The organism is Pseudoxanthomonas helianthi, assembly GCF_017939625.1.
Classification (GTDB): Bacteria; Pseudomonadota; Gammaproteobacteria; order Xanthomonadales; family Xanthomonadaceae; genus Pseudoxanthomonas_A; species Pseudoxanthomonas_A helianthi.
In genome coordinates, this window is the sequence record NZ_JAGKTC010000002.1 from 286,604 (window position 1) to 344,274 (window position 57,671).

Annotated in this window: 44 protein-coding genes and 1 tRNA gene (2 of these 45 running past the window's edge); 38 read left to right on the forward strand and 7 right to left on the reverse strand. The window is 67.4% G+C overall.

Annotated elements, in window-relative coordinates; all coding sequences use genetic code 11:
- Both J5837_RS16515 and J5837_RS09000 read left to right on the forward strand, forming a co-directional pair.
- Positions 1-3,279, forward strand: partial view of a cadherin domain-containing protein gene (locus J5837_RS16515; RefSeq protein ID WP_280518221.1) — the 3' portion only. 9,717 nt of this gene lie to the left of the window's left edge; the window shows 3,279 of its 12,996 coding nt (coding positions 9,718-12,996); the start codon falls outside the window, past its left edge; its stop codon occupies positions 3,277-3,279.
- A 76-nt stretch (positions 3,280-3,355) separates the two neighbouring features.
- Positions 3,356-3,925: a toxin-activating lysine-acyltransferase gene (locus tag J5837_RS09000; RefSeq protein ID WP_210536425.1), complete on the forward strand. Its 570-nt coding sequence runs from the start codon at positions 3,356-3,358 to the stop codon at positions 3,923-3,925.
- 203 nt (positions 3,926-4,128) lie between these two features.
- On the opposite strand, the gene J5837_RS09005 is transcribed toward J5837_RS09000, so the two are convergent.
- Positions 4,129-6,543: a TonB-dependent receptor plug domain-containing protein gene (locus J5837_RS09005; protein WP_210536426.1), complete on the reverse strand. Its 2,415-nt coding sequence runs from the start codon at positions 6,541-6,543 to the stop codon at positions 4,129-4,131.
- A gap of 298 nt (positions 6,544-6,841) precedes the next feature.
- Here J5837_RS09005 and J5837_RS09010 point away from each other — a divergent pair, with 298 nt between their 5' ends.
- The 3 genes from J5837_RS09010 to J5837_RS09020 are packed head-to-tail and all read left to right on the forward strand — an operon-like array spanning position 6,842 to position 10,762.
- Positions 6,842-8,458, forward strand: coding sequence for a M20/M25/M40 family metallo-hydrolase (locus tag J5837_RS09010; RefSeq protein ID WP_210536427.1), 1,617 nt, complete (start codon positions 6,842-6,844; stop codon positions 8,456-8,458).
- A gap of 40 nt (positions 8,459-8,498) precedes the next feature.
- Positions 8,499-10,382: an ABC-F family ATP-binding cassette domain-containing protein gene (locus tag J5837_RS09015; protein WP_210536428.1), complete on the forward strand. Its 1,884-nt coding sequence runs from the start codon at positions 8,499-8,501 to the stop codon at positions 10,380-10,382.
- 56 nt (positions 10,383-10,438) lie between these two features.
- Positions 10,439-10,762: an FmdB family zinc ribbon protein gene (locus J5837_RS09020; protein WP_210536429.1), complete on the forward strand. Its 324-nt coding sequence runs from the start codon at positions 10,439-10,441 to the stop codon at positions 10,760-10,762.
- A 69-nt stretch (positions 10,763-10,831) separates the two neighbouring features.
- Here the strand turns inward: J5837_RS09020 and J5837_RS09025 are convergent, their stop codons facing one another.
- Positions 10,832-11,719 carry a DUF3011 domain-containing protein gene (locus J5837_RS09025; protein WP_210536430.1) on the reverse strand — a complete coding sequence of 296 codons (888 nt, stop codon included), beginning with the start codon at positions 11,717-11,719 and terminating at the stop codon, positions 10,832-10,834.
- Between the two features lie 168 nt (positions 11,720-11,887).
- Here J5837_RS09025 and aspS point away from each other — a divergent pair, with 168 nt between their 5' ends.
- Together aspS and J5837_RS09035 are read left to right on the forward strand one after the other, a co-directional pair.
- Positions 11,888-13,639, forward strand: a complete 1,752-nt coding sequence (aspS, locus tag J5837_RS09030) for an aspartate--tRNA ligase (RefSeq protein ID WP_210536431.1) — start codon at positions 11,888-11,890, stop codon at positions 13,637-13,639.
- 68 nt (positions 13,640-13,707) lie between these two features.
- A complete protein-coding gene (locus J5837_RS09035; RefSeq protein WP_210536432.1) occupies positions 13,708-14,229 on the forward strand; it encodes a GNAT family N-acetyltransferase in 522 nt (173 codons plus the stop codon).
- 292 nt (positions 14,230-14,521) lie between these two features.
- On the opposite strand, the gene J5837_RS09040 is transcribed toward J5837_RS09035, so the two are convergent.
- On the reverse strand, positions 14,522-17,029 hold the full coding sequence (locus J5837_RS09040) for a S8 family serine peptidase (RefSeq protein ID WP_210536433.1): 2,508 nt from the start codon (positions 17,027-17,029) through the stop codon (positions 14,522-14,524).
- Between the two features lie 203 nt (positions 17,030-17,232).
- Here J5837_RS09040 and J5837_RS09045 point away from each other — a divergent pair, with 203 nt between their 5' ends.
- The 22 genes from J5837_RS09045 (at position 17,233) to J5837_RS09150 (ending at position 38,138) form a co-directional block, all read left to right on the forward strand.
- The gene (locus tag J5837_RS09045) at positions 17,233-18,108 is read left to right on the forward strand and encodes a DUF6689 family protein (protein ID WP_210536434.1); all 876 of its coding nucleotides are present in this window, start codon (positions 17,233-17,235) and stop codon (positions 18,106-18,108) included.
- Positions 18,108-19,058: a GAF domain-containing protein gene (locus J5837_RS09050; RefSeq protein WP_210536435.1), complete on the forward strand. Its 951-nt coding sequence runs from the start codon at positions 18,108-18,110 to the stop codon at positions 19,056-19,058. The genes J5837_RS09045 and J5837_RS09050 overlap by 1 nt, the downstream gene beginning before the upstream one ends.
- The gene (locus J5837_RS09055) at positions 19,055-22,369 is read left to right on the forward strand and encodes a protein kinase domain-containing protein (protein ID WP_210536436.1); all 3,315 of its coding nucleotides are present in this window, start codon (positions 19,055-19,057) and stop codon (positions 22,367-22,369) included. Before J5837_RS09050 ends, J5837_RS09055 begins: the two co-directional genes overlap by 4 nt.
- Positions 22,366-23,106, forward strand: a complete 741-nt coding sequence (locus J5837_RS09060) for a sensor histidine kinase (protein WP_342345525.1) — start codon at positions 22,366-22,368, stop codon at positions 23,104-23,106. The genes J5837_RS09055 and J5837_RS09060 overlap by 4 nt, the downstream gene beginning before the upstream one ends.
- 48 nt (positions 23,107-23,154) lie before the next feature.
- Entirely contained in the window at positions 23,155-23,790 is a 636-nt protein-coding gene (locus tag J5837_RS09065) for a response regulator (protein WP_210536437.1), read from the forward strand.
- 4 nt (positions 23,791-23,794) lie between these two features.
- Positions 23,795-24,415 (forward strand): lipase family alpha/beta hydrolase, encoded by a 621-nt coding sequence (locus J5837_RS09070; protein ID WP_425504834.1) that lies wholly within the window; start codon positions 23,795-23,797, stop codon positions 24,413-24,415.
- A 152-nt stretch (positions 24,416-24,567) separates the two neighbouring features.
- On the forward strand, positions 24,568-25,299 hold the full coding sequence (locus J5837_RS09075) for a YebC/PmpR family DNA-binding transcriptional regulator (RefSeq protein ID WP_210536438.1): 732 nt from the start codon (positions 24,568-24,570) through the stop codon (positions 25,297-25,299).
- Positions 25,300-25,429: 130 nt separating this feature from the next.
- Positions 25,430-25,954: a crossover junction endodeoxyribonuclease RuvC gene (gene ruvC, locus J5837_RS09080; protein WP_210536439.1), complete on the forward strand. Its 525-nt coding sequence runs from the start codon at positions 25,430-25,432 to the stop codon at positions 25,952-25,954.
- A 166-nt stretch (positions 25,955-26,120) separates the two neighbouring features.
- Entirely contained in the window at positions 26,121-26,705 is a 585-nt protein-coding gene (ruvA, locus tag J5837_RS09085) for a Holliday junction branch migration protein RuvA (RefSeq protein ID WP_210536440.1), read from the forward strand.
- A 31-nt stretch (positions 26,706-26,736) separates the two neighbouring features.
- The gene (locus J5837_RS09090) at positions 26,737-28,641 is read left to right on the forward strand and encodes a potassium transporter Kup (protein ID WP_210536441.1); all 1,905 of its coding nucleotides are present in this window, start codon (positions 26,737-26,739) and stop codon (positions 28,639-28,641) included.
- 66 nt (positions 28,642-28,707) lie between these two features.
- A complete protein-coding gene (locus tag J5837_RS09095; RefSeq protein ID WP_210536442.1) occupies positions 28,708-29,721 on the forward strand; it encodes an LLM class flavin-dependent oxidoreductase in 1,014 nt (337 codons plus the stop codon).
- Positions 29,722-29,759: 38 nt separating this feature from the next.
- Positions 29,760-30,791, forward strand: a complete 1,032-nt coding sequence (ruvB, locus tag J5837_RS09100) for a Holliday junction branch migration DNA helicase RuvB (RefSeq protein ID WP_210536443.1) — start codon at positions 29,760-29,762, stop codon at positions 30,789-30,791.
- Positions 30,788-31,216 carry a tol-pal system-associated acyl-CoA thioesterase gene (ybgC, locus tag J5837_RS09105; protein ID WP_210536444.1) on the forward strand — a complete coding sequence of 143 codons (429 nt, stop codon included), beginning with the start codon at positions 30,788-30,790 and terminating at the stop codon, positions 31,214-31,216. Before ruvB ends, ybgC begins: the two co-directional genes overlap by 4 nt.
- Before the next feature lie 31 nt (positions 31,217-31,247).
- A complete protein-coding gene (gene tolQ / locus J5837_RS09110; protein WP_210536445.1) occupies positions 31,248-32,024 on the forward strand; it encodes a protein TolQ in 777 nt (258 codons plus the stop codon).
- A 10-nt stretch (positions 32,025-32,034) separates the two neighbouring features.
- Positions 32,035-32,466, forward strand: a complete 432-nt coding sequence (locus J5837_RS09115) for an ExbD/TolR family protein (RefSeq protein ID WP_210536446.1) — start codon at positions 32,035-32,037, stop codon at positions 32,464-32,466.
- Positions 32,456-33,463: a cell envelope integrity protein TolA gene (gene tolA / locus J5837_RS09120; protein ID WP_210536447.1), complete on the forward strand. Its 1,008-nt coding sequence runs from the start codon at positions 32,456-32,458 to the stop codon at positions 33,461-33,463. Before J5837_RS09115 ends, tolA begins: the two co-directional genes overlap by 11 nt.
- Before the next feature lie 94 nt (positions 33,464-33,557).
- Positions 33,558-34,874, forward strand: a complete 1,317-nt coding sequence (gene tolB, locus J5837_RS09125; RefSeq protein WP_210536448.1) for a Tol-Pal system beta propeller repeat protein TolB — start codon at positions 33,558-33,560, stop codon at positions 34,872-34,874.
- 83 nt (positions 34,875-34,957) lie between these two features.
- Positions 34,958-35,473 carry a peptidoglycan-associated lipoprotein Pal gene (gene pal, locus J5837_RS09130; protein ID WP_210536449.1) on the forward strand — a complete coding sequence of 172 codons (516 nt, stop codon included), beginning with the start codon at positions 34,958-34,960 and terminating at the stop codon, positions 35,471-35,473.
- Between the two features lie 60 nt (positions 35,474-35,533).
- Positions 35,534-36,343, forward strand: a complete 810-nt coding sequence (gene ybgF, locus J5837_RS09135) for a tol-pal system protein YbgF (RefSeq protein WP_210536450.1) — start codon at positions 35,534-35,536, stop codon at positions 36,341-36,343.
- Positions 36,344-36,470: 127 nt separating this feature from the next.
- Positions 36,471-37,166, forward strand: a complete 696-nt coding sequence (gene queE, locus J5837_RS09140; protein WP_210536451.1) for a 7-carboxy-7-deazaguanine synthase QueE — start codon at positions 36,471-36,473, stop codon at positions 37,164-37,166.
- 160 nt (positions 37,167-37,326) lie between these two features.
- A complete protein-coding gene (queC, locus tag J5837_RS09145) occupies positions 37,327-37,992 on the forward strand; it encodes a 7-cyano-7-deazaguanine synthase QueC (RefSeq protein WP_210536452.1) in 666 nt (221 codons plus the stop codon).
- 70 nt (positions 37,993-38,062) lie between these two features.
- A tRNA-Lys gene (locus tag J5837_RS09150) sits at positions 38,063-38,138 on the forward strand.
- A 74-nt stretch (positions 38,139-38,212) separates the two neighbouring features.
- Here J5837_RS09150 and J5837_RS09155 read toward each other — a convergent pair.
- From J5837_RS09155 to J5837_RS09165, 3 genes are all read right to left on the reverse strand, one after another.
- On the reverse strand, positions 38,213-38,671 hold the full coding sequence (locus J5837_RS09155) for a hypothetical protein (RefSeq protein WP_210536453.1): 459 nt from the start codon (positions 38,669-38,671) through the stop codon (positions 38,213-38,215).
- 97 nt (positions 38,672-38,768) lie between these two features.
- Complete coding sequence (gene recQ / locus J5837_RS09160) at positions 38,769-40,592, reverse strand: DNA helicase RecQ (RefSeq protein WP_210536454.1); 1,824 nt, start codon at positions 40,590-40,592, stop codon at positions 38,769-38,771.
- A gap of 200 nt (positions 40,593-40,792) precedes the next feature.
- Positions 40,793-41,320: a Dps family protein gene (locus J5837_RS09165; RefSeq protein ID WP_210536455.1), complete on the reverse strand. Its 528-nt coding sequence runs from the start codon at positions 41,318-41,320 to the stop codon at positions 40,793-40,795.
- Between the two features lie 83 nt (positions 41,321-41,403).
- Here J5837_RS09165 and hrpA point away from each other — a divergent pair, with 83 nt between their 5' ends.
- Positions 41,404-45,312, forward strand: coding sequence for an ATP-dependent RNA helicase HrpA (gene hrpA, locus J5837_RS09170; RefSeq protein ID WP_210536456.1), 3,909 nt, complete (start codon positions 41,404-41,406; stop codon positions 45,310-45,312).
- A 172-nt stretch (positions 45,313-45,484) separates the two neighbouring features.
- On the opposite strand, the gene J5837_RS09175 is transcribed toward hrpA, so the two are convergent.
- The gene (locus J5837_RS09175) at positions 45,485-45,988 is read right to left on the reverse strand and encodes a hypothetical protein (RefSeq protein WP_210536457.1); all 504 of its coding nucleotides are present in this window, start codon (positions 45,986-45,988) and stop codon (positions 45,485-45,487) included.
- Positions 45,989-46,123: 135 nt separating this feature from the next.
- Here J5837_RS09175 and J5837_RS09180 point away from each other — a divergent pair, with 135 nt between their 5' ends.
- The 8 genes from J5837_RS09180 to yoaA form a co-directional block, all read left to right on the forward strand.
- Entirely contained in the window at positions 46,124-48,265 is a 2,142-nt protein-coding gene (locus tag J5837_RS09180; protein ID WP_425504841.1) for a RelA/SpoT family protein, read from the forward strand.
- A 17-nt stretch (positions 48,266-48,282) separates the two neighbouring features.
- Complete coding sequence (locus J5837_RS09185) at positions 48,283-49,845, forward strand: hypothetical protein (RefSeq protein WP_342345526.1); 1,563 nt, start codon at positions 48,283-48,285, stop codon at positions 49,843-49,845.
- Between the two features lie 51 nt (positions 49,846-49,896).
- Positions 49,897-50,760, forward strand: a complete 864-nt coding sequence (locus J5837_RS09190; protein ID WP_210536458.1) for an NAD-dependent epimerase/dehydratase family protein — start codon at positions 49,897-49,899, stop codon at positions 50,758-50,760.
- Positions 50,761-50,762: 2 nt separating this feature from the next.
- The gene (locus J5837_RS09195; RefSeq protein ID WP_210536459.1) at positions 50,763-51,737 is read left to right on the forward strand and encodes a glycosyltransferase family 2 protein; all 975 of its coding nucleotides are present in this window, start codon (positions 50,763-50,765) and stop codon (positions 51,735-51,737) included.
- A 10-nt stretch (positions 51,738-51,747) separates the two neighbouring features.
- Positions 51,748-52,683 carry a glycosyltransferase family 2 protein gene (locus J5837_RS09200; RefSeq protein ID WP_210536460.1) on the forward strand — a complete coding sequence of 312 codons (936 nt, stop codon included), beginning with the start codon at positions 51,748-51,750 and terminating at the stop codon, positions 52,681-52,683.
- Positions 52,684-52,758: 75 nt separating this feature from the next.
- Complete coding sequence (gene mrcB / locus J5837_RS09205; protein WP_210536461.1) at positions 52,759-55,182, forward strand: penicillin-binding protein 1B; 2,424 nt, start codon at positions 52,759-52,761, stop codon at positions 55,180-55,182.
- Positions 55,182-55,766, forward strand: a complete 585-nt coding sequence (locus tag J5837_RS16410) for a hypothetical protein (RefSeq protein WP_210536462.1) — start codon at positions 55,182-55,184, stop codon at positions 55,764-55,766. The genes mrcB and J5837_RS16410 overlap by 1 nt, the downstream gene beginning before the upstream one ends.
- 122 nt (positions 55,767-55,888) lie before the next feature.
- Positions 55,889-57,671, forward strand: partial view of a DNA repair helicase YoaA gene (gene yoaA, locus J5837_RS09215; protein ID WP_210536463.1) — the 5' portion only. Its footprint extends 233 nt past the window's final position; 1,783 of the gene's 2,016 nt are visible here — the first part of the coding sequence; the start codon lies at positions 55,889-55,891; its stop codon lies beyond the right edge, outside the window.

Consider the following 57,671-nt stretch of genomic DNA (forward strand, 5'->3'; position numbering starts at 1 on the left):
TCGCAAGACCTGACTGGTTCCGCAGCCTTGACCGTGACCGCCATATCCAAGGAAATCGCGACGGGCCAGACCGCGCAGACGGTCAAGACCTTGAGCATTCCGATCAACGCACGACCGACCGATATCACGTCGGGGATTCTGGCTGTCAACGAATCAACTGCAGCTGGCACCGTTGCCACGGGGACGGTGGTTGGACAATTCGGCCACGCGGATCCCGACGGCACCAGCGGGGCGACCTACAGTCTGACGAACAATGCCGGCGGCCGCTTCCAGATCAACGCCAGCACCGGTCAGTTGACGGTAAGTAATGGCAGTCTGTTGGATCGCGAAGCCGCGGCCAGCCATACGATCACGGTGCGCGTCACTGACGCGGGTGGATTGACCTACGACGAAAACTTCACGGTTACCATCAATAACGTCAACGAAGCGCCCACCACACCCGCCGTTGGCTCCCAGCCGATCACCCTGGCTGCTGAGAATACGGCATTGGCTGGTCAGGTAGTCGCCAATCTGACTGCCACCGATCCGGAGGGAACGACTCCGTCGTTCGTCATCTCCAGTGATCCGCGCAGTTGGTTTGAGGTCGTCGGTAGTCAGCTCAAATTCCGTGCAGGCTTGAGCTTCGATTTCGAGACGCTCAAGGCGGCGGGCATGACGCTCAGCGATATCGACGCCGATGGCAGGCAGGAGGTGGTCTATACCGCGGACGTTCTGTCCACCGATGGTAGTTTGAATTCACCAGCAACGCGCTCCATCACCGTCCGCATCGAGGATGCGAACGACGTGCCCACCGACATCAGCAGCGGCAGCTTGGCGGTGGCCGAGAATGCGGCCAATGGAACGCTGGTGGGAACCTTCAACGGCGCGGATCCGGACGCCGGGAATACGTTGACGTTCAGCTTGGTCGACAGTGCCGGCGGGCGCTTTGCCATCAACGCCACAAACGGCCAACTGACTGTTGCGAACGGGAGCTTGCTGAACTACGAGTCGGCGACGTCCCATGCGATTACCGTGCGGGTAAGCGATGGTGTTGCGACGCGGGATGAGAACTTCACGGTGGCCGTCAGCAACGTCAACGAGGCACCTGCGACGCCGACGATCGCCACCCAGCCGGTCACTACTTCGACGGAAGGCACTGCATTGGCCAATGCGGTGGTCGCCACCTTCTCTGCAACGGACCCCGACGGCACTACGCCTGCCTACAGCCTCGCCAGCGATCCCAAAGGCTGGTTCGCGATGTCGGGCAATCAACTTAAGTTCAATGGCGGCTTCAACACGGATTTCGAAGCGCTGCTGGCGGCAGGCGGCGTTACGCTGACGGACGTTGATGCCGATGGGCAGCAGGAGGTCTCCTACACCGCTTCCGTCAGATCCACAGACGGAGCTTTGAACTCGGCGGCGACTAACGTCGTTGTTCGAATTGAAGATGTTAACGAATCCCCTGTTATCACCAATTCATCGTTCTCAATACTCGAAAGTTCGCCGGGAGCTGGTCAGACTCTTATTGGTACCGTTGCAGTAACCGATCCGGATACTCAGAGCTACAACAGGGATCTCCGCTATAGCCTCACGGGAGGAGATACCAGTCGGTTTTCGATCAATGCGACGACAGGTCAGTTGTACTTGCAGGGAGCAGTAGATTACGAAGCTGCCACCAGTCATCAGGTACAAGTTACAGTCAAAGATCGGGGAGGTTCTGGGCTCGCAGCCAACAAGATGCTGACGATCAATGTGACAGACGTAAACGAGGCTCCCAATTTCCCATCGTCAACTGGGCCGTCTGGCATATTCGTATGGAGTGCGGGTGAGTACGGAACGTTATCTCTTCAACTTTGGGCGACAGATCCGGAAAAGAGTGCAATCACGTATAGCATTTCCAGCATTCAAGGGGGCAGCTGGATAAGCAGCGCGTCAATTTCGGGAAGCGTTTTGAATGTGGGAGCGACGGTGTATGGAGGTGAATACGCTTCAATATATGTAAGAGCAACCGATAGCGGTGGGTTGTCTTCTATTGCAAAAATTGATGTATATGGCAATGCGGCTACTGGCCCAGTTGTGTTTGATATTGATGGGGACGGCGTTGAGCTGATAAGTCTCGCTTCCTCAGCGATTATGTTTGACATGAATGATGACGGAATTCTTGACAAGACTGGGTGGGTGAAGCCAGATGACGGCCTGTTAGTCCTCGACCGGAATCGCAACGGTTTGATTGATAGCGGCAGCGAGATATCTTTTATCTCCGACAATCCTGGGGCGTTCTCCGATCTCGAAGGGCTTACTGCGTTTGACAGCAATGGCAATGGCCTGTTCGACCGAGGGGATGCGCGTTACGTCGAGTTTCAGGTGTGGCAGGATGTCAATCAAGATGGCGTCAGTCAAACGGATGAGCTGGCCTTCTTACTGGATCGCGGTATCGCATCGATCGATCTGCATGGCGTCCCCACCGGCGCTAACCCGTACACTGAGATCGATAACACACTGTATGCAAGCTCTCGTTTTGCTTACGCGGACGGCAGTGTGAGCGACATCGGCGATGTATTCTTGGCGTATATGGCCGGTAGACAATCAGTCAGCCTTATTCAGGACACACATGGTGAGTCAACAGGCGATTCGAAAAAGTACTTTTTGAAGGTTTTTAACGAAGCGTGGCGACCTATTTTGTTGGATGAGATTCTGAATACTGAATTGTCTAATAGCCCACTTATCGGAGAGAAATTTCGTGGATGGAGAAGTGGATGGAGAACTAGAAATGAACAATATTCAGATGTGGAACTTCCATGGGGGCCTTCACAAAAGCCAGTGGATTTAGCGGCATGGAGTTCGGTAGTAGATTTGGCTGAATTCGACATGGGGGATGTTGCCCCAGGCAAGGTGGATCGCCGGGCGGATCAGGACGCGCCGCCCTCAAGTGTGGCTCGGAAAATGTATGGAGTGGAGAGCGCTTTAAAGGCTTCGCGACAAGATGTTTTGGAGGCTGATGAGCTAGTGTTGGCAGATCTGGAACCTGTCGTTGATAACAGGCCTGTATCGTCGCGATCGGAGTTGGCGGAGCAAATCGTGCCTGCTGCGTCTGCAGATGCCGAAGTATTTGAGCCGACACTTACGATAGGTGAATCTGCCTTGCACAATGGGCTCGCGTTGACTCAGAAGAAGCGCTTCCAAATGATCGAGGCGATGGCCGCTTTCTCGGTGGAGCCGTTCACGGAACTAGAGCGGCGCCGGGACCCTAAGGTTGTGGAATTGCTGACTTCGCTGCCCGACTACCGCGTTTCGGTATAGTTTCAGCAGTATGGATCGTGGTCGGCACTCTTGGGTGACGATTATGCGCGACTACCAATCTGACAGGATAATCTGAATGATCGAATCCATAGCGTCCACGCCGCCATCCGGCGCCCCGCGCACCATAGCCGAAGCTTTGGGGCAGGTGATATGGCTGCTGAGCCAATCGCCATTGCATCGGGAGCTGAAATTGAAGGATCTTGAATGGTCATTCATGCCAGCTATCCTGCGTGAGCAGTTCCGTATTTTTCGCTTCGGGCCGCTGTCCGGTATGGAAAATATCGATCCGGCCGGTTTTGCAGCCATTGGGATGAGTCAGACAGGTATAGAACAACTGCCTTTGGGCGTAGCCATCTGGGCATATCTATCAGAGTCGTCGGAAAAGAAGTTGGAAGAGGGTGAACATTTGGCGTTAGAAGATTGGCAATCAGGCGATCGTCTGTGGTTGGTCGAATTCGTGAGCCCCTTCGCCAACCCGCAAAACAAACTGGGTGAGGCAATGATGTTTGACCTGATGGCTGGCCCTTTTAAAGGAAAGAATTTTTATCTCCATCGAACCGATCCACAAACCGGACGTCGCGATAAGATCATGCTGAAGGGCCAAGAGATAGAAAGTGCTTCAGCGGAGCAAGGGAACGCATCTTGAATTGGATGTAGATGCCTCGCATCGCCTTAGTCGTCAACTACGTGGTTTCGGCGTCCGCTGCTGTGTGTTCGCCCGATGATCTGGGGTCGCCCCAGGTTTTACTTTCGCCTGCGGAGTGAGCCGAATTGTCGTCTCGATTTTGACGTTCATAAGAAATCCCCGGCGGGTGCCGGGGGCGCCTGAGCAGCAAAGGTTGTCGTGGGTTACCACTTGTAGGCGATGCGTCCGTACACATAAGCGCCGTTGAAGCCGAACGGCGATTGGCTGCTGTACGGGAACTGGCCCTCGTTGTTGGTGTACGCGCTGGTGCGGTCCGGATATTCGTCGAGCAGGTTGTCCGCGCCCAGGGTCAGCGTCCAGCGTTCGTCCGGACGGAAGTTGGCCGAGGCGTCGATCACCCACTTCGCACCGTAGGTCTGGTCGACCTGGCGGATCGCCGCGGCGGTTTCGGCGTAGCGCGTGGTGAACTCGCCGTAGCGGGTCGCGCCGAGGTTGAAATCCCAGCGCGCGAGGTTCCAGGCCGCGTTCAATGCGAACTTGTCGTGCGGGAAGCCTTCCTCGATGCGGCCTTCCTCGTCGCGGCCGAGGCGACGCAGGTTGGCGCCCAGTGCGGTCAGCTCGGGCGGGTTCGGCGCGATGCGCGTCACCTCGGTCTTGTTGCGGTTGTAGCTGGCGGTGAAGTTCAGCGTGCTGGCGCTCAGCGGCACCGAATAGCTGCCGACCACGTCGAAGCCGCGCGTGCGGGTGTCGATCGCATTGGTGAAGTAACGCGCGCTGGTCACGCCGGTGATGCCCAAGCCGGCGAGCAGGGCCTGCGCCGCCGCGTTGCCGGCCAGCGGGATGTTCGACGACAGCACGATGCGGTCGTCGATGTCGATCTGGTACGCATCGACGGTGACGTACAGGCGATCGACCGGCTGCAAGACCAGGCCGAGGCTGTACGACAGCGAGGTCTCGGCCTTCAGCGGATCGGCGCCGAGCGCCTGCGCCGCAGCGCCGGCGGCCGGGAACGTGCCGCTTTCGAAAGCCACGCCGTTGCTGAAGTTGGTGGTCACCGCCTGGTAGTGCTGCTGGGCCAGCGCCGGCGCGCGGAAACCGCTGGCGACGGTGGCGCGCAACGCGACCTTGTCGGTGAAGGCATAGCGCGCCGAGAGCTTGCCCGAGGTCTGGTCGCCGAAGTCCGAATAGTCTTCGTAGCGGCCGGCGATGCCGGCGGAGAACTTGTCGGTCAGGTCGGCTTCCAGCCCCGCGTACACCGCGTAGTTGTGGCGGTCGTAATGGCCGGCGTTGCGCGGGGTGAAGCCGCCGAAGCCTTGCGCCCCCGAGCCGAAGTAGGAATCCGGCGCGCCCGGCGACTGGTTCCATTTCTCGCGGCGGTATTCGGCGCCGAACGACAACGTGGCCGGGTAGGCCAGGCCGATGTCGAGGGTCTTGGCGAAGTCGGCGTTGAGCAGGTTCTGGGTGTATTCCAGCGCGCCGTCGTGGAAGCGCGTCGGGCTGCTCGCACCCAGGCTGTAGTTGATCGAATTCTGGGTGTAGAAATCGAGGTGGTTGTAGCCGTAGTTGTAGCTTACGTCCCAGCGCCAGCCGTTGTCGGTGCTGCCCTTGACGCCCGCGACCAGCGAACGGTCCTTCGACACCTGGTTGATCTGCGGCACGTAGCCGTCCGGATAGACCTGCGCCAGCAGCGCGCCCTGGCCGCTGTGGTTCTTCGAACGGTAGAACGCGAACGAATCGATGTCGCGGTTGCTGGCGATCGCGGTGGCGTAGGCATCGACGTGGTCGTTGAAGGCGAAGCCGGCATTGGCCGATACCGCGCCCGCATCGACCTTCGGATCGCCATAGACGAAGGCGACTTCGCCCAGGCCCGGGTTGTTGCCGGTGTTCGGCGTCGGCGCGACGCCGGGCGTGCCCTGGTACGGACCGGCGCGGTCGGTTTCGTTCTGCTGGGCCAGTTGTCCGGCCAGGTGCAGGGTGCCGCGGCCGTCGGCGAACGACACGCCGGTGTCGCCGGACAACTGGTACTGCTTGCCGTCGCCGGCGGAATAGCCGCCGAAATCCACCGCCAGGCTGCCGCCCTTGCCGGCGCCCTTCAACACGATGTTGACCACGCCGGCGATGGCGTCGGAGCCGTACTGCGCCGAGGCGCCGTCGCGCAGCACTTCGACGCGTTCGATCGCGGCGATCGGGATCGCGTTGAAGTCGACCGCCGACGAGCCGCGGCCGATGCTGCCGTTGACGTTGACCAGCGCGGAGATGTGGCGGCGCTTGCCGTTGACCAGCACCAGCGCCTGGTCCGGCGACAGGCCGCGCAGCTGCGCGGGGCGCACGCCGCTGGTGCCGTCGGTGATGGCCGGCCGCGGGAAGTTCAGCGAAGGCAGCGCGCGGGCCAGCGCGGTCGCCAGCTCGGTGGTGCCGGTCGCCTGCAGGGCCTCGGGGGTGATGATGTCGATCGGCGACTGCGATTCGGCCACGGTGCGGTCGGCGACGTGGGTACCGGTGACGATCAGGGTATCGAGGGTCTTGGCGCCCTCGGCCTTGGGCGCATCCTGGGCGAAGGCGGGGCTGGCGAGGGACAGCAGGATCGCTGCGGCGAGGGGGGAGGGGTTGCGGAACATCGGGACTCCTGGAAACGAAGGTGGACCTGCGCCGGATCCGGCTGGGCCGATCCGTGTTGTTGCACTGCAATGTAAGGTCAATTATTCGTTAACGGAGAGGTGCGGGCCCCAAGCAGATCTCATCTGCTTATAACCAGAAGTTATCGAAGCTGGCGTTATTTCCTCCCGTCATCTCGCTTGGCTCGATGTGACGAACGTCCTCCGCCCATGCCGATTGGCCTACGCGGACCTCGAAGCGCCCGCGGTAGTCTTGCCCGGCGCGCGCGAACGGCGCGACGCTCAATCCGAAGGGGTCGCCATGCAACGCAAACTTCTCGCCGCCGCCACGGCGCTGTTCCTGGTCGCGCAGCCGATGCGTTCGGCGCACGCCGATGCCACCGACGCGCAGATCGCCCGGATCGTCGACGAGGGGCTGAGCCACAGCCAGGCCATGGCCAACGCATCCGAATTGATGGACGGCATCGGCCCGCGCCTCACCAACTCCGAGAACTTCGACAAGGCCGCCGACTGGGCGCTGGGCAAGTTCAAGGCTTATGGCCTGAGCAACGTGCACAAGGAGTCGTATCCGTTCGGCGTCAACTGGAACCTCGATGGCTGGAGCGCGAAGATGGTGCAGCCGCGCACGATCGCGATGACCGCGATGCCGGTCGCGTGGACGCCGCCAACCAACGGCGCGATCAGCGCGCCGGTGATCCTCGCGCCGATGAGCAAGAAGGAACATTTCGCCAAGTGGCGCGGCAAGCTCGCCGGCAAGATCGTGCTGGTCAGCCTGCCGGGCGAGGCCAGCCAGTCCGACAAGCCGCAGTTCCATCGCTTCGACGGCAAGGAGCTGGCCGATCTCGACAAGTACGAACTGCCGAGCGACGAACTGGAGCCGTACAAGGACTTCACCAAGTCCGTTTCGTTCGCCTACGAACTGTCGCAGTTCCTCAAGGCCGAGGGTGCGTTGGCGATGGTGCGCAAGAGCTATCGCGAAAACGGCCTGGTCACCGGCGAGGGCTACAACATCGATCCGGCCAAGCGCCTGGCGCTGCCGTTCATGGAACTGTCGTCGGAAGACTATCGCCGGCTGGCACGGCTGGAAATCGCCGGCAAGCCGCCGGTGATCAGCCTGGAAATCGCCGCCCACACCAACGACGCGGACACCGACGCCGATTACCTGGTCGCCGACATTCCCGGCAGCGACGCGGGCGCCGGTTACGTGATGGCCGGCGGCCATTTCGACAGTTGGATCGCCGCGGACGGCGCGACCGACGACGGCGTGCCGAGCGTAGTCGTGATCGAGGCCGCGCGGATCATCCAGAGCCTGGGGGTGAAACCGAAGCGGACCATCCGCTTCGCGCTGTGGTCGGGCGAGGAGCAAGGCCTGCTCGGTTCCATCGCGTACATCGAGAAGCACCTCGCGACGCGGCCGGTCGACAGCAACGCCTACGGCGTCGAGCGGTTCGTCAAATGGACGACGCAGTTTCCTATCAGCAAGGGACCGGACTACGACCGGCTCAAGGCCTATTTCAACCTCGACAACGGCGCCGGCAAGATCCGCGGCATCTACGCCGAGAACAACGTGGCGGCGACGCCGCTGCTGAAGAAATGGCTGGCCCCGTTCGACGGCATGGGCGCGGGCACGGTGGTCGCCGGCCGCACCACCGGCACCGACCACCAGTACATGCAGGCGGTCGGCCTGCCCGGTTTCCAATTCATCCAGGATCCGCTCGATTACGGCAGTCGCGTGCACCACTCGAACATCGACACGCTCGACCACGCCCCGCCGGACGACGTGCGCCAGGCGGCGACGATCATGGCGGCGATGCTGTGGCAGGCCGCGAACAGCGAGGCCGTGCTTCCGCGTCCGCCGCTGCCGACCGCGCCGAGCAAGGCCAATCCGTTCAAGGTCGAGGACCCGGACAAGGAATGACCGATGGGAGGCGGGTCGTGCGGCAGGCTAAAATGGCTGCATGATCTCCTTCCGCAACTTCGCCCTGCGCCGGGGCGAGCGCCTCCTTTTGTCCAACGTCGACCTGGCCCTGCATGCGGGTTACCGGGTCGGCGTGGTCGGACGCAACGGCACTGGCAAGTCCAGCCTGTTCGCCGCGGTGCGCGGCGAGCTGGAGGCGGACAGGGGCGACGTCGACCTGCCCGGCAAGGTGCGCATCGCCAGCGTCGCCCAGGAGACCCCCTCGCTGCCCGACGCAGCCATCGATTTCGTGCTCGGCGGGGATACCGAAGTGGCCGCCGCGCTGAAGGCCGAGGCCGACGCGACCGCCGCCGAGGACTGGGACGCGGTCGCCGCCGCGCACCTGCGCATCGCCGAATTGAACGGCTACGACGCCGAGGCGCGCGCCGGCAAGCTGCTGCACGGGCTCGGCTTCCCGGCCGAGACCCATCGGCGCGCGGTGTCGGCGTTCTCCGGCGGCTGGCGGGTGCGCCTGAACCTGGCGCGCGCGCTGATGATGCCGTCCGACCTGTTGCTGCTCGACGAACCGACCAACCACCTCGACATGGACGCGGTGCTGTGGCTCGAGCAGTGGCTGCTGAAATATCCCGGCACCCTGCTGCTGATCTCGCACGACCGCGAATTCCTCGACAACGTCGCCACCCACACGCTGCACCTGCACGGCGGCGGGGCGAAGCTGTACGTCGGCGGCTACACCGATTTCGAACGCCAGCGCGCCGAACAACTGCGCCAGCAGCAGATCGCGCACGAGAAGGAACAGGCCGAACGCGCGCACCTGCAGAGCTTCATCGACCGCTTCAAGGCCAAGGCCAGCAAGGCCAAGCAGGCGCAGTCGCGGATGAAGCGCCTGGCGAAACTCGCCGGTACCGAGGCGGTGCGCGTGGAGCGCGAATTCCGCATCGAGTTCGCCGAGCCGAACAAGCTGCCGCACTCGCTGATCCGCATCAACCATGGCGAAGCCGGCTACGGCCGTGACGCGGTGATCCTGCACGACGTCGGCTTCGGTCTCGAAGCCGGCGACCGTATCGGCTTGCTCGGCCCGAACGGCGCCGGCAAGACCACCCTGGTCAAGTCCCTGGTCGGCGAACTGCCGCTGGTCGCCGGCGAGCGCAGCGCGCATCCGGACCTGCGCATCGGCTACTTCGCCCAGCACACGGTCGAATCGCTGCACGAAGGCCAGACCCCGATCGACCATTTCCGCGAGATCTCGCCGGATTCGCCGACCCAGGCGTTCCGCGATTTCCTCGGCAAGTGGAACTTCCCCGGCGATCGCGCGTTCGAGGTCGTCGACGGTTTCTCCGGCGGCGAACGCGCGCGCCTCGCGTTGGCCCTGATCGCTTGGCAGCAGCCGAACGTGCTGCTGCTCGACGAACCGACCAACCACCTCGACCTGGAAATGCGCGAAGCGCTGGCCGAGGCGCTGAGCGATTTCGACGGCGCCATCGTCATGGTCTCGCACGACCGTCACCTGATCGGCCTGGTCTGCGATACGTTCTGGCGCGTCGCCGACGGCCAGGTCGAGCCGTTCGCCGGCGACCTGGACGAATACGCCGCCTGGCTGCGCACGCGCCCCGCCGCACAGGGCACCAAGGGCAAGATCGAACAACGCGATGCGCAGCAGGCAGGCGCGCCGCCACCGCCGCCGGTGCCGACGGTCAAGCCCGGTGCCAACCGGAAACCGCCGAATCCGCACAAGCTGGCCGCCGCCGAAGCGAAGGTCGCCGAGCTGGAGAACGCGCTGGCCGCGCTCGACGCCGAGTTGTCCGACCCGGCCACGGCTAGCGACGCCACGCGCCTGCGTGAGCTGGGGCAACGCCGCGAGACCCTGTCCACCGACCTCGAACGGGCCGAACAGGCCTGGTCGGAACTGTACGACGCGGCTTGAACGCCGCGCCTTCGACCCTATCTGAGCCCGCATCCGCAACCTTCCCACCTGCCGACATGCCGATCTACGCCTTCGAATGCACCCAATGCGGCCACAGCTTCGACCGCCTGCAGAAGCTGTCCGACCCCGACCCCGACACCTGCCCGAATTGCGGCGCGCACGCGATCAAGCGCCAGCTGACCGCGCCGGCGTTCCGCCTGTCCGGCAGCGGCTGGTACGAGACCGACTTCAAGAAGGACGGCGACAAGAAGCGCAACCTGGCCGAAGGCGGCGAGGGCGGCAAGCCTTCCGCCGACAAGCCGGCGGGCGAACCGGCGCCGGCCAAGACCGAAGCCAAGCCGACGCCGGCACCGACCGCGCCATCGTCGTCTTCATCGTGAGCTGATCCGCGCATCGGATATCAGGATCGCGGAAAAGAAGAAGGGGCCTTCCGGCCCCTTCGTTGCATCTCAGCGAACGCCGAAGCGTCCGCGGCAACCGTTGTTGACCCAGATCTGGTTGCCCGAATAACCCCAGCTGATGCCTTCGCGGCAGGTCGCGTTCGACAGTTGCTGGATCAGCGCCGGACGCCCGTAGCGGCCGTTCCAGGCGCAGGTGGTGTAGCGATTGCCGACGCTGCCGCAGGTGACCGAATAGTTGCCGGAATTGCCGCCGCCGAGGCCGCGCGGGGCGAATTCGGCGCGACAGCCCTTCCACACCGTGATCAGGCCGTCCTGCGAATTCCAGGTGCGGCCTTCGACGCAGGGGCTGCTGGACAGCTGCTGCACCAGTCGCGACGGACCGCGCCATGGCGGCGTGCAGCGCTTCGCATCGTTGCCCTTGCTTTCGCAGCGGATGGTCTGCGCGTTCGTGCCGGGCGCGAATTCGCCGCGGCAACCCTTCCACACGGTGATCAGGCGGTCCTGCGAATTCCAGGTGCTGTTCTCGACGCAGGGGCTGTTCGACAGCTGCCGCACCAGCCGCGACGGGCCGCGCCACGGCGGCACGCAACGCCGCGCGTCGTTGCTCTTGCTTTCGCAGACGATGGTCTGGCCGCCGACCGGCGGCCGGGTGCCGCCGTTGCCGCCCAGCGACTGGGCGATGTCGGCCTTGATCCGGCTGAAGCCCCAGTTGGAGCGGTTGACCTGGTCAAGGTAGAAGCGCAGCTGGTCGGCGGGGATGGTCCGGCCGCCCGATTGTTCGGCATATTCCAGCCGGATCACCCGGGTCTGGTCGGCGACCGACAGGGTGCGCAGGTTTTCCGGGGCATAGGCCCGGGTCTGGGCCTGGGCGAAGGCGGGCGGGGCTGCGAACAGCAGTCCCAGGGCGAAGACGACGGCAGGCAACAAACGCGACATGGCGGTATCCCCTACGGACGAGTGGGCGGACTATACCCCGGCCCCGTTCAGCTTCAACCGGCCTTCCGGCCAAGGCCGGGCGGAGATTTGCCGGACTGGCGGCCCCGTCGCAAAATAGCCGGCTTTTCCGGCCTCCGTCCTGCGCCGGTTCCCCCTCCGGAGTCCCCCATGCGTACCCATTACTGCGGCCTCGTCGACGAGGCCCTGATCGGCCAGACCGTCACCCTGTGCGGCTGGACCGACGTCGCCCGCAACCTTGGCGGGGTGTGCTTCATCGACCTGCGCGACCACGAGGGCATCGTCCAGGTGACGGTGGACCCGTCCAATGCCGAGGTGTTCAAGGTCGCCGCGTCGCTGGGTTACGAGGACGTGCTGCAGGTCGTCGGCGTGGTCCGCGCGCGCGAAGCCGTGAACGCGAAGATCCGCACCGGCAAGGTCGAAGTGATCGCGACGAGGATCGAGATCCTCAACAAGGCCGCGCCGTTGCCGTTTCACGCCCACGAGAACCCGGGCGAGGACATCCGCCTGAAGTACCGCTACCTGGACCTGCGCACGCCGGAGATGCAGCGCAAGCAGCGCACCCGCATCCGCCTGGTGCAGGCGCTGCGCCGCTGGCTGGACGCGCGCGGCTTCCAGGACATCGAGACGCCGATCCTGACCAAGGCCACGCCGGAAGGCGCGCGCGACTTCCTGGTGCCGGCGCGCATGCATCCGGGCGAGTTCTACGCGCTGCCGCAGTCGCCGCAGCTGTTCAAGCAGATCCTGATGGTGGCCGGCTTCGACCGCTACTACCAGATCGCGCGCTGCTTCCGCGACGAAGCGCTGCGCGCCGACCGCCAGCTCGAGTTCACCCAGCTCGACATGGAATTCGCCTTCGTGCGCGAGCGCGACGTGCAGGACACCGTGGAAGGGATGATCCGCGACGTGTTCCGCGAAGTGATGGATGTCGAACTCGACGCGCAGTTCCCGCGCATGACCTGGGCCGAGGCGATGCGCCGCTACGGTTCGGACAAGCCCGACCTGCGCATCGCGCTGGAACTGGTCGACGTGGCCGAGCTGGTCAAGTCCAGCGAGTTCGCAGTGTTCGCCGCCGCCGCCGCCGACCCGGACGGGCGCGTCGCCGCGCTGCGCATTCCCGGCGGCGCGTCGCTGAGCCGCAAGCAGATCGACGAATACGCGGCGCACGCGGCCAAGCACGGCGCCAAGGGCCTGGCCTACGTCAAGATCGACGAAGCCGGCGAGATCTCGTCGCCGATCCGGAAGTTCTTCGCCGAGGATGCGTTCGCGGCGTTGCTCAAGCACGTCGGCGCCGGCAATGGCGACATCGTGTTCTTCGGTGCCGGCGCGTACAACAAGGTCAGCGACTTCATGGGCGCCCTGCGGCTGAAGGCCGGCAAGGATTTCGGCCTGGTCCAGGACGGCTGGAAGCCGCTGTGGGTCACCGACTTCCCGATGTTCGAATGGGACGACGAAGCGCAGCGTTACGTGGCCCTGCACCATCCGTTCACCGCGCCGGCGGTCGACGACATCGCCGACCTGCGCGCCAATGCGAAGACCGCGGTATCGCGCGGCTACGACATGGTGCTGAACGGCAACGAGATCGGTGGCGGTTCGATCCGCATCCATCGTCCGGAGATGCAGAGCGCGGTGTTCGAGCTGCTCGGCATCGGCGCGGAAGAGGCCGAGGCCAAGTTCGGTTTCCTGCTCGACGCGCTGAAGTTCGGTGCGCCGCCGCACGGCGGCATCGCCTTCGGCATCGACCGCATCGCCGCGCTGATGGCCGGCACCGAATCGATCCGCGACGTGATCCCGTTCCCCAAGACCACCACCGCGCAGTGCCTGATGACCGGTGCGCCGTCGCCGATTCCGGACGAGCAGCTGGCGGAAGTGCACGTGATGGTGCGGCCGAAGGTTTCATAGCAACGAGCTTGGTGGGAAGGATATCCGTGGGAGCGAGCTCCCACAGGTCGCTCCTACAGGGAGACAGCATGAGTTTTGCCATCCGCCGCGCGACTCCGGACGACATTCCGGCGCTCGCCGAACTGGGCGCGACCACTTTCGTCGAGACCTTCGGTCATCTGTACCGGCCGGAAGACCTGCAATCCTTCCTTGAGGAAAGCCATTCCGAAGCGGCCTATGCGCGAGTGCTGGCCGATCCGGCCTACGCGCTGTGGGTCGCCGAGCGCGAAGGCCGGGCGATCGGCTATGCACAGGCGGGGAACTGCGGATTGCCGCATGCCGACGTGCGCCCGGGCGACGGCGAACTGAAGCGCCTGTACCTGCGCGGCGACGCGCAGAACGGCGGCGTCGGCCGGGCGCTGATGGACGCCGCGATGGCCTGGCTGCTGCGCGACGGTCCGCGCACGCTGTGGTTGAGCGTCTGGTCGGAGAACTTCGGCGCGCAGCGCTTCTACGCGCGCTACGGTTTCGCCTTCGTCGCCGAATACGAATTCCCGGTGGGCGAACAGCGCGACCGCGAGTTCATTTACCGGCGCCCTCCGCAGGCCTAAGCCTTGTAGCGCCGAGCATGCTCGGCTTTTTTGCCGTTGTTGTTCTTGCCGTTGTTCTTGTAGAAGCCGGGCTTGTCCCGGCTTGCTTCTTGCGGTACGCCACGAAAGATCAAAAGCGTGCCGGGACAAGCCCGGCACCCCCCCCTACGCAGGGGCAGGCTCTACAAAAAGCAAAAGCAGCCGAGCGTGCTCGGCTCTACAAGGCATCGTCCCACGTTGCATTCGCACGCCCGAACGAAAACGGCCCGGATTGCCCGGGCCGTTGCAACTTCCATGCTGCGGGGAGAGGAGATCAGTCTTCGGCGCTGCGGTAGGCGGCGTCGTAGCGACCGGCGGCCACGGCGAACGCCGCGCGGGTCACGGTCTTGGTCGGGTCGAAGTACGCATGCAGCGTGGGCTGCAGGTCGTAAGGACCCTGGGTGACGGTGAAGCGGGCGTTGATCAGGCCCTGGTCCAGCGCCGCCTGCACGTAGCCGCGCAGAGCCGGGGCGATGGAGCCGGCGTCTTCCACCGGGATGCGCTGGCCGTCGTAGAACGCGGTCAGCGTGCCGCTGAACGAAGTGGCCTGGTCCTGCAGGCCGAGCGCCTGCACCAGCGAGTAGGCCAGGCTGACCCGGGTGACCGAATCGTTCGGGCGGAACTGCCCGTTCAACGTGCCCATCACGCCGGCATTGCGCTGGCTGAGGTCGCGCAACGGCGCGCCGCCGGCGACCGCGGATTCGGCATAGGCATAGGCGGGGTGGGTGACGCCGATGTCGCCGAAGCTGCTGCGGCCGTTGAACGGCAGGTGCTGGCGCACGCTGGCGCCCATCAGCAGGTACTGCGCCATGTCGCCGCGCTTGAGGTTGGCGTCGGGACGGAACGAGCCGTCCGCGAAGCCATCGACCAGGCGGTTGGCGACGGCGTATTCGATCGCCTGGCGCGCCGGATGCGTCGCGGTGTCGCTGATGCCCGAATAGCCGCCGCTCCTCAGGAAGCTGACGTTGATGTCGACCGGTCCCGGCGCCGCATAGCCGTTGGTGGCATGCAACGGATCCAGCGAATTGCCCGACACCGAGCCGATGCCGCCGACGGTGACCTTCCAGGTACCCGGCTTGCCCGGCGCGCCGGTGGTGATGTGGCCGTCGTTGCCGGCCACCGGGGCGGGGATGCCGATGGAGGAGCCGTAGCGGTTGCCGTCCGGGTCGATCAGCACGATCGCCACGGTCTGCAGGGTGTCCGCGCTGGCCTTGACCCAGGCCACGTCGGCGCCGACTTCGAAGGTCTGCGGGGTCACGGTGCCGACCGGGCTGAAATCGACCGTGTAGGTGGTCGGCGCGGTTTCGGGCATCAGGACCGCGTTGCTGTTGAAGGTGCGCAGGCTGTTGACCGTGCCGCCCCAGCCGTCGCGCACACCAGCCGCTTCGGCGACCGCGGCGTAGGCGTTGACGTGGCCGGCGCCGGCTTCCCACGACAGGCGGCTGGTCATGTTGGTGGCGGTGCGCTCGAGGATGTCCTTGACCTGTGCCGGGGTCAGGTTGGGGTTGGCTTCCAGCATCAGCGCGATGATCCCGGCCACGTGCGGCGTGGCCATCGAGGTGCCGCTCATGTGGGTGTAGAACGGCAGGTGGGCCGGGGCGAGGGTTTCCGCGTCGTGCTGCGCTTCCAGCGCCGGCAGGGTGCCGGTGGTGTCGCGGGTGGAGACGATGTCCACGCCGGGAGCGACGATGGTCGGTTCGTTGATGTAGGTCCAGCTCTTGCCGTCGGGCATGGTGAAGGTGCCGGTCTCGCCGCGCTTGCCGCGCGAGGAGAAGCCGGTCAGCACGCCGTCCTTTTCGCCGGCGCCGACCGAGATCACCCATGGCGCCTGCGCGTACGGGTTGTGGGTGTCCTCGCCGGGACCGTCGTTGCCGGCGGCGAACACGCTGACGATGCCGCGCTTGTACAGCTCGTAGGTGGAGATGTTGACCGGATTGGCCGGATCGAACTTGCCGCTGCTGCCCCAGGAATTGCTGACCACGCGCACCGGATGCTGGTAGCTGAACTGATGGGTCGCCGCGTAGTCGAGGCCGCCGACCGCGTCCAGCACCAGCAACACCGCGCCGGAACCGTAGCCGACCAGGTCGGCGCCGGGGGCGACGCCGCGGTACAGGCCGTTGGACCGCGCGCCGTTGCCGCCGACGATGCCGGCGCAGTGGGTGCCGTGGCCGGAACCCAGGTCGGTGTTCGGCACGCCTTCGGTGTAGGTGATCGGCAGCATGCTGTCGACCGACGCCAGGTTGGTCGTGCCCAGGGTGTTCTGCACCACGTGTTCGCCGAACTTGATGTCATCGTGGGTGGCGTCGATGCCGGAGTCGTTGACCACCACGGTCACGCCGTCGCCGCTGAACGGGATCGCGCGGCCGTAGTCGCCCGGGTTCTCGACCGTGCGCGCGGCGCCGGAAATTTCCCGCGCCTCCTTGTTGAAGTAGCGCAGCGGCGCGTTGAAGTAGATGGATGCCACGTCGTCGCGCTTGGCCAGGGCCTGGATCTCGGCCGGCGTGGCCAGCGCGCCGGCGATGGGCAGGGTGCGCATGGTCACGCCCCGGGTGATGCCCAGGGACCGCAGGGTCGCCAGCTGGGCGGCGCTGACCGGGGTCGATTGCTTGTAGCTGATCACCACCTGCAGGTCGTCCGTGGGTGCGGCGGCGGCGATCTTCGCCAGCAGCTGCGGATCGAGGTGGGCGTCGGCCAGGGCCACGCCGCTGGCGAGCAGGCCGGCGGCGATGGCGCTGATGCGGAAGCTGCGGGAAACGCGGGAATGCTGGGAAGGCGCGGGCATCGAAGACTCCGGGTGGATGGTTTCAGGTGGAACGGCAGTGCGTCACCATCGCAAGGGGAAGGACCGCCACGCCATCCGGGAAAGCCTCCACGACGCTTGGGGGAAACCCCCCAGGCGCAGCGCCACGGTGCCGCGAACGCGATAACCTAGGCGCCGTCCCGGGCGCCAGGCGCCGGCGGACGAGATGCGCAGGGAAGCGTTTCATGGGGTCCAACACTGAGAACGCAGCCATGACCGGTTTCCTCAAGGCCTTGCTGGCATCCGCCGCACTGCTGTCCTTCGCCGCGACGGCGCCCGCGCAGGCATTGCCGGCCCCGGGCTCGTCCCTGCCGGTACAGGTCGCCGTCGAGGGCAACGTGGCCACCGCCATCGTCGGCAGCGCCGAGGCGCCGCTGGCCGAGGTCTTCGTGACCTTCGACCAGCCGCAGAACCTGAGCGCCGCCAGCCTGGGTTTGAGCGCGCGCCTGTTCGACCCGCTCGATGCGGTGCTGCAGGCGCGGCTGCCCGATCCGCAGTTGAACGTCCTGCAAAGCGGCCTGCCGCTGCTGCTGACCATCGAGCCGCCGGTCGCCGGCGGCTTGCGCTTCCGCACCGCGCGCGTCGAAGTGCACACCCATGCGCTGGTCTATTCGGTCGGCAGTTCGCTGCGTTTGTTCAAGGCGCCGCTGGGCGGGAACTTCTTCGACATCACCGACGAAATCGCACCGGGCAGCGTGCGTGCGCGCGGCACCACCAACGGCTTTTCGCAATTCCTGGTATTGGCCGACCTGCGCCAGAGCAGCGACGTGATCGCGGCGAAGATCGATGCCCTGCGCCAGCGCATCGACACCTTGCCGCTGAGCGAACAGCCGCCGTTCCGCGCGCGACTGGCCGATGTGCAAACCGCGCTGGCCAACGCGGATTACCCCGCGGCCATCGCCGCCACCGACTGGATTTCCGACCGCGCGCTGAAACGCGCGGGCACCTGGCTGACCGATGCCTGGATCGCGGGCGGCGCGGACAACCAGGCCGGCGGCCTCATCGCGGGCGCGGCCACGCTGAAATTCAGCATCGCCTACCTGCGCGACTTCGGCCAGTAATGCCAGCGCCCGGCCTCGACGGGCCATCGCAACGGAATGCGGGGAGCGCCGCCGGCGCGCGGATGGCGCGGCTGGTCGCCCACCTGCCGGACGCGGCGGCTGTCGAGCAGGTGTTCGGCGATGGCGAAGCGTTGTCGATCGGCCGCGCCGCGGGCAACGGCTTCTGCCTGCCGCACCCCTCCGTCTCGCGCACCCATGCCACGCTGGAGCCGGGCGCGGATGGCTGGCGGCTGCACGACCTGGGCAGTCGCAACGGCAGCTTCGTCGATGGTGTCGCCCCCGGCGAGGGTCGGGTGGTGCCGCGTTCGGCCTGGCTGCGCTTCGGCGACGTGCATTGCGAGTTCACCGAACTCGATCCCGCCCAGGCACAGGCGAACCGCGCCCGCACCCAGGCGCGCCGCGCCGCGGCCACGGCGCACACCGCGCGTATCGACGGCGTGCGCGGTCTGGACGAGCTGCTGGACGCCAGCCTGCACGGCGTGCTCGACCTGGCCCAGTGCGAGCGCGGCTTCGTGCTGTTGCGCGACGGCGACGGCTTCGCGGTGCGCAACAGCATTTCGCTGGACCCCGCGCAACTGCGCGCACGCGATTTTTCCGGCAGCGTCGGCGCTGTGCGCCGTGCCCTGGACGAACGCCGCAGCGTGATCGCCAACGACATCGGCGGCGACGCCTGGCTGTCGGCGCGTGCGTCGGTGGTTGCAGGCGGATTGTCCGCGCTGGTCTGCCTGCCGTTGTTCGACGGCGAACGCGCGCTGGGCGCGATCTACGCCGACCGCACGCGGGCCGCGGCGCCGATCACCCGGCTCGACCAGGAACTGCTCGAAGCCTTCGCCGAACGCGCCGCGCTGTGGATCGTCGCTCGCCGCGCCAGCGAACTGCTCGGCGCGCGCGACGATGCGGCGCCGGACTGGGGTGCGATCCTCGCCGTCCACCAGGATGCGCGACCGTGAGCGACGACGCCCCGACCGCGACCGGCCTGCACCTGCAATCGGATTTCGCGCCAGGCACCGTGCTCGGCGGCCGCTATCGCATCGTGTCGCGGCTCGGCATCGGCGGCATGGGCGTGGTCTATCGCGCCGACGATCTGGCCCTCGGCGTGCCGGTGGCGCTGAAGCTGCTGCGCCCCGAGCTGGCGCACCGCCAGGACGTGTTCGAACGCTTCCGCCAGGAATTGCTGCTGGCGCGGCAGGTGTCGAATCCGCACGTGGTGCGCATCCACGACCTCGCCCAGCACGACGGCCACTGGCTGATCAGCATGGATTTCGTCGACGGCGAACCGCTCGACAAGTGCATCGACCGCAGCGCGCCACTGCCGGTCGACGACGCGCTGCGCATCGCCCGGCAGATCGCCGAAGGCCTAGGCGCCGCGCATGCGAAGGGCGTGGTCCACCGTGACCTGAAACCGGCCAACGTACTGCTGGACGCGGCCGGCAACGCCTACATCAGCGACTTCGGCGTGGCCCGGTCGATGGCCGGCAGCGGCGCCTCGCGCCGCGGCCTGACCCAGGGCGGCGCGGTGGTCGGCACGCCCGATTACCTGTCGCCGGAACAGGCGCGCGGCGAACCGCCCGATGCGCGCAGCGACCTGTACGCGCTGGGCCTGATCCTGCACGAAATGCTGGCCGGCCAGTTGCCGTTCGCCGGCGGCACCATGGCCGAAGTGCTGGCCCAACGCATGCTGCGCGCGCCCGATTCCATCGCCAGGGCGCGCAGCGACCTGTCGGCCTGGCTGGTGCGCCTGGTCGACCGTTTGCTGCGCCCGCAGCCTGGGCACCGCTTGCAGGATGCGCAGGCGGTGATCGAAGCCATCGACCGGCGCGAACTGGCGCGCGACTGGCGCGGCGCATTCGGGCGCAAGGCGGTTTTCGCTGCATTAGCGATTGCGATCCTGGCGGGTGCGGGCGGCTGGTTGTGGTGGCAATCGCGCGAAGCGGTCGCGCCGCGCGCCGCCGCGCCGGTGGTTGCGCCGTTGGACCGACTGCTGGTCCTGCCGCTGACCGGTAGCGGCGATACCGCGCGCGACATCGCCTTGTCCGTGCATCTGCGCAATGCCCTGTCCAACGTGCCGGGCCTGGCCGTGGTCGATGGCGAACGCACTTCGCAGGCATTGCGCCAGCTCGATCCCGGCGGCAACGCCGCCCCCGATCCCGCGGCCTTGCGCAACGAGGCGTTGGCCAGGCGCGTGCTGCAGGCGCGGTTCGTGCGCCGCGGCGGCGATTGGCAGGTCGATGCGCGTTTGTTCGAGGGTTCTGGCGAAATCGCGCTGGCCGGTCCACCGGCGGCCGATCCGCTGGCGGCGCTGCGCGCATGGGCCGTTGCGCCTGCGGTCGTGCAGGCATTCGGCGCGAAGGTCGATCTCGCTTCGATGCCGCAGCGACAGGATGCGCTGGGCGAATACGGCCTCGCCGTCGCGGCGCGCGAACGCGGCGAACTGGCCGCGGCGCTGTCCCGCTTGCGCGCGACCACGACGGCTTGGCCGGATTACCTCGAAGCCTGGTGGCTGCAATCGCGCGTGGCCCAGGAAATCGGCGAGCAGGACCAGGCCGCCGACGCGGTGTTGCATGCGCAACGCGCGGCGAAGACGCCATCGGAAAACCTGCGCCGCCGCCTGGCCGCGCAACGCGCGTCGATCGAAGGCGACCACGCGGCCGCGGCGACCGAATGGCGCGCGTTGCTCGCCGCGACGCCGGGCGATGCCACGGCGGAACTGAACCTGGCGCGCGAACTCGGCGCGGGCGGCGACGCGGCCGGCGCGCTGCAATTGCTGCACAAGCTGGTTGCGCGCGATCCGCGCGATCCGCGCGCATGGTTCGAACTGGGCAAGTGGTCGATCCTGCAGGGCCAGGCGCGGGTCGCGGTCGACGACTACCTGACCCGTGCACTGGTCGCGTTCAAGCGCGGCCGCGATCTGTACGGCGAAGCGGAAACCGTCAATGCGCTCGGCGTCGGCTACGGCCGCCTCGGCCAGACCGGCGATGCGGTCGAGCAGTTCCGCAAGGCCATCGAGCTGCGGCGCCGGCTGGGCAATCGGCGCGGCGAAGCCACCAGCCTGCGCAACCTGGCCAACAAGCTTTCGCTGGGCGGCGACTTCGCCGGCGCCGGCGAAGCGTTGCGGCAGGCGCGGGCGATCAACCAGGCGCTGGGCGATGCCGCCGGCCACGCCGCGGTCGACAATGAACTGGGCCTGCTCGCCGAAGAGCGGGGCGACTTCCCCGAAGCGCTGCAGTCCTACCAGCGCGCCCTGCAGACCTGGCAGCAACTCGACGACAAGTTCTCCTCCGCCGAAGCGCTGAACAGCATCGGCTTCGCCCACTACCAGTTGGGCAACTACGCCGACGCGCAGGTCTACTGGCAGCAATCGGCGGAAGCCTATGCGGCGATCGGCGAGGAAAGCGGCAAGGTCCGTACCTTGCAGAACCTCGGCCTGCTGGCGACCGCGCGCGGGCGCTGGAACGAGGCGCGGCGCCAGTTGCAGGAGTCTCTGGCGCTGGCCGAGCGCCAGCAGATGCAGGAAGAGGCCGAAGTCAGCCGCCGCAACCTGGCCGAACTGGAATTGCGCCAGGGCCACCTGCAGGCGGCGATCGAACACGCGGGCAAGGCCGAGGCCGGCTTCCGCCAGCGCGACGACCAGCGTGGGGCCGTCGATGCCGGCCTGCTGCACGCCGAGGCGCTGCTCGCCGCGAACGCCGATGCCGACGCGCGCAAGGTCGTCGAGGGACTGCGCAAGGACCTGGACTCGATTTCACGCGAGCAGCAGGCCATCGCCCAATGGCTGCTCGCCGAGCTGGCCCGGCGCGGCGGCGATGCCATGGGCGCCGCTCGTCGGTTGCGCGAGGCACGCCGGCTGGCGGTGGCTTCCGGCGTGCGCCGGTTGCAATTGCGCATCGATCTGTCCGAAGCCGAATCCCGACCGTCCGTGCTCGATGCGCTCGATGCGCCGACCGCCCGCCTGGGCGATGCGGCCCTGCGCATGGAATGGCTGCGCCAGCACATGCGCCGCGCGCTCGCGGCCGGCGATGCGCCACGCGCCGTCGCCGACTACAACGAAGCTGCGGTGGCGCTGCGCAACGGCGATGCGCTGGCGGCCGGCGAGCTGCATGCCCTCGGCGCGCGGGCGCGTGCGGCCACCGGCGATGCGGCCGGCGCGCAAGCGGCCGAAGCGCGCGCGCAGCAGGCCTTGCAGGTTTGGCGCGAGCACTTGCCTGCGACGCTGCGCGCGGCCGCGACGCCGCAGGTCGCGAAAACGGAGACGACGCCGTGAGCGCCGGCGCTTCGGCTTCGCCCGACGGCGCGCTCGCCGCGCTGCGCGAGCAATACCTGCGCCTGCTGCAGCGGCTGGAAGCGAACGAGCGCGAATTCCGCCGGCTCGGTCGCGCGGTCTGGAACGTGCAGGAGGACGAACGGCGCCGGCTCGCGCGCGAACTGCACGACGGCATCGGCCAGAACCTGACCGCGCTCAAGCATCGCCTGGTCCAGCTCGAGGACGAGCTGCCCGCCGCGCAACGGGATCGCCTGCGCGCGGCGATCGAATTGTGCGGCGACACCCTGGAGGACACCCGCGAGATGTCGCGGCTGTTGCGCCCGCCGGTGCTGGACGACCTGGGCCTCGGCCCGGCGTTGCGCTGGCTGGCGCGCAGCATGGGCGAAGCCGCGGGCATCGAGGTCGAACTGGAGATCGACGAGTTGCCGGCGCTGGACGGCGACTTGCAGACATTGCTGTTCCGCGTTGCCCAGGAAGCGTTGAACAACATCGCCAAGCATGCGCAGGCGCGCCACGTGCTGGTGCGCGTGGTCGCACGCGGGGGTTCGCTGCAATTGCAGGTCGCCGACGACGGTCGCGGTTGCGACCCGGAAGCGGCGTTCCGCAGCGGCGGCAGCGGCCTGGGCGGCATGCGCGAGCGCCTCGGCCTGTACGAAGGACGGCTGGAACTGCACTCCGCCGCAGGCGAAGGCGCGCGCTTGCGCGCCACGGTGCCGCTGGTGCCGCCGCCCGCTTGACGCATACGCGGCGAACGCGCAAGTTGGCGGCACTTCGCGGGAGAGAAGATGCGCGTCCTGATCGCCGACGACCACACCATGGTGCGCGAAAGCCTGGTCGCACTGCTGGAGGCCGGCGGCGACGTCGAAGTGGTGGCGCAGGCCGCCGACGGCATCGAAGCGCTGGAGAAGGCCCGGCTGACCCGTCCCGACGTGGTCGTCGCCGACCTCACCATGCCGCGCCTGGGCGGGATGGAGGTGGTGCGGCGCCTGCGCGAAATGCTCCCGGGCATCAAGGTGCTGGTGCTGACCATGCACCAGGAAGACGAATACGTGTTGCAGGCGGTGCGCGCCGGCGCTTCCGGTTACCTGGTCAAGGACAGCGCGGCCAGCGAACTGCTCGCGGCGGTGCGCAGCCTGCAGGCGGGACGCGGCTATTTCGGTCCGCAGGCGGCCAAGGCGCTGGCCGAACAGTTGCAGCACCCCGGGCGATCCGCGGCCGATCCTTACGGTAGCCTCACCTCGCGCGAACGCGAGGTATTCCACCTGATCGCCGAAGGCCAGACCACCAAGGAAATCGCGCGCAAGCTGAACATCAGCGCGAAGACCGCGGAGAACCATCGCGGCCACGTGCTGGCCAAGCTCGACATGCGCAACACCGCCGAAGTGGTGCGCTACGCCCTGCGCAAGGGTCTGCTGGACTGAGCGCATGCCGATGACGCGCGTGTTGCTGGTCCACGGCATCTGGAACGCGAAGACATGGCTGACGCCGCTGGCCGCGCGCTTGCGCGCCGAAGGCTTCGCGCCGCAGGTGTTCGGCTACGCCAGCGTGTCCGGCGGACCCGAACAGGCGGTGCCGCGGCTGATCGAGCGCCTGCGCGCGCAGCCGGTCGAGGCGATGGTCGGGCACAGCCTCGGCGGCCTAGTTGCGCTGGAAGCCTTGCGCCAGGCGCCGGAACTGCCGGTCCGCCGGGTCGTCTGCCTCGGCTCGCCGCTGCTGGGCAGCGGCACCGCGCGCGAACTGGCCGCGCATGTCTGGGGCCCGCGCCTGTTGGGCCGCAGCGCCGACCTGCTGACGCACGGACTGGAGCGCTGGGACGGCGCCGCCGAGGTCGGCATGGTCGCCGGCAACGTGCCGAAGGGGCTGGGCCGGCTGGTGCGGCATTTCAGTGAACCTTCCGACGGCACCGTGGCCCTGGCCGAGACCCGCCTGCCGGGACTGACCGACCATTGCGAGGTGGCGTGCAGCCATACCGGGCTGGCGTTTTCGGCCGCCGCGGCCGCGCAGGCCGCGCATTTCCTCCGCGAAGGGCGGTTCCGGCGTCCCTAGGCGGCTCTCGTGGGAGTGGCTACACCCGCGGTCGCTTCTCGCCGGATATTGCCGGACACCCATCCGCGGCCGTGGCCGCTCCCCCCGGGCCTGCTCCTGGCGGCGGGAGATGGGGGTAAAATTCGCCGCTTCGCAGCAAATCCGGATTTCCCATGGGCCGTGGCCCTTCGATCGAAGCACGCAAGAACGCCAGCGACGCGCAGCGCGGCAAGATTTTCACCAAGATCATCCGCGAGATTTCCGTCGCCGCGCGCAGGGGCCTACCCGACCCGGCGAACAATCCCGCGCTGCGCTCGGCCATCGACAAGGGCCTGGCGATCAACATGCCCAAGGACACCATCGAGCGCGCGCTGAAGAAGGCGACCGGCGAACTCGAGGGCGTCGAATACGAGGAAATCCGCTACGAGGGCTATGCGCCGGGCGGCGTCGCGGTGATCGTCGACTGCCTGACCGACAATCGCGTGCGCACCGTGGCCGACGTGCGCCACGCGTTCGCCAAGTTCGGCGGCAACCTCGGCACCGAAGGTTCGGTGGCCTTCATGTTCAAGAAACTGGGCGTGCTTTCGTTCGCGCCCGGCGCCGACGAAGAGAAGATCACCGAAGCGGCGATCGACGCCGGCGCCGACGACGTGGTGGTGTATCCGGACGATGGCTCGGTCGACGTGTTGACCGCGCCGGAAGCGTTCGAAGGCGTGAAGGGCGCGATGGAAGCCGCCGGGCTGAAGGCCGACCTGGCCGAAGTGACCTTCCGTGCCGACAACGACATCGCGGTCGAGGGCGAAGCCGCCCAGCAGGTGGTGAAGCTGCTGCGCTGGCTGGAAGACATGGACGACGTGCAGAACGTCTATTCCAACGCCGAACTGGGCGCGGACGCGTACGCGTAACGTGCAGGATTCAGTCGAATGAAATCGTTGCCGTCCTTGGCGCCAATTGTGCGGCTTCGGACAGTCCTGCCCGGCCATCCATGGCCGGGCATTCGGGTGCGCAGCGTGCGCCTTGAAGGCGCGCGCTAGCATGCGCACCCGAATCCTCGGCATCGACCCCGGTTCGCAAAGGACCGGTATTGGCATCATCGACGTCGATGCGGCCGGGCGGACCCATCACGTCTATCATGCGCCGCTGGTGCTATTGGGGGCGGAGGATTTTCCCCGGCGCCTGAAGCTGCTGTTGCAGGGCCTGTCCGAAATCATCGAGACCTGGAGGCCGCAGGAAGTGGCGATCGAAAAAGTGTTCATGGCGCGCAATCCCGATTCGGCGCTGAAGCTGGGCCAGGCCCGCGGCGCGGCGATGAGCGCGGTGGTGCTGCGCGACCTGCCGGTGCACGAATACGCGGCCAAGGAAATCAAGCTGGCGGTGGTCGGGCGCGGCGGCGCGGAGAAGGCGCAGATCCAGCACATGGTCGGGATCATGCTGAACCTGAAGGGCAAGCTGCAGGCCGACGCCGCCGACGCGCTGGCGGTGGCCATCACCCACGCGCACGTGCGCGCGACCGCCAACCGCATCGGCGTCGATGTGCGCGCCGCATGGAGCCGCAAATGAGCGGCGCGCTTTCGTTTTTCCTTCTCCCACCGGGAGAAGGTGGCGCGAAGCGACGGATGAGGGCGGAAGACTCGCTCGCCAAGCGAACCGCCTCGCGCATGCAAGCTCACGCCCTCATCCGCCCTTCGGGCACCTTCTCCCGGCGGGAGAAGGGAGAAGCAAGATCATGATCGGTCGTCTGCGCGGCATCCTCGCCTTCAAGTCGCCGCCGTGGCTGGTGATCGACGTCGGCGGCGTCGGTTACGAACTGGAGGCGCCGATGAGCACCTTCTACGACCTGCCCGACCTGGGCCGCGAGGTCACCCTGTTCACCCATTACGCGCAAAAGGAAGACAGCGTGTCGCTGTACGGCTTCCTGCGCGAAGGCGAGCGCCGCCTGTTCCGCGACGTGCAGCGGGTCAGCGGCATCGGCTCGAAGATCGCGCTGGCCGTGCTGTCCGGGGTCAGCGTCGAGGAGTTCGCCCGCCTGGTGCAGGCCGGCGACGTCACCGCGCTGACCCGCATCCCCGGCATCGGCAAGAAAACCGCCGAGCGCATGGTCGTGGAACTGCGCGACCGCGCCGCCGACCTGGGCGGTGCGCCGATCGGTTCGACCCAGTTGCCTGCGGATCCGCAATCCGAGGCGACCATCGCCCTGCAGCAGCTCGGCTACAAGCCGGCCGAAGCCGCGCGCATGGCGCGCGACGCCACCGCAGCCGGCGACGACGCCGCCACGATCATCCGCAAGGCGCTGCAGTCGGCGCTGCGCTGAGTCCGCATTCCGCTTTCCGTCCGGAACATCCATGTCCAACGCGAACCACTCCGACAACCATGGCCACGGCAAGATCGGCCTGACCGGCCTGATCGTCGGTGCGATCGGCGTCGTCTTCGGCGACATCGGCACCAGCCCGCTGTACACGATCAAGGAAGCCTTCCTGCCGCATTACGGGCTGGACGCGAGCAATCCGGCGGAAGTGCTGGGCCTGCTGTCGCTGATCTTCTGGGCGTTGATGATCATGGTCACGCTGAAGTACGTGGCCATCATCATGCGCGCCGACAACGACGGCGAAGGCGGCATCATGGCGCTGATGTCGCTGGCGCAGCGCACGCTGCCGAAGGGCAGCCGCGGTGCGTACGCGGTCGGCATCCTCGGCATCTTCGGCGCATCGCTGTTCTTCGGCGACAGCGTGATCACCCCGCCGGTGTCGGTGCTGGGCGCGCTGGAGGGCATCGAGGTCGCCGCGCCGCAGCTGCATGCCTGGATCGTGCCGCTCGCTGTGGTGATCATGCTGGTGCTGTTCGGCAGCCAGCGCTTCGGCACCGAGAAGGTCGGCAAGATCTTCGGCCCGATCACCCTGGTCTGGTTCCTCGCCATCGCCGCGCTGGGCGTGCTCAACATCCGCCACAACCCGGACGTGGTCCAGGCGCTCAACCCGTGGTGGGGCGTGAACTTCTTCATGGCGCACGGCTGGCACGGCATCTTCATCCTCGGCGCGGTGGTGCTGGCGGTGACCGGCGGCGAGGCGCTGTACGCCGACATGGGCCACTTCGGCAAGCAGCCGATCCGTTACGCGTGGTACACCGTGGTGCTGCCGGCGCTGATGCTCAACTACCTGGGGCAGGGCGCTTTGGTGCTGGAGAACCCGCAGGCGGTGCAGAACCCGTTCTACATCGGCGTGCCCGACTGGGCGCAATGGCCGATGATCGCGCTGGCGACGATGGCGGCGATCATCGCCTCGCAAGCGGTGATCACCGGCGCGTTCTCGGTGTCGCGGCAGGCGATGCAGCTGGGCTACATCCCGCGCATGCTGGTCCGGCACACCTCGAAGGAAACCATCGGCCAGATCTACGTACCCGGGATCAACTGGCTGATGATGGTCACGGTGATCGCCCTGGTGTTGGCGTTCCGCAGTTCGACCAACCTGGCCTCGGCCTACGGCGTGTCGGTATCGGGCACCATGCTGATCGATACCTTGCTGCTGGCGTTGCTGGCGAAGTCCATGTGGACCCGCGCGCGCTGGTGGGTGTTGCCGGTGTGCGCGGTGGTCGTGATCATCGACCTCGGCTTCCTGGTCGCCAATGGCGCCAAGTTCTTCCACGGCGCGTGGTTCCCGATCGCCCTGGGCGTGATCGTGTTCACCGTGCTGCGCACCTGGCGCCGCGGCCGCGAACTGTTGCACGAGGAAGTGCGCAAGGAAGGCATCCAGCTCGACGTGTTCCTGCCTGGCCTGATGCTGGCGCCGCCGGTGCGGGTGCCGGGCACGGCGGTGTTCATGACGGCGGACAAGGACGTGGTGCCGCATGCGCTGCTGCACAACCTGAAGCACAACAAGGTGCTGCACGAGCGCAACGTGTTCCTGACCGTGGAAACGCTGAACGTTCCCTACGCGCCACATGGGAAGCAGCTGAAGATCGACGCGATTGGCGACGAGTTCTACCGCGTGGTGATCAAGTTCGGCTTCATGGAGACGCCGGACGTGCCGCAGGCGCTGATGCGCAGCTGCGACCGCGGCGGCACCTATTTCGATCCGATGGAAACCACGTATTTCGCCAGCCGCGAGACCATCGTCGCCAGCGCGCACCGCGGCATGCCGGTGTGGCGCGACAAGCTGTTCGCCACGATGCACCGCAATGCCGCGCCGGCGACGGTGTTCTTCCGCATTCCCGGCAACCGGCTGGTCGAACTGGGCGCGCAGGTCGAGATCTGACCGGCGGGACGCTGCGTTGCCACGGCCGGGGCTGAAAAGTCCCGGCGCGATCCGCAAGATGGCGGCATGAGCCTCGCCATCCCCCATTCCCTGCTCGATCTGGCGCCGGTATGCGAAGGCAGCACGCCGGCGCAGGCCTTCGCCAACTCCCTCGACCTCGCGCGCCACGCGGAAGCGCTGGGCTACACCCGTTACTGGCTGGCCGAGCACCACAACATGCCCGGCATCGCCAGCGCGGCGACCGCGGTGCTGATCGGCCACATCGCCGGCGGCACGCGCTCGATCCGGGTCGGCGCCGGCGGCATCATGCTGCCCAACCATGCGCCGCTGCAGGTCGCCGAACAGTTCGGCACGCTGGCTTCGCTGTATCCGGGCCGGATCGACCTGGGCCTGGGCCGCGCGCCCGGCACCGACCAGGCCGCCACCCAGGCATTGCGCCGCTATTACGCCGGCGCCGACGCGTTTCCGTCCGACGTGATGGAAGTGCTGCGCTACTTCGGACCGGTGCAGCCGGGCCAGCCGGTGCAGGCGGTGCCCGGCGGCGGCCTGGAAGTGCCGGTGTGGATCCTCGGTTCCAGCCTGTTCGGTGCGCAATTGGCCGCGGCGCTGGGGCTTCCCTATGCCTTCGCCTCGCATTTCGCGCCGGCCGCGCTGGAAGAAGCGCTGGCCCTGTACCGGCGCGACTTCAAGCCCTCGGCACGCCTGCAACAGCCGTACGCGATGCTGGCCGTCAACGTGGTCGCCGCCGATTCGCGCGCACAGGCGCAGCGGCTGTTCACCACCCAGCAGCAGAGTTTCGTGCGTTTGCGGCGCGGCCAACCGGGCTTGATCCCGCCCCCGGTGGACGACATCGAGGCGTTCTGGACCCCACAGGAGAAGGCGACGGTGGCCCAGGCGCTGGCCTGCGCGGTGATCGGCGACGAACGCGACGTCGCCGACGGCCTGGCCGATTTCGCCGACCGCCACCGCCCCGACGAGTTGATGCTGACCGCCAACATCTTCGACCACGCCGCGCGCCGGCATTCCTTCGCGCTGGCGGCACGGGCTTTCGCCGACGAGAAGGCCGTCGGCACGGCATGAAGGTTTGAGGCGCCGTCGGCCCGTGCGAACATAGGGCCATGACCGACGACCGCCTGATTTCCGCTGGCGCCACCCGCGAGGACGATCTTGCCGAGGCCAGCATCCGGCCGAAGAAGCTGGACGAATACCTCGGCCAGCAGCCGGTGCGCGAGCAGCTGGGCATCTACATCGAGGCGGCCAAGGGCCGCGGCGAGGCGCTGGACCACGTGCTGATCTTCGGTCCGCCGGGACTGGGCAAGACCACGCTGAGCCACGTCATCGCCAACGAACTGGGCGTGAACCTGCGCGTCACTTCCGGCCCGGTGATCGAGAAGGCCGGCGACCTGGCCGCGCTGCTGACCAACCTTCAGCCGCACGACGTGCTGTTCGTCGACGAGATCCACCGCCTGTCCCCTGTGGTCGAGGAAGTGCTGTACCCGGCGATGGAAGACTTCCAGATCGACATCATGATCGGCGAAGGCCCGGCCGCGCGTTCGATCAAGCTGGACCTGCCGCCGTTCACCCTGATCGGCGCGACCACCCGGGCCGGCCTGCTGACCGCGCCGCTGCGCGACCGTTTCGGCATCGTGCAACGCCTCGAGTTCTATTCGCCGGACGAACTGACCCGCATCGTGCAGCGTTCGGCGCGCATCCTCGGCATCGACTGCGCCGCCGAAGGCGCGGTGGAAATCGCCAGGCGCTCGCGCGGCACCCCGCGCATCGCCAACCGCCTGCTGCGCCGCGTGCGCGATTACGCGCAGGTCAGGGCGGGCGGCGCCATCGGCCACGACGTGGCCCACGCGGCGATGCAGATGCTGAAGGTCGATCCGGAAGGCTTCGACGAACTCGATCGCCGCCTGCTGCGCATGATCATCGACAACTTCGACGGCGGACCGGTCGGCGTCGAATCGCTGGCCGCGGCGCTGAGCGAGGAGCGGGGCACGCTGGAAGACGTGGTCGAACCGTACCTGATCCAGCAGGGCTTCCTGGTGCGCACCGCGCGCGGACGCATTGCCACGCGCAAGGCCTACCTGCACCTGGGCCTGGAGCCGAAGCGCGATGCGACCGGGGTGACGGAGAACCTGTTTTGAGCATTGCCCCCGTGTTCAGTATCCCGACACGCGTGTATTGGGAAGATACCGATGCCGGCGGCGTGGTCTACCACGCGCAATACGTCGCCTTCCTCGAGCGTGCCCGCACCGAATGGCTGCGCGCGCAAGGGCACGGGCAGGAACTATTGCGCCAGAACCACGATCTGGTATTCGCGGTGCGGGCGATGCAACTGGATTTCCTGCGCCCGGCGCGGCTGGACGACCTGCTCGACATCGGCGTGCGGGTAATCCGGTGCAAGCGCGCCAGCGTGACCTTCGCGCAAACCATCGCGCGCGGCGGCGAAACGTTGCTGGGCGCGGAAGTGCGGGTGGCCGCACTGAAGGCGTCGACGTTCACGCCGGTCGCGTTGCCCGACGCTTTGTACCAGGAGTTCAAGGCGCTGGAACCTTCCCCCACCGAGTAACGCCGCAAGCTCGAGGAAACCCAAGGAACACATGATGATCGCAACGATTCCCGCCCTGCTGGCCGTCGTCACCGAAGCGCTGCCGCAGGACGTGAGCCAGGCCGCCAACGCTGCCGCGCCCGCCGCCCACAACAGCATCAACTACCTGAAGCTGCTGGCCAACGCCAGCCTGCCGGTACAGTTGATCGTGCTGTTGCTGCTGCTGGGGTCGCTGATCAGCTGGGTGATCATCTTCCGCAAGGCGCGGGTGTTCTCGCGCGCCAACCGCGACGCCGACGATTTCGAGAACCGCTTCTGGTCCGGCGCCGAACTGAACAAGCTGTACGCATCGGCCAGCGAACGCGGCCGCGTGCCGACCGGCCTGGAGTCGGTATTCGAGGCCGGCTTCCGCGAATTCGCCCGCCTGCGCGACAAGCGCAAGCTGGACGGCCGCGCGCAACTGGAAGGCGCGCAGCGCGCGATGCGCGTGGCCTACTCGCGCGAAGTCGACCGGCTGGAACGCAACCTCGAACTGCTCGCCAACATCGGTTCCACCGCGCCGTACGTCGGCCTGGTCGGCACCGTCTTCGGCATCATGGTGACGATGCACGACATGCTCAGCAGCGGCCAGGCCGCGGGCATCGCCTCGGTCGCGCCGGGCATTTCAGAAGCATTGTTCGCCACCGCCATCGGCCTGTTCGTCGCGATCCCCGCGGTATGGGCCTACAACCGTTTCACCACCCGGGTGGAACGCCTGGCGGTGCGCTTCGAGGCCTTCGCCGAGGAATTCAGCTCGATCCTGCAGCGCCAGGCCTCGGCCGACGAATGAGGAGGCGCCCATGACCGCCGCCATCTTCCATCGCAAGCGCCGCAAGCTGAAATCCGAAATCAACGTCGTGCCGTACATCGACGTGATGCTGGTGCTGCTGATCATCTTCATGGTGACCGCGCCGCTGCTGACCCTGTCGGTCGACGTCAAGCTGCCGTCCTCGACCGCGAAGGCGCTCGACAACAAGCAGGAACCGGTGATCGTCATCGCCTACCCGGACGGCCGCCTCGGCCTGCAGTTGCCCGGCGACAAGCAGCCGCGCGTCGTCGACAACGCGCAACTCGCCGAGCAACTGGCGCCGATCAAGGCGCAGCAGGGCGAAGACCTGCGCGTGCTGCTGGCCGGCGAGGCCGATGCGCCGTACCAGCGCGTGATCGACGCGACCGAAGCCCTGCGCAAGGCGCGGGTGACCAACGTCGTACTGTGGACCAATGCACGCTGAAACGCTCTCGCGCGGCGGTCACGCCGCTTCCGACGAAGGACTGGGCAAGCCGTTCGTCTTCGCTCTGGGCCTGCATGTGTTGCTGGTCCTGCTGCTGTGGCTGTCGTCGTGGCTGACCTGGAACCACGACCTTTCCGCCGCCGGCAACGGCACCGCGATCGAAGCGACGATGGACACCTCGGCCGCCGAGAACCGTGCCGTGCAGCGCGCGCTGAAGCAGGAACCCGAACCGCTGCCGCAGCCGGTCGAACAGGCCGCGGAAGAAGAAACCGTGCCGCCGCCGCAACCGCTTCCCGAGCCGCGTCCGCAGGACGCGCCGACCCAGCAGCAGGTGCAGGCGCAGGAACGCATCCCGGTACCCGATACCAAGGACCAGGACGAAGCGCGCGCCGATGCGATCGCGCAGGAAAAGCTGAAGCAGGAACAGGAAGCCAAGCGCCGCCAGGAACAGATCGACCTGACCGAGCGCAAGCGGGTCGAGGAAGCCGAGCAGCAGCGTCGCCTCGCCGCGCAGCAGGCCGAAGCGGACAAGCAGGCCAAGCTCGCCGAGATCCGTCGCCAGCGCGCGGCGCTGGACAAGCAGAAGTCGCTGGCCGAACAGAAATTGCGCCAACTGGCCGATGCGCGCGCCACCCAGGCGTCGTCGGCGGCCGAAGCCGCGGCGCGCGCCGATGCCGGTGCAAGCGCGCCGGCCGGGCAGGGCGGCACCGACGACGGCCTGCTGGCCAAGTACGTCGCCGCGATCCAGCAAGCGGTCAGCAATCAGTGGACTCGCCCGGAATCGGTGCCCTTGGGTACCCGCTGCCGGGTCATCATCCGGCAATTGCCGGGCGGCAACGTGATGAGCGCCGAAGTCCAGCCGGGCTGTCCGATGGACCAGGCCGGACAGGACTCGCTGGAGCGCGCCGTGCTGAAGGCCCAGCCCTTGCCGTACCGCGGTTTCGAGACCGTGTTCAATCGCCAGTTGAACTTCAATTTCGTCGCGCAGGACCGTTGACCGGCACGGGTTCACGCCCGCTTCTGTTCACGATTGCGAAACTGTTCACCTTCAGGCTGGTATCCCTCCCCCGTTTCCAACGACCGACGTGCCCATGAAGACGACTTCACGCTGGCTGGCCGCCTTCGTCCTGCTTCTCGCCCCCCTCGCGGCCCTCGCCCAACAGCAGGGACTCGAAATCGACATCGTCGGCGGCAACGCCTCGGCGACGCCCATCGCCATCGTGCCGATGCCCTACCAGGGCGCGGCCGGTGCGCCGCAGACCGACATCGCCGCGGTGGTCCGTGCGGATCTCGAGCGATCCGGCCAGTTCCGCGCGCTGCCGCCGGCCAGCATGGCCGAGAAGCCGACCCGCGGTTCGGAGATCCAGTACCCCACGTGGAAGGCGCTGCGCCAGGACTACATCGTGGTCGGCCGCGTGCTCGACGCCGGCGATGGCGGCTACCGGGTCGAATACGAACTGTTCGACATCGCCAGGCAGGAACGCCTGATCGGCGAGATCAAGAGTGCGCGCGGCAATGCGATGCGCGACGTCGCCCACCAGATGGCCGACGCGATCTACGAGAAGATCACCGGCGTGCGCGGCGCGTTCTGGACCCGCATCGCGTACATCACCCAGACCGGCGTGGGCAAGGCGGCGCGCTACGCGTTGATGGTCGCCGACGCCGACGGCTGGAACCCGCAGAGCGTGGTGCGTTCGTCCGAGCCGCTGCTGTCGCCGTCGTGGAGCCCCGATGGGCGTAAGCTGGCCTACGTCAGCTTCGAGCGCGGCAATTCGTCGATCTACATCCAGGACATCACCACCGGCGCGCGCCAGTTGCTGGCGGCGTTCCGCGGCATCAACGGCTCGCCGGCGTTCTCGCCCGACGGAAGCAAGCTGGCGCTGACCTTGTCGCGCAGCGGCAATCCGGAAATCTACGTGATGGACCTGGGCAGCAAGGCGCTGACCCAGTTGACCCGGCAGATCGGCATCGACACCGAGCCGACCTGGAGCGCCGACGGCGGCAGCATCTATTTCACCTCCGACCGCAGCGGCAGGCCGCAGATCTACCGCATGTCGTCCAGCGGCGGCGGCGCCACGCGGGTGACCTTCGACGGCGCCTACAACGCCAGCGCCAGCGTTTCCTTCGACGGCAAGAAGATCGCCACGGTGCACGGCGGCGGCAACAACTACCGCATCGGCATCATGGACAGCAGCCTGGGCTCGCCGCGCTGGGACAACCTGTCGCCGGGTTCGCTGGACGAATCGCCGAGCTTCGCCCCGAACGCCAGCATGGTGCTGTACGCGGCGCGCGAAGGTCGCGGCGTGCTCTACGCGGTATCCGCGGATGGCCGCGTGCGCCAGCGCCTGGTGCTGGCTGGCGGCGACGTGCGCGAGCCGGCGTGGGGCCCGTACCGGGCGCCGCGCTGACCGTCGATCCAAGCTGAACTGGTTGGACCAAACAGGCTAGAATTCACCTGAAAGCGTTTTCCCCCGTGAGCCGAGGATTCCAAATGAATACCACCACCCGCGTTCTCGCCGTTTCCCTGGTCGCCGTCGCCGTGCTTGCCGGTTGCAAGAAGAACGTCAAGCCGACTGAACCGACCGACACCGGCACCACCACCGCCCCGGCCGACACCGGCACCACGACCACCGGCGCGTATGGCCCGGGCGACCTCGACACCGACGCCTGCCTGCGCCAGCGCGTGGTCTACTTCGACCTCGACCAGGACGCGCTGAAGCCCGAATTCCAGGCCATCGTCGGCTGCCACGCCAAGTATCTGCGCGACCGTCCGTCGGCCCGCATCAACCTGGAAGGCAATGCCGATGAGCGCGGCAGCCGCGACTACAACCAGGCCCTCGGCGAGCGCCGCGGCAATGCCGTGTCGTCGGCGCTGCAGGCCGCCGGCGGTTCCGGCAGCCAGCTCAGCGTAGTCAGCTACGGCGAAGAGCGCCCGGTCTGCACCGAGTCCAACGAGGACTGCTGGGCCCGCAACCGTCGCGTCGAAATCATCTACACGGCCAAGTAAGCCAACCCCTGCGCAGCGGGCGGCCCGGCCGCCCGCTGTCGCCACGGATCCGCCATCGCGATGCCTTCGTTCCGCCCGCTACCGTTGTTCCTGATCGCCGCCGCACTGGCGGTGCCGGCCCATGCGCAACGCCCGAGCCTGGCCGACCGCGTCGCCGCGCTGGAAGCGCGCGGCAACAACACCCAGGCCAACAGCGACCTGCTCAACCAGCTGAACCAGGTGCGCAGCGAGTTGGCCCAGCAACGCGAACTGGTCGAGCAACTGCAGAACCAGGTCGAGCAGCTCAAGCAGAGCGGCCGCGACCAATACCTCGACCTCGATGGTCGCCTCAACCGGCTGGAGGGCGGCGCGCCCGTGGCTCCCGCCGCGCAGGGCAGCACGACCGCCCCAGCGGCCCCACCGGTCGCGCCGCCGTCCACGCGGACCGCCGAGGCCGCGCCCGCGGTGCATGGCGATGCCGGTGCGCTGGCCAAGGCCGGCGACGAACGCGCCGCCTACGATGCGGCCTTCGATGCGCTGCGCAAGGGCAACTACGTCGATTCGGCGCAGTTGTTCCAGAGTTTCCTGCAGATGTACCCGAGCGGCGTGTACGCGCCGAACGCGTTGTACTGGCTCGGCGAAAGCTACTACGTCACCGGCAACTATCCGCTGGCGATGCAGCAGTTCCAGAGCCTGATCGATCGCTATCCGACCCACGACAAGGCCGCCGGCGCGCTGCTGAAGCTGGGCCTGTCCGAATACGGCCTGGGCAAGATGGACGCCGCCGAACGCACCCTCGGCGACGTGGTCAGCAAATATCCCGGCAGCGACGTGGCCCGCGCCGCCGACGACCGGCTCAAGGCGATCCAGCTGCGCCGCAACCTGCGCTGACCCGCAAGCCGCTTTTTGCGGGAGGGGCCATAGCTGCGATGCTTTTCCATCGCCGGCCAATGCAATCGCGGCCATAGCCGCTCCCACGGAACGAGTCGCGGGCGTGGCCCGCTCCTACAATAGCCCCATGAGCAAGCCCGCCACCGCATTCGCCACGCCCAGCGAAATCGTGCAGTCGCCGCTGGACCGGCTGAAGGTCACCGAGATCTTCCTGTCGCTGCAGGGCGAAGCGCGCGATGTCGGCTGGCCCACGGTGTTCGTGCGCCTGACCGGCTGCCCGCTGCGTTGCGGATACTGCGATACCGCCTACGCCTTCCACGGCGGACAGTGGTGGGAGATCGAAGACATCCTCGCCGAGGTCGCGCGCCATGGCGTGCGCCACGTCTGCGTGACCGGCGGCGAGCCGCTGGCGCAGAAGCGCTGCATCGGCCTGCTGCAACGGCTGTGCGACGCCGGGTACGTCGTATCGCTGGAAACCTCGGGCGCGCTGGACGTCGCCAGCGTCGATCCGCGCGTGTCGCGGGTGCTCGACATCAAGACCCCCGGTTCCGGCGAAGTCGCGCGCAACCGTTGGGAAAACCTGCCGCTGCTGACCGCACGCGACCAGGTCAAGTTCGTCCTGTGCGGCCGTGCGGACTACGAATGGGCGCGCGACCTGTTGCGCGAACATCGCCTGCACGAGCGCTGCGACGTGCTGTTCTCGCCCAGCAAGAGCGAACTCGACCCGCGCGAACTGGCCGACTGGATCGTCGCCGACCGTTTGCCGGTGCGTTTCCAGATGCAGTTGCACAAGATCCTATGGAACGATGAGCCTGGCAGATAGCAGATAGAAGTCGTCATCCCGGCGAAAGCCGGGACCCAGCCGTTGCTGTCGCTTCCAGCCAGCCTTGTGCAAAAGCTGGATCCCGGCTTTCGCCGGGACGACGAGCAAAAACAGATACGCTGTTTTCTAACCCCCAATCCTAGAGTCCCATTTCCACCCCATGAAAAAAGCCGTCGTCCTCGTCTCCGGTGGCATGGACTCCGCCGTCGTCCTCGCCATCGCCCGCGAGCAGGGCTTCGCCACGCATGCGCTGAGCGTGCGCTACGGCCAGCGCCACACGTCCGAACTGGACGCCGCGGCGAAGGTCGCGGGCGAACTCGGCGCACTCGCGCACAAGACCGTCAACGTCGACCTGCGCAGCATCGGCGGCTCGGCGCTGACCGACGACATCGATGTGCCCGAGGCGGGCGGCGACGGCATTCCGGTCACCTACGTGCCGGCGCGCAACACCATCATGCTGTCGGTGGCGCTGGGCTGGGCCGAGGTGCTGGGCGCGGCCGACATCTTCTGCGGGGTCAACGCGGTCGACTATTCCGGCTATCCGGATTGCCGGCCCGAGTTCATCGCCGCGTTCGAGAAGCTGGCCAACCTGGCGACCAAGGCCGGCGTCGAGGGCGCCGGCATCCGCATCCACGCGCCGCTGATGCGCATGGGCAAGGACGCCATCGTCCGCGAAGGCCTGCGCCTGGGCGTCGATTTCGCCTCGACCGTGTCCTGCTACCAGGCCGACGCGCAGGGCCGTGCCTGCGGGCATTGCGATGCGTGCCGCCTGCGCGCCGCCGGGTTCGCCGATGCCGGCGTGGCCGATCCGACGCGCTATGCGTGATTTCGCGCGGGGCCGCCGCGTAGGTTAGAATTCGCGTCCCCGGCGCAAGGCCGGGCGCGTTTTTCAGCTTGGGTCGTTAGCTCAGTCGGTAGAGCATCGGACTTTTAATCCGCTGGTCGATGGTTCGAATCCATCACGACCCACCATTCTTTCCCCGTGGTTCGCCCTTCTGGCGCGTCGTGACGCGTTCATCGTCAAGCTGGGTGAAGGTCGATCGTTCCTAACGACGCGGACCGCGCATCGGCGGCATCGTGCGGCCGCCACGATAGCCGTCCGGGCCATCGTATTGGCCCACGCTGATGCTGACGCCGACTTCGCGGGCCTTGCCCTCGTCGTTGTAGTAGGTCTTGCAGCTGTTCACGTTGAACGCCTGCCAGTTGCTGTTGCCGCCACGGCTGGAATAGCCGACGCCGGCGGCGACGGTGCCGTGCGGTTCGCCATTGCAGCGCTCCTCGCGCGCGGAGGCCTGCGGCTCGGTTTTCGTCGCCGGCACGCGGCTGGTATCGCCATACCAGGTTCCGGGCGGGTCCTTGTGGTACTGGTACGTCGCCGATTTCGGCAAGGCCAGGTCGAGCTCGCTGGCGCTCGCCGGCGCGGATGCATCGCCGGGGGTTTGCGCCATGCAGGCCGGCGCGGCGATCAGCAGGCCGGCGAACAACAGGGACAGGGGCTGGTTCATCGCGGGCTGGCCGTGGGAAGGGGAATGTCGGCACGCTAGCAAGGCAAGCTTGAATCGCCGCTGTCGTCGCGGGCCCTGCCGTGTCAACCGAGCGCGTTCAGCCCTGTCCGCGCACCGCCTGCAGCACCTGTTCGCCGTACCGTGCCAGCTTGCTGCCGCCGATCCCGTTGATCCGGGCCAGCTGGTCTAGGCTGTCGGGGCGGTGCTCGGCGATGGCGCGCAGGGTGCTGTCGTGCAGGATCATGAAGGGTGGCAGGTTCTGTTCGCGCGCCAGTGCCGCGCGCAACTCGCGCAAGGTGTTGAACAAGGGCAGATCCTGCGGCCGTACCGACAGGCCGGTCGGGCGCTCGCGCCGTTCGTGTTCGCGGTCGCGCTTGCGCGGCAACTGGCGGCGCATCGTGACCTGGCGCCTGCCTTGCAGCACATTGCGGCTGGCTTCGGTCAGATGCAGGGCGCCGTAGCCTTCGGCATCGACCGCGACCAGTCCCGCGGCAACCAGCTGCCGGAACACGCTGCGCCAGGCGCCGGCGTCCAGGTCGGCGCCGATGCCGTAAGTGCTGAGCCGATCGTGGCCGAACTGGCGCACCTTCTCGGTTTCGCCGCCGCGCAGGATGTCGATCAGGTGCGCCGCGCCGAAACGCTGGCCGCTGCGGTAGATGCAGCTCAGCGCCTTCTGCGCGGCGAGCGTGGCGTTCCAGGTTTCGGCCGGTTCCAGGCAGTTGTCGCAGTTGCCGCAGTCGTGCGGGTAGATCTCGCCGAAACCGGCGAGCAGCACGCGCCGGCGGCATTCGGTGGATTCGCAGTAGGCCAGCAACTGGTCCAGCTTGATCCGTTCCAGCCGCTTGCGTTCCTCGCTGGCCTCGCCGCGTTCGATCATCTGCTTGAGCAGGGTCATGTCGCCCAGCCCATAACACAGCCAGGCTTCGGCGGCTTCGCCGTCGCGGCCGGCGCGGCCGGTTTCCTGGTAATAGCCTTCCAGCGACTTGGGCAGGTCCATGTGGGCAACGAAGCGCACGTCCGGCTTGTCGATGCCCATGCCGAAGGCGATCGTCGCGACCATCACGACGCCGTCCTCGCGCAGGAAACGGCGCTGGTGCGCCGCGCGCAGTTCCGCATCCAGGCCCGCGTGATAGGGCAGGGCGGCATGGCCCTGCTGGCGCAGGAATTCCGCGGTCTCCTCGACCTTGCGCCGCGACAGGCAATAGACGATGCCGGCTTCGCCGCGCCGCGTGGCGAGGAAGTCCAGCAACTGGCGCCGGCCGTTTTCCTTCTGCACCACCGTGTAGCGGATGTTGGGGCGGTCGAACGAGCTGACGAAGCGCCGCGCCTGCTCCAACTGCAGGCGTTCGGCGATCTCGCGCTGGGTCGGCGGATCGGCGGTCGCGGTCAGGGCGATCCGCGGCACCTGCGGCCAGCGTTCGTGCAGCACGGTCAGCTGGCGGTATTCGGGGCGGAAGTCGTGGCCCCATTGCGACACGCAGTGGGCTTCGTCGATGGCGAACAGGGCGATCCGGCTGCGCTCCAGCAGGGACAGGAAGCGCGGGGTCAGCAGGCGCTCGGGGGCGACGTAGAGCAAGTCCAGTTCGCCGGCGAGCAGGGCGTCCTCGACCTGGCGCGCGGTGTCGGCGTCGAGGGTCGAATTGAGGAAGGCGGCACGCACGCCGAACTGGCGCAAGGCCTCGACCTGGTCCTGCATCAGCGCGATCAGCGGCGACACCACGATGCCGGTGCCGTCGCGCAGCAGCGCCGGCACCTGGTAGCACAGCGACTTGCCGCCGCCGGTAGGCATCAGCACCAGGGCGTCGTGGCCGGTGGCGACGTGTTCGACGACTTCCTGTTGCGGGCCGCGGAAGGCGTCGTAGCCGAACACGTCGCGCAGCAGTCGCTGCGCGGGGCGCAAATCGTGGGTGGAGTGGGGCATGGCGTCAGGATAACCCGCGTTCACGGCGGGTCAGTCGGGAGAAGGCGCGCACGAGGGTAGGAAAAACCCTGCGGGAGCGGACCTGCCCGCGGCGGTGCGTAATGTTCCACTGTGGGAGCGACGTAAGTCGCGATGCCTTGACGCCACCAAAACGAGAACCTTCGCGACTTACGTCGCTCCCACAATGAGGTGAATCGGGGCTATTCCAGCAGCGAACGCAGCATCCACGCGTTCTTTTCGTGGATGTTCAGGCGCTGGGTCAGCAGGTCCACGGTGGGATCGTCGCCGGCGTTGTCGGCGGTCTTCAGCACCTTGCGTGCGGTGCGGCACACGGCTTCGTTGCCGGCGACCAGCTGACGGACCATGTCCTGCCAGCCGGGTACGCCGGTGGCGCCGGGTTCTTCCTGGATCGACGACAGCTTGACGAACTCCGCGTACGAGCCCGGCGCGTTGAAGCCGAGTGCGCGGATCCGTTCGGCGACTTCGTCGAGTGCGGTCCATTCCTCGGTGTACTGGCCTTCGAACATCAAGTGCAGGGTGTTGAACATCGGCCCGGTGACGTTCCAGTGGAAGTTGTGGGTCTTCAGGTACAGGGTGTAGCTGTCGGCGAGGAAGCGCGACAGCCCTTCGGCGATCTTGCGGCGGTCGCCGGCGGCGATGCCGATGTCGATGTCCGGCGAAGTGGCGGCGGGGGAAGCGGGCTTGCCGGCGGTTTTGCTCTTGGCCATGGGGGTGCTCCTCGTGGTGGTTGCGGTCACAATAATCCGCCCCCATGCATTGTGTAAGTGGAAAATTCCGCTTCCTCCGATTGATGCCAGCTATCGAAACCACTCCCGCTGCTGCCCGCCGGGCCATCGACGGCGCGCTCAGCCGCGATCGCGGCCGCCTGCATGGCCTGTGGTCGCGCTGGCAAGCCAAGCCCGGAGACGCGAAGGCCCGCGACGCGTTCGCCACGGCGCTGGCGGCCTCGGTCGCCGCCCGCGAGGCGCGCGCCGCCCGCGTGCCGGCGGTCACCTTGGACGAAGCGCTGCCGATCGCCCGCGAGGGCGAGCGCATCGTCGAATTGATCCGCAAGCACCAAGTGGTCGTGGTCGCCGGCGAAACCGGCTCGGGCAAGACCACCCAGCTGCCGAAATTGTGCCTGGCGGCTGGCCGCGGTGTCGCCGGCATGATCGGCTGCACCCAGCCGCGCCGCATCGCCGCGCGCGCGGTCGCCCGCCGCGTTGCGGAGGAATTGCACAGCCCGATCGGCGACGTGGTCGGCTACCAGGTGCGCTTCAACGACCAAGTGGGGGACGCGACCCAGGTCAAGTTCATGACCGACGGCATCCTGCTGGCCGAGATCGCCCGCGACCGCTGGCTGTCGGCCTACGACACGATCATCGTCGACGAGGCGCACGAGCGCAGCCTCAACATCGACTTCCTGCTCGGCTACCTGAAGCAGTTGCTGCGCAAGCGCCGCGACCTGAAGGTCATCGTCACCTCGGCGACCATCGACACCGCGCGTTTCGCCCGCCATTTCGACGATGCGCCGGTGATTTCGGTCGAAGGCCGGACCTATCCGGTCGAAGTCCGCTACCGGCCGCTCGAAGGCGAGGTCGACGCGGATGGCGAGCTGCGCGAAGGCGAGCGCAGCGTGAACGACGCGATAGTGGGCGCCATCGACGAGATCACCCGGCAGGATCCGCGCGGCGACGTGCTGGTGTTCCTGCCCGGCGAACGCGAGATCCGCGACGCGCACCAGGCGCTGGAACGGCGCAAGTACCGCGAAACCGAGGTACTGCCGCTGTACGCACGGCTGTCGACGAAGGACCAGGACCGCGTGTTCAACCCCGGCACCAAACGCCGGCTGGTGCTGGCGACCAATGTCGCCGAAACCTCGCTGACGGTGCCGCGCATCCGCTACGTGGTCGACCCGGGTTTCGCCCGGGTGAAGCGCTATTCGCCGCGGCAGAAACTCGACCGCCTGCATATCGAACCGGTTTCGCAGGCCAGCGCCAACCAGCGCAAGGGCCGCTGCGGGCGCATCGCCGAAGGCATCTGCTATCGCCTGTACGCCGAGGCCGATTTCGCCGCGCGCCCCGAGTTCACCGATCCGGAAATCCGCCGCTCGTCGCTGGCCGGGGTGATCCTGCGCATGCTCGCGCTGGGCCTGGGAAGCATCGAGGACTTCCCGTTCCTCGAACCGCCGGACGAACGCGCCATCGCCGATGGCTGGCAGCAGCTGGGCGAGCTCGGCGCCATCGACAAGGACCGCAGGCTCACCGCCATCGGCCGGCAGATGGCGCGCCTGCCCGTCGACGTGAAGCTGGCGCGGATGCTGGTCGCCGCGCAGCAGCACCGCTGCCTGCGCGAAATGCTGGTCATCGCCGCGTTCCTCGGCATCCAGGATCCGCGAGAACGTCCGCCGGAAGCACGCGAGGCGGCCGACCACGCGCATGCGAAGTTCGCCGATGCGCGTTCGGAGTTCGTCGGCATCCTCAAGTTGTGGGAAGCCTATCGGGCGGCCCACGAGGACCTGACCCAGTCGAAGCTGCGCGACTGGTGCGAGAAACATTTCCTTGGTTTCCTGCGCATGCGCGAGTGGCGCGAGTTGCATCGCCAGCTGCTGTTGTTGTGCGAAGAGCTCCAATGGCAACCGGACGAAGCTTCGCCGCTGTTGGCCGAGGGCGCGCAGGAAAAAGCCCGGTTGGCCGCATACGTCGCCTTGCACCTCGCCCTGATCGCCGGCCTGCCGACGCAGGTCGGCCATCGCACCGAAAAAGGCGATTTCCTTGCGCCGCGCCAGCGCCGCTTCCACCTGTTCCCCGGCTCGGCGCTGGCGAAGAAACCGCCGCCATGGACGTTGTGCGCGACGCTGCTCGACACCCAGCGCGTCTGGGGGCTGACCAATGCGGCGATCGAGCCCGACTGGGTGATCGCCGAAGTGCCGCATCTGCTGGCGCGCAAGCATTTCGACGCGCACTGGTCGCGAGCGCAGGGCCACGTGCTGGCTTCGGAGCAGGTTTCGCTGTTCGGCCTGGTGCTGGCGCCGAAGAAACCGGTCCACTACGGCCGCATCGCGCCGTTGGAAGCGCACGACATCTTCGTGCGCCAAGGCCTGGTCACCGGCGAAATCAACACCCGTTCCGGCTTCGTCGCCGCCAACCTGAAGACGCTGGAGCAGGCGCAGGAAGAAGAAGCCAAGCTGCGCCGCGCCGGCCTGGTCGCCGACGAGGACTGGCAGGCGCGCTGGTATCTCGACCGCATTCCGTCGGAAATCCATTCCGCTGCCGGACTCGATGCCTGGTGGAAATCGCTGGCCGAGGAAAAGAAGCGCGCGCTGCACTGGTCGCTGGCCGACCTGTTGCCAGGCGAGGGCAGCGAACAGGATCGTTACCCCAAATACCTGGCGCTGGGCGATGCGCGCCTGCCGCTGCACTACAAGTTCGAGCCGGGCGCGGCCGATGACGGCGTGACCCTCGAGGTGCCGTTGCACCTGCTCGGCGCGCTGGATCCGGCGCGCCTGTCGTGGCTGGCACCGGGTTTCGTCGCCGACAAGGCGGCGGCCCTGATCCGTTCGCTGCCGAAGGCGATGCGGCGCAACTACGTGCCGGCGCCGGATTTCGGACGTGCGTTCTTCGAAGCGTTCCCGCAACCGACCGCCGACGACATCCGCGGCGAACTCGCGCGCTTCCTGTCCAAGGCCACCGGCGCGCAGCTCGCCGCCATCGACTTCGATGAGACTGCCCTGGAGCCGCATCTGCGCATGAACCTGCGCCTGCGCGACGAGAAGGGAAAGATCATCGCCGAATCGCGCGACCTCGATGCATTGCGCGCGCGTTTCGGCGAACGCGCCAGCCATGCTTTCGCCGCGCGCGCCGGTCGTGCGCTGGCGGCCGAAGGCTTGCGCGAATTCCCCGCAAGTCCGATCCCGCTGCAGGTGCCGGGCGAGGCCGGCGTGCCCGCGTATCCGGCCCTGGCCGACACGGGCGAAAGCGCCGCGTTGCGCATCTTCGCCGATCGCAACGAAGCCGCCGAGGCGCATCCGCAAGGCGTGCGCCGGCTGCTGGAGATCGCCCTGGCCGACAAGGCCAAGCAGGCGCGCAAGCAGTTGCCGGTCTCGCCGAAGACCGGCCTGCTGTACGCGGCAATCGAATCGCAGGAGCGCTTGCGTGGCGACATCGTCGATGCGGCGATGAACGCGGTGCTGGCCGAAGGCCTGAGCGAAATCCGCGACCGCGCCGCGTTCGAGCGACGCCGCGACGAGTCGGGCAAGGCCTTGTTCGGCGCATCGATGGAGCGCCTCGCGCTGGCCGAAAGCATCCTGTCCGCCGTCGCCGAGCTGAAGCCGCTACTGGAATCACCGCTGATGGGCTGGGCACGCGGCAATCTCGACGATCTGCGCGCGCAACTCGATGCGCTGGTGCATCCGGGCTTCCTGCGCGACACTCCTGCCGAAGCGCTGGCGCAGTTCCCGCGCTATCTGAAGGCGATGATCCTTCGCACCGAGCGGGCCAAGCGCGATCCGACCCGCGATCAGCAGCGCATGCTGGAGCTCAAGCCGTTCGTCGATGCACTGCGGGACGCGACGGAGCGGGGTGTCGCCGCGCAGCCGCAATGGCAGGCGCTGCGCTGGGACCTGGAGGAGTTGCGCGTATCGGTATTCGCTCAGGAACTGGGCGCGCGCGCCGGCATCTCGCCGAAGAAACTCGCGCAACGGCTGGCATCGCTGGCGTAGGGTGGGCACGCTCTTCGCGCCCACCATCTGCCGTGGCCTTGTAGAGCCGAGCTTGCTCGGCTGCTCTTGCTTCGCAGGTGCCGTGCTTGCCCCGGCACGCTTTTGATCTTCGCAGGAAAGGGCGAAACGCAAGCAAAAGCAGCCGAGCAAGCTCGGCTCTACAAAGCGAGCATCAGTCGATGCGGTAGACCCGCGCCTTCGGCATGTCTTCATCGACCTGCAGGAACCAGCGCCCGGCGATGCCCGGCACGACCACGATCTCCGGCGCGTTCAGCGGCTTGCGCAGCTTCATCTGGCCTTTCAGCACCTTCCAGCGCTGGCCGTTCTCCAGTTCGAACTCGGTGCCCGGCTCCCAGCCGGCGACGTCGCCCTTCAGCCGGCTCTTGATCGGCTGGTCGTTGAGGCCGATCAATGCCGAATGCTCCGCTTCCTGCTGACGCTGCGCCTGCACTTCGGCCTTGGCTTCCGCCTTGGCCGCGGCGACCTGGACTTCGTCTTCGCCGCGCAGGATGCGGTTCAGCGCCGCCAGTTGTGCCTTCGACAGCTTGTCCAGGCCGGTTTCGCGCAACTGCTCGGCGTTGAGCCGTTGTTCGAGATCGACATAGGCTTGTTGCGCGGCCGCCGGCAAGGCGGTCAGGGCGAGCAGGCAGGCGAAGGCGGCAAGAATCCGGCGCATGGCGTTCGTGGCATGGAATCGGCAGATGACAAGATTGCGCCGGTTTTGTGACACGATGATGTCGGTCCGCTCCGCGACCCTTGCTTTCCGGGCCATAGCGCCCATTGCAGGATTCCATCGTTGTCGAGACACGTCGTGGCCGTCGCTTCCCCGCAAGACCTGAAAACGCTGCTGGACCATCCCGCCATCGCCGCGATGCCCGCGGCGCTGCGCGAGGCGGCGACGAAGGCGTTGCGGGAACCGGTGGAAACCGACGACCCGCCGGCGGTGCTGGCCGATGCGCTGGAAATCCTGCGCAGCCTGTCCGCCGACGGCGAGGCGGTCGCGGCGACGCTGTGGCATGCCGTGCCTGCGCTGCGCGAACAGGTGACGCCGGCCTTCGCCAAGGCGCATCCCGGCGTGGCCGTGCTGGTCGAAGGCCAGCAGGCCGCCGCGCAGGTGTGGGCGTTGCATGCGCAGTCGGACCGCATGGGCAACACCGAAGGGCTGCGCCGCCTGCTGCTGGCGATCGTGCAGGACCTGCGCGTGGTGCCGATCCTGCTGGCGCGGCAGCTGGCGCGGATGCGCGTCGCCGGCAAGCTGCCGCCGGCGCAGCGCCGCGAACTGGCGCAGCTGACCCGCGACATCCATGCGCCGTTGGCCAACCGGCTGGGCATCTGGCAGTTGAAGTGGGAGCTGGAGGACCTGGCGTTCCGCTTCCTCGAACCCGATACCTACAAACAGATCGCCGCGCAACTGGACGACAAGCGCCAGGGCCGCGAGCGCTACATCCAGCAGGTCAAGCGGCAGCTGTCGGCGGTGCTGCGCGAGAACGGCATCCCTGCCGAGATCAGCGGCCGGCCCAAGCACATCTACAGCATCTGGAAGAAGATGCAGCGCAAGCAGGTGTCGATGGACGAGCTGTACGACCTGCGCGCAGTGCGCGTCGCGGTCGACGACGTCGCTGCCTGCTACGCCGCGCTGGGCGTGGTGCATGCGCTGTGGACGCCGATCCCGAGCGAGTTCGACGACTACATCGCCCGGCCCAAGGCCAACGACTACCGTTCGCTGCACACGGCCGTGGTCGGTCCGGAAGGGCGCACGCTGGAAGTGCAGATCCGCACCCACGAGATGCACGCGCAGGCCGAGCTTGGCGTGGCCGCGCACTGGAAATACAAGGAAGGCGGCAAGTCCGGCGACCAGGCCTTCGAGCGCAAGATCGCATGGATGCGCCGCCTGCTGGACCAGTCCGCCGAAGGCGAGAACATCGGCGGCGAACTCGATGCCGAGCTGGCCGAGGACCGCATCTACACACTGACCCCGAAGGGCGAAGTGATCGACCTGCCGCGCGGCGGCACCGTGCTCGACTTTGCCTACCACGTGCACACCATGGTCGGGCATCGCACGCGCGGGGCCAAGGTCAACGGCCGCATCGTGCAGTTGAGCCACCAGCTGCGCAGCGGCGACCGCGTCGAGATCCTGACCGCGAAGACCGGCGAACCACGCCGCGACTGGCTGTTGCCGGCCAATGGTTTCCTCGCCAGCGGGCGCTCGCGCGACAAGGTGCGTGCGTGGTTCCACAAGCTGGATCGCGCGCGCAACGTGCAGGCCGGGCGCGAGCTGCTGGAGAAGGAGTTGAAGCGCCTAGGTGTGCAGCATGCCGACCTCGGCCCGATGCTGAAGCGCTTCCACGCGGAGAACATCGACGAGCTGTACGTCCAGGTCGCGCTCGGCGATACCGGACCGAACCAGGTTGGCCGCGCCCTACTCGAGGAGCAGCGTGCGCAGGCGCAACCCGCGGCGGCGACGCAGCCCCTGCTGCGCACGCCGCGGCGCGCCCCGGCCCCGCCGAAATCGCGCTTCACCGTGCAGGGCGTGGGCAACCTGCTGGTGCAGCTGGCCAAGTGCTGCCAACCGGTCGCGGGTGAGCCGATCGCCGGTTACCTGACCCGCGGGCGCGGGGTCAGCGTGCATCGTGCCGACTGCACCGCGTTCCGCCGCTTGGCCGCGGCCAATCCGCAGCGCGTGCTGCAGGTGGAATGGGGCGTGGCCGGCGGCGGTTACGAGGCCGACGTGCAGGTCCTGGCCATCGACCGCAAGTGGTTGCTGAAGGACGTGACCAACCTGATCGCGCAGGAGGACGCGCATGTACTCGACATCCACAGCGAGGCCCTGCGCAACAGCGGCCGCATCCGCCTGCGCCTGCGCCTGAAGGTCAGCGACTACGGCCAGCTTTCGACCCTGTTGGGCAAGCTGGACGCCCTGCCGGGGGTCGAGGAAGCACGGCGTTCAGGCTGAATGGCTATGCTGTCGCGGTGACGCGCGATCCGCCCCGCAATCCCGACGAGCGCATCGAACCGACGCTGGACTGGCGCCAGGTCGAATTCCGTTCGCCCCGGCCTCCGCCGGCCCCGACCTGGCGCCGTCGTTCGCGCTGGCGCTGGATCGCCGCCATCGTCGTGTTGCTGGCGGCCGCGCTGGTGCTGTTCCGCCAACCGCTGTCGGAATGGCTGTGGTCGGGTTCGCGGGTGCAGGCCTTGCTGGACGAAGGCGACGCGGCGTTGCGGGCGGGGCGCCTGGAGAATGCGCGCTTGAAGTTCGAGGCCGCGCAGGCGCTGGACGGCGACCGCAGCGAGGCCCGTGCCGGGCTCGCCCGGGTGGCGAACGCGGCACTGGGCCAGGCGCGCGCCGCGACCCAGGCCGGAGATTTCGAGCGCGCCCGCCGGGCCATGGCGCTGGCCCGCGAATTGCAGGCGCCGCGCGCCGAAACCGAAACCGTGGCCGGGGAAATGCGCGAGCGCGAAGCGACGCGCGCCGGCATCGCCGGCCTGTTGCAACAGGCCGAAGCCGCGCGCGCTGCGCACCGGCTCGATGGCGACGCAAACGCCGCGTTGCCGCTGTACCAGCGCGTGCTGGCGCTGCAGCCGAACCGGACCGAGGCGCTGGAGGGCCGCGAAGACGCGTTGTCCGAACTGCTGCAGCAGGCCCGGCAGGCGCTCGCCGCCGGCGAACTGGCGCGCGGCGCGACCCTGGTCGCCGCGGCGCAAAGCTATGACCCGGGCCATGTCGACCTGCCCGAGGCGCAGGCGCTGTTGTCGCGCGCCATCGAGCAGCAACGCCAGCGCGCCGACGCGGACCTGCGCGCCCAGCGCCTGCCGCAGGCGCTGGCCGGGTACATGGCGGTGCAGGCGCTGGCCGCGAACGACGCCAACCAGACGGCCGCCGCCGCCCGTGGCGTGGAGAAGATCGCGCTGGCCTATGCGAAGCAGTCGCGCAAGCTGGCTGGCGATTTCGAGTTCAAGCAGGCCGAAGCGGCGTTGGCGATGGCGCGCGAACTGGCCCCGCAATCCGCCGAAGTGCGCGAGGCCGGGGAATACCTGGAGCGCACGCAGAAGAACCGCGGCCAGCGTTCGGGCGTCGCCGCCTCGCCGCAGAACCGCCAGCGCGCGCAGGCCCTGTTGGCCGAAATGGCCCGCGCCGAAGCGCGCGGCGACTGGATCGAACCGCCCGGCGACAGCGCCTACGACAAGTTGCGCGCCGCGCAGTCGCTGGCTCCTTCCGATCCGGCGGTGGACGCAGCCGCGCGTCGCCTGCTGCCGGCCGTGCGCGGTTGTTTCGAAAGCGAATTGCGCGGCAATCGTCCGCGCAGCGCGCATGCCTGCTACGACGCCTGGCAGGCGCTGGATTCCGACAGCCCCGGCCTCCCCGCCGCGCGCAGGCGCCTGGCGCAAAGCTGGGTGTCGGTCGGCGCGGAAAGATTGGGTACCGGCGATGTCGCCTATGCGCGCGAAGCGCTGCGGCGCGCACGATCGCTCGACGCGAGCGCGCCGGGCCTGGGGCAATTGCAGGCGCGCGTGGACAGCGTAAGGACGCCATAGCGCCCCGCGCTATCATGCGGGCCGGCACACCACGGCAATGGCGCGGTCAGGATGGCAGTACTCGTAATCGGCGCAAGCAGCCAGATCGGCCATTGCCTGCTGCCGCGCCTGCTCGCCGCCGGCTTCGATGTGGTCGCCTTGAGCCGGAAAGCGCAGGTGGGCACCGCGCGGATCGAATGGAAGCTTGCCCGCGTTCCCGATCGCATGCCCGAACCGGCGCGTTACGACGCCATCGTCAGCTTCGGTCCGCTCCTTGCGCTCGGCGAATGGCTTTCCCGGCAAACCGAAGCGCCGGCGCCGCGCCTGGTGGCGACGAGTTCCATGAGCGCCGTCAGCAAGCGCGATTCGGTGGTGGCGGACGAAGTCGAAATCGCGCGCCAGCTGCGCCGGGGCGAAGACGAAGTCGTCCGCCAGTGCGAACGCCTTGGCATCGGCTGGACCCTGTTCCGCCCGACCCTGATCTACGGCGTCGGGCTGGACAAAAGCCTGACCCCGCTGGCCCGTCGCGCACTGCGTTGGCGCGTGTTCCCGATTCCCGCCGCGCGCGGCTTGCGCCAACCGGTGCATGCCGACGACCTGGCCCAGGCGGTCGTGCGCGCGCTGGCCGTGCCCGAGTCGCAGGGCAGGACATTCGAGTTCGGCGGCGGCGAACGCCTCAGCGCAGAAATCATGTTCCGCCGCGTCCGCGACAGCCTGCCGCGTGCCACGCTGCCGTTGCCGCTGGGCCGCGCCGCACAGGCGTTGATGCGTTGGCTATGGCCTGCATCGCGTGGGCCGTTGTCGCGACTGGATCGGGATCTAGTTGCCGACAATGGGTTGGCAGTTTCCGTTCTTGGAATATCGCCACGACTGTTCCAACCGGATGCGGCGATGTGGACCCGGCCAGAGGCCGATATGGACATGGAGCACAGGTAACCATGCGGATTTCCGTCGCCCTCTGCACCTACAATGGCGAGAAGTATCTGCCGCAACAGCTCGACAGCCTTCTTCGCCAAGAACGGGTTCCCGACCAGATCGTCGTTCGTGATGACGTGTCCGCCGATGGCACGTGGGCCTTGCTCGAGGATTTCGCGGTCGAAGCCCGCGGACGCGGCGTCGAAGTGGATCTGCAACGCAATGCGGCCAATCTGGGTTACGTACGTAATTTCGAGCGGGCGCTGTCCGCGACCGATGGCGACCTGGTGTTCCTTTGCGACCAGGATGATGTGTGGCATGCGGACAAGATATTCCGCATGGCAAGGGAGTTTGGGCGTAGGCCACGGCTGGTGCTGCTCCATACCGATGCGAGGTTGGTCGATGGCAATGGTGTTGATCTCGGTTATGGACTTTTCGACGCGCTTGAGATGACTCGGGCGGAGATCGCCGATGAGCATGCGGGTCGTGCTTTCGATGTCCTGCTTCGTCGAAACACTGTGACGGGAGCCACCGTTGCAATGCGAGGCGATGTCTTGAAGAACGTGCCTTCTGCCCCGGACGGATGGGTGCACGACGAGTGGTTGGCCTTCGTGCTGGGGTTGGATGGCGAAATCGATTGTTTGCAGTGGAAATCAATGGATTATCGTCAACACGGAGACAATCAGATTGGAGTACGCCGGCATAGCCTCTATGACCGGGTCGCGCGAACCGGGTTGCCGAAACAAGAATTCATGAAGTCGCGATTGCAGTGCCTGCAGGCGTTGCAGGCAAAATTCGAGGCGGGCGAGCTGGTTGGCACGTCAGAACAGAGGGGTCGCGTGGCCGAACGGGTGGCGCACGCGCGCTTTCGGGCGCAACTTCCCGACAAGACTACAGCGCGTATGGCAGCGGTTTTAAGGGAGGCGATGACGGGTCGCTATATGCGCTATTCATCGGGAGCGCGTTCCATTGCTAGCGATTTGTTCGGCTTGAAATGAACGATATTGCATGAACGAAAAGGGTTCCCATGCCTATCCTGGACCTTCGCGCGATGTCTGCGCGATCGTGGTTACCTACAATCCAGACATTACTCGCCTGAGGGCCTGCGTTGATGCGGTGCGGAAACAGGCCGGTGGATTACTGATCTTCGATAACGCGACCACGGACCCGGAATTCGACCGGTTTGTAGTCGGGTCACAGAATGAAGCGATCGTTCGCAGCCCGGCGAACATAGGACTTGCCGCCGCGATCAACCGCGGTATCCGACATGCGGGACGGAATGGCTTCTCTCGGGTGTTGGTGCTAGACCAGGACAGTATTCCTGCCCCGGACATGGTGGCGACGCTGTGCCGCGCGCTGGATGAGCTCGGTTACGAGCGGAAGGCTGCCGCAGTCGGGCCGCAGTTTCAGGACACGCGCAACGGCGTCCTGGCGCCATTCGTGCGCGTCGGTTTTCCCTTCAATCGCAAGCTGTACGGCGGGCCTGGTGAACGGATCCAATGCGATTTCCTGATCAGTTCCGGTTCGTTGATTCCGTTGCGGGTGCTCGAAGAGGTTGGGGGCATGGACGAATCTCTGTTCATCGACAACGTCGACCTGGAGTGGTCGTTCCGCGTGCGCCATCGCGGTTACCGGCTTTACGGCATATGCGATGCGAAGATGGGGCACAGCATCGGCGATTCGGTGCGGCCGTCGCGCTGGGTGCGTGGCGGCCGGTTCGTGCATGGCCCGGTGCGGTTGTACTACATGATGCGCAATCGCGTACTGCTGTATGGGCGAAAGGAAACCCCGGCGAAGTGGATCGCCCAGGACGTGCTGCGCTTGTTCGGCAAGCTGGCGCGGATGTCGCTGCTCGTAGCGCCGCGCGGCCGCAACTTGCGGGCGATGTGCCGTGGCCTGTGGGATGGCCTGCGCGGCCGTTCCGGACCGATGCCCGCCGACTAAACGGACGGGGGTTTGCCGCCGCAGGCGGAGGCGCAACTGCGCTAGACTCGCACGAATTCCCTCTGTCGCACGCCCGTGGCCCGTTCCGATTACGACGAAGACGAAACCGACGATTACGACGACGATGACGGCGCGGAAGCGCCTGCATGGGGCAGCCGGGTACTCGGCTGGGCCCTCGCGGCGCTGGCGCTGGGGTTGGGGTTCCTGATCCCCTACACGCTGTACCTGAACCACCAGGTCAGCGTGCGTTTCGGCGCCCTGCAATGGCAGGTGCCCACCCGGGTCTACGCGCGGCCGCTGCAGTTGTCGCCGGGGCTGGCGATGGACGTACGCACCCTGAAGACCGAGTTGGATGCGGCGTCGTACCGGGATGACGGTACCGGCAAGACGCCCGGCGCCTACGCGCAGAACGGCGGACGCTTCACCATTTCCAGTCGCGGCTACATCGACGTGGACGGCCGCGTGGTGCCGCGGCGGGTGCAGGTCAGCCTGGCGGATGGGCGCGTGCTCGGGGTCAAGGACCTGGGCCGCAACGTGTTCCTGCGTTCGGTGCGGCTGGACCCCGCGCGCATCGCCACGCTGTACGGGCAGAAGCAGGAAGAACGCCGCCTGGTGCAGTTGCAGGACGTGCCGGAACTGCTGGTCACCGGCCTGCAGGCGGTCGAGGACCGCGATTTCCGCAGCCACATCGGCATCGATTTCAGCGGCATCCTGCGAGCCGTATGGGTCACCGCGCGCTCGGGCGGCGAGTCGCGCCAGGGCGCCAGCACGCTGACCCAGCAGCTGGCGCGCAGCGGCCTGCTCGGCATCGGCAAGGAACAGACGCCGGCGCGCAAGTTCAACGAAATCCTCTACGCGCTGATCCTCGATGCGCGCTACGACAAGCGCACCATCCTCGAGGCCTACTTCAACCAGGTGTACTGGGGCCAGCGCGGCAACCAGGCCATCCACGGCGTGTCGGCGGCGTCGGAATTCTGGTTCGGGCGCGATCTGAAGGACCTCGGCACCGAACACATCGCGCTGCTGATCGCCTTGGTCAAGGGGCCGTCGTACTACGACCCGCGCCGGCATCCCGAGCGCGCCCTGGAACGCCGCAACTTCGTCCTGCAGAAGCTGCGCGAAACCAACTTGATCGACGATGCCGAACTCAAGCGCGCCACGGCCGCGCCGCTGGGCGTCAGCAAGACCCCCGGACTGCTGGCGGCGAACCGTTTCCCTGCCTATGTCGACTTGGTGCGCCGGCAACTCGCGCGCGATTATCCGGAAAGCGTGCTGCAGGGCGCCGGCTTGAGCGTGATGACCGGCATGTCGCCGTCGGCGCAGGCCTACGCCGAAGGCGCGGTGACGCGCACGATCAAGGCGGTGGAAAACAAGCGCCGGCCCCCGCTGCAGGCCGGCATGGTGCTCACCGACGTGCACGATGGCGACGTGCTGGCCGTGGTCGGCAGCCGCGACGTGTCCGAGCCGGGCTTCAACCGTGCGGTCGAAGCGCAGCGTCCGGTCGGCTCGCTGCTCAAGCCGTTCGTTTACCTGCTGGCGCTGGCCCAGCCGGACCGGTATTCGCTGGCGAGCTGGGTCGAGGATTCGCCGATCACCGTGCAGCTTGGCGGCGGCCGCAAATGGACGCCGGGCAATTCGGACAACCGCAGCCACGGCACGGTGCGCCTGGTCGACGCGCTGTCGCATTCGTACAACCAGGCGACGGTGCGCATCGGCATGAAGGTCGATCCGCAACGCCTGGCGGAACTGATCCGGGTCCTGGCGGGGATCAAGGCCGAACCGAACCCGTCGCTGATCCTCGGTTCCACCGACCAGAGCCCGTACGCGATCGCGCAGCTGTACCAGTTCCTGGCCTCGGGCGGCCAGATCCAGCCGTTGCACGCGGTGCGTGGCGTGCTCGATCCGAAGGGCAAGCTGCTCAAGCGCTACGACAAGGCGCCGGCGCCGGCGCAGGGTGGCGACTCGATTGCGGCGAACCTGATCGGCGTCGCGCTGCAACAGGTGGTCAGCAACGGTACCGGCCGACAACTGCTCGGCGACGGGCTGGGGCGCCTGCAATCCGCCGGCAAGACCGGCACCAGCAACGACGGCCGCGACAGCTGGTATGCCGGCTACACCGGCGACCATCTCGCCGTGGTGTGGATGGGCAACGACCAGAACGAAATGACCGGCCTGTACGGCGCCACCGGCGCGATGCGGGTGTGGTCGGGCATCTTCTCGCGCCTGCCCAGCGCGCCGTTGAAGGTGTCGGGCAAGGGCCTGGACTGGCAGTGGGTCGCCGGCAACAACAGCACCGACCCGGGCTGCCCCGGCGCGCGGCAGCTGCCGTTCGTGGTCGGCTACGCGCCAGCCTACGCGCAGTGCGTGATCCAGACGATTCCGGAAGACGGCGAAGCGCCGGCCGAAGAGGAAGGCGGCGGCTGGCGCAGCTGGTTCGGCCTGGACAAGAAGCCCGAAGCGCCGCAGGAAGCCCCCGCGCAACCGGCGGAGCAGCCGTGATGACGAAGTTCTTCCGGGGCGGCGCCGTCGCCGTCATCGCCGGCTTGTTGTCCGCATGCGTCGGCGGGCCGGCCACTGCGCCTCGCGCCCCCGCGGCGCCGCCGGCCGATGTCGCCGCGATGTACGCCGCCGTGCAGACTGCCGGCAAGGCCGACGAGCGCGAGCTGGCGGTGGTGCCGTTGCGCGATCCGCAAGTCGAGGATTTGCGCGAGACCGCTGCTGCTGCGCTGGCACGCCGCGACCTCGGCGCCGCGGCCGATGCTTTGAACCAGGCCCTGTTGCTGGTGCCCGACGACCCCGCCCTGTTGCAGGAACGCGCCGAAGTCGCTCTGCTGGCGTCCGATCTGCCGCGCGCGGAAAACCTCGCGCAGCGCGCGATCGACCTGGGTTCCGCGGCCGGCCCCCTGTGCCGCCGGCATTGGGAAACCCTGCACCAGATCCGCGAATACCGCCTGCGTGCGGCGCCGCCCGTTGCCGCGACGGCAACGGAACAGGCCGAACAGGCGAACGCGCTGGCGAAGCAGGTCGCCGACGCCGCGGCCGGTCGCGATGCCTGCACCGTTGCGGGTTTTGATCGGATGTAGCCTTTGCGTTGTAGAGTCGAGCTTGCTCGACTGCTCTTCGCCCGGTCCGCAAGAAAGCAGAAACAGTCGAGCAAGCTCGACTCTACAAAGACGAACGACGCCTTAGATTCTGGTTCTTTCCCATGTCCCGCCTTGCCATCGCCAGCCGTGAAGCCCTCAGTGAGGGCGGCGCGCTGGCCAGCCAGCTCGACAACTTCGCGCCGCGCGAAGCGCAGCAACGCCTGTCGGTGGCCATCGCCGATGCATTCGAGCATCGTGACGTGCTGCTGGCCGAAGCCGGCACCGGCACGGGCAAGACCTTCGCCTACCTGGTGCCGACGTTGCTGTCGGGTTTGAAGACGATCATTTCCACCGGCACGCGTGCGCTGCAGGACCAGCTCTACCATCGCGACCTGCCACGCGTGCGCAAGGCGCTCGGCGTCGGCCACAAGTCGGCGCTGCTGAAGGGCCGCGCCAACTACCTGTGCAAATACCGACTGGAAAAGACCAGGGGCGAACCGCGTTTCACCACCCGCGAACAGGTCGCCCAATTCCAGCGCATCGTCGCCTGGGGCGGACGCACGCAGTACGGTGATGTGGCCGAACTCGAAGGCCTGCCGGAGGATTCGCCGCTGCTGCCGATGGTCACCTCGACCGCCGACAACTGCCTCGGCACCGAATGTCCGTTCTGGGAAGACTGTTTCGTCGTGCAGGCGCGCCAGCGCGCGCAGGCCGCCGACGTGGTCGTGGTCAACCACCACCTGCTGCTCGCCGACCTTGCGCTGAAGCAGGAAGGCTTCGGCGAAATCCTGCCCGGCGCGCAGACCTTCGTCATCGACGAGGCGCACCAGCTGCCCGAGCTGGCGGCCAACTTCTTCGGCGAAAGCTTCGGCCTGCGTCCGCTGCAGGAACTGCTGCGCGACTGCCTGGGCGAGTGCAAGGACGTCGCCGGCGCGCTCGCCAGCCTGCAGCCGCCGGTGCGCGCGGTCGAACAAGCGCTGCGCGAACTGCGCCTGGCGATGGAAGGCCTGCCGGCACGCGGCACCCGCGCGCGGGCGCTGGCCAAACCGGAAGTCGCCAATGGCTTCGAGGCGCTGCTCGATACCCTGGCGCAACTGCGCGAGACCCTGGTGCCGCTGACCGAAGCCTCGCCCGGTTTCGATGCCTGCGCGGCGCGCAACGCGGACACGATCTCGCGGCTGTCGCGTTGGCTCGGCCATGAAGACGCCAGCGATGCGTTCGCCGACGAGGAAGTCGTCGACGATGCCGGCGAGCCCATGGATGGGTCGTCCGACGTGTTCTGGTACGAGCTCAGCCCACGCGGCTTCCGCTGCCAGCGCACGCCGCTGGACGTGTCCGGCCCGTTGCGCGAGCACCGCGAGAAATCGCGTGCAGCCTGGGTGTTCACCTCGGCGACGCTGGCGGTCGGCGACAGTTTCGACCACCTCGCCGTCCGCCTGGGCCTGGAAGATCCGGAAACCCTGTTGCAGCCCAGCCCGTTCGACTGGTCGCGGCAGGCGTTGTGCTATTTGCCGCAAAAACTGCCGGAGCCGAATTCGCGAGGTTACGGCACCGCGCTTATCGCCGCGCTGTTGCCGGTGCTGCACGCGTCCAACGGTCGCGCCTTCATCCTGTTCGCCTCGCACCGCGCGTTGCGCGAAGCCGCCGAAGCGTTGCGCGATTGCCCGTGGCCGCTGTTCGTGCAGGGTGAGGCGCCGCGCGCGACGTTGCTGCAGCGCTTCCGCGAATCCGGCAATGGCGTGTTGCTGGGATCCGCCAGTTTCCGCGAAGGCGTCGATGTGGTCGGCGACGCGCTCAGCGTGGTCGCCATCGACAAGCTGCCGTTCGCGGCGCCGGACGATCCGGTGTTCGAGGCGCGGCTGGACGCGATCCGCCGCAGCGGCGGCAATCCGTTTCGCGATGAAC

Bases quoted from the DNA above. Each gene is read 5' to 3' on its own strand.
- J5837_RS09000 (WP_210536425.1), top strand. From the start codon at position 3,356: ATGATCGAATCCATAGCGTCCACGCCGCCATCCGGCGCCCCGCGCACC.
- J5837_RS09005 (WP_210536426.1), bottom strand. From the start codon at position 6,543: ATGTTCCGCAACCCCTCCCCCCTCGCCGCAGCGATCCTGCTGTCCCTC.
- J5837_RS09010 (WP_210536427.1), top strand. From the start codon at position 6,842: ATGCAACGCAAACTTCTCGCCGCCGCCACGGCGCTGTTCCTGGTCGCG.
- J5837_RS09015 (WP_210536428.1), top strand. From the start codon at position 8,499: ATGATCTCCTTCCGCAACTTCGCCCTGCGCCGGGGCGAGCGCCTCCTT.
- J5837_RS09020 (WP_210536429.1), top strand. From the start codon at position 10,439: ATGCCGATCTACGCCTTCGAATGCACCCAATGCGGCCACAGCTTCGAC.
- J5837_RS09025 (WP_210536430.1), bottom strand. From the start codon at position 11,719: ATGTCGCGTTTGTTGCCTGCCGTCGTCTTCGCCCTGGGACTGCTGTTC.
- aspS (WP_210536431.1), top strand. From the start codon at position 11,888: ATGCGTACCCATTACTGCGGCCTCGTCGACGAGGCCCTGATCGGCCAG.
- J5837_RS09035 (WP_210536432.1), top strand. From the start codon at position 13,708: ATGAGTTTTGCCATCCGCCGCGCGACTCCGGACGACATTCCGGCGCTC.
- J5837_RS09040 (WP_210536433.1), bottom strand. From the start codon at position 17,029: ATGCCCGCGCCTTCCCAGCATTCCCGCGTTTCCCGCAGCTTCCGCATC.
- J5837_RS09045 (WP_210536434.1), top strand. From the start codon at position 17,233: ATGGGGTCCAACACTGAGAACGCAGCCATGACCGGTTTCCTCAAGGCC.
- J5837_RS09050 (WP_210536435.1), top strand. From the start codon at position 18,108: ATGCCAGCGCCCGGCCTCGACGGGCCATCGCAACGGAATGCGGGGAGC.
- J5837_RS09065 (WP_210536437.1), top strand. From the start codon at position 23,155: ATGCGCGTCCTGATCGCCGACGACCACACCATGGTGCGCGAAAGCCTG.
- J5837_RS09070 (WP_425504834.1), top strand. From the start codon at position 23,795: ATGCCGATGACGCGCGTGTTGCTGGTCCACGGCATCTGGAACGCGAAG.
- J5837_RS09075 (WP_210536438.1), top strand. From the start codon at position 24,568: ATGGGCCGTGGCCCTTCGATCGAAGCACGCAAGAACGCCAGCGACGCG.
- ruvC (WP_210536439.1), top strand. From the start codon at position 25,430: ATGCGCACCCGAATCCTCGGCATCGACCCCGGTTCGCAAAGGACCGGT.
- ruvA (WP_210536440.1), top strand. From the start codon at position 26,121: ATGATCGGTCGTCTGCGCGGCATCCTCGCCTTCAAGTCGCCGCCGTGG.
- J5837_RS09090 (WP_210536441.1), top strand. From the start codon at position 26,737: ATGTCCAACGCGAACCACTCCGACAACCATGGCCACGGCAAGATCGGC.
- J5837_RS09095 (WP_210536442.1), top strand. From the start codon at position 28,708: ATGAGCCTCGCCATCCCCCATTCCCTGCTCGATCTGGCGCCGGTATGC.
- ruvB (WP_210536443.1), top strand. From the start codon at position 29,760: ATGACCGACGACCGCCTGATTTCCGCTGGCGCCACCCGCGAGGACGAT.
- tolQ (WP_210536445.1), top strand. From the start codon at position 31,248: ATGATGATCGCAACGATTCCCGCCCTGCTGGCCGTCGTCACCGAAGCG.
- J5837_RS09115 (WP_210536446.1), top strand. From the start codon at position 32,035: ATGACCGCCGCCATCTTCCATCGCAAGCGCCGCAAGCTGAAATCCGAA.
- tolA (WP_210536447.1), top strand. From the start codon at position 32,456: ATGCACGCTGAAACGCTCTCGCGCGGCGGTCACGCCGCTTCCGACGAA.
- tolB (WP_210536448.1), top strand. From the start codon at position 33,558: ATGAAGACGACTTCACGCTGGCTGGCCGCCTTCGTCCTGCTTCTCGCC.
- pal (WP_210536449.1), top strand. From the start codon at position 34,958: ATGAATACCACCACCCGCGTTCTCGCCGTTTCCCTGGTCGCCGTCGCC.
- ybgF (WP_210536450.1), top strand. From the start codon at position 35,534: ATGCCTTCGTTCCGCCCGCTACCGTTGTTCCTGATCGCCGCCGCACTG.
- queE (WP_210536451.1), top strand. From the start codon at position 36,471: ATGAGCAAGCCCGCCACCGCATTCGCCACGCCCAGCGAAATCGTGCAG.
- queC (WP_210536452.1), top strand. From the start codon at position 37,327: ATGAAAAAAGCCGTCGTCCTCGTCTCCGGTGGCATGGACTCCGCCGTC.
- J5837_RS09155 (WP_210536453.1), bottom strand. From the start codon at position 38,671: ATGAACCAGCCCCTGTCCCTGTTGTTCGCCGGCCTGCTGATCGCCGCG.
- recQ (WP_210536454.1), bottom strand. From the start codon at position 40,592: ATGCCCCACTCCACCCACGATTTGCGCCCCGCGCAGCGACTGCTGCGC.
- J5837_RS09165 (WP_210536455.1), bottom strand. From the start codon at position 41,320: ATGGCCAAGAGCAAAACCGCCGGCAAGCCCGCTTCCCCCGCCGCCACT.
- hrpA (WP_210536456.1), top strand. From the start codon at position 41,404: ATGCCAGCTATCGAAACCACTCCCGCTGCTGCCCGCCGGGCCATCGAC.
- J5837_RS09175 (WP_210536457.1), bottom strand. From the start codon at position 45,988: ATGCGCCGGATTCTTGCCGCCTTCGCCTGCCTGCTCGCCCTGACCGCC.
- J5837_RS09190 (WP_210536458.1), top strand. From the start codon at position 49,897: ATGGCAGTACTCGTAATCGGCGCAAGCAGCCAGATCGGCCATTGCCTG.
- J5837_RS09195 (WP_210536459.1), top strand. From the start codon at position 50,763: ATGCGGATTTCCGTCGCCCTCTGCACCTACAATGGCGAGAAGTATCTG.
- J5837_RS09200 (WP_210536460.1), top strand. From the start codon at position 51,748: ATGAACGAAAAGGGTTCCCATGCCTATCCTGGACCTTCGCGCGATGTC.
- J5837_RS16410 (WP_210536462.1), top strand. From the start codon at position 55,182: ATGACGAAGTTCTTCCGGGGCGGCGCCGTCGCCGTCATCGCCGGCTTG.